The following is a 56,061-nucleotide window of genomic DNA, read 5'->3' on the forward strand; positions in this document are numbered from 1 at the left end:
CGCGCTGTTCGGTGGGGTGAAGAGCGGTGCACGATGCGGTTCACCGCGCGGGGCGCGGGCTATGACGCGCGCCGGGTGGAGCGAGAGGGTGCGGCCGACCGGAGGCGGACCGAGTTTCCAGGATACGTGCCGGGGAGTCAGCTGTGGAACAGGCGGCTCAGTTCCACGAGCCAGGGTACGGCCACGGCCTGGGTCGGCACCACCAGTATTGCGGCCGAGCCGAGGTAGGCGGCCGTGGCGATGCGAATGTCACCGATCCGCTCGCTGAGTCGCTGGATGCGGATCAGCGTGGTCGGGCCGCCCGCGGCGAGCGCGCCTTGCGGCGCGGTGGATTTCGCGCACGCGACGAGGGCGCGGGCCAGCGGCTTCGGGCCGGTGACCTTGACCGCCGAGTCGTCGGCGAGCAGTTCGATGAGCAATTTGACCGAGCCGAGCGCGGCCTTGCTTCGCACCACCCTCGGGAATGCCTCGTGCACCGCCGTGAACGCCTCCAGCACGAGATCGTGCCTGGCCCGCAGGTGCGAGCGTTCGTGGCTCACGATCGCGGTGACTTCGGCGTCGGCGAGATTGGTCAGGGTGCCCTCGCTGAGCACGACGCGCTGGCGCAGACCGGGCAGGCAGTAGGCGATGGGCTCGGTGGCGGCCAGCACCCGGATGTCGGCCGCGCGCCGGTGCGGACCGCTCTGGTCGAGCAGATCCACGAGCATGCGGTGGCGCGCCCGCCGCCTGCGGGTGTGCACGCCGACCCGGATGACCGCGTAGATCAGCCGGGCGCCGACCAGCAGGGTGAGCGCGAAGACGAACACGTAGGCCAGCCACAGCGGCAGGCCCAGCGCGTCGATCTCCCGGGTCGGCGCGGTGGTCGGGCGGCCGTCGGGGCCGGGCACGAGCAGCTCGGCGGCGATGGCCAGCCCGGAACCGAAGGCGCTGAGCACGGCGGCGAGCGCGATGGCCTGCCAGAGCACCAGCGCGGCGCGGGGCGTCCGGTATGTCCAGGTCGCCCGGCTGAGCAGGGCCGGGGCGGGCCCCGCGAGAAGCAATGCGAGTCCGGCGAAGACCGGCGCGGTTGCGTTCATCGACTCAGCTCACTGCGTTGTGGGGCCAGGGCGCCCGAGGAGTCTACTGCGGCGGCGGCGCCGAGTCCTCGTCCTCGGTAGCTTCGAGCTTAGCGAGTGCTTCGCGCAAGGCGGCAGCCTCGTCCTTGCCGACCTGCTCCACGAAGTGCACCAGCGCGGCGGCGCGGCTGCCCGCCGCGTCGGCCTGCTGTAGGGCGTCGACCATCAGACTGGCCACGAGTTCGTCCCGGGTGTGCACGGGCGCGTACCGGTGCGCGCGGTCGTCGCGCCGCTGCACCACGAGGTTCTTCTTCGCGAGGCGTTGCAGCACGGTCATCACCGTGGTGTACGCGAGCTCACGGCGTGCGGCGAGCGCCTCGTGCACCTGCCGGACCGTTTGTGGTTCGTCGGCCGACCACAACTGGTCCATGACCGCTTTCTCGAGTTCACCAAGACCTGCCATCCCACAATTTTAGGTACTCAACGACGCCGATGCGTACTACAGGGTGTCGTAACCGTGAAATAGCTGGTGTGTCATTTCTCATAGGGCGCCGATTCGGCCCCCGTGTCGGCCGGTCCGCCGACCTTTCCGCGCACGTGCCGCGCCCCGATCGGCACGATCATCGGGCGGCCCGACACCGGGTCCTCCAGCACCGTCGCGTCCAGATCGAACACGGCGCGCAGCAGTTCGACCGATATCACCTCGCCCGGTGCTCCCGCGGCGACGACGCGCCCGTCGCGCATGACGACCAACTGGTCGCTGTAGCGGATCGCGAGATTGAGATCGTGCAGCACCATGACGACGGTGCGCCCGAGATCGGCGTGCAACCGGTCCACCAGGTCGAGCACCTCGATGGAGTGCGCCAGATCCAGATACGTGGTCGGCTCGTCGAGCAGCAGGATGTCGGTGCCCTGGGCCAGCGCCATCGAGATCCAGGCGCGCTGGCGCTGCCCGCCGGACAACTCGTCGAGCGCGCGGTCGGCGAGGTCGGCGATGCCGGTTTGTTCGAGCGCGGTCGTCACCTCGGTTTCGTCCGTCCCCGACCACTGCCGGAACCAGGACTGGTGCGGGTGGCGTCCGCGGGCGACCAGATCGGCGACGGTGAGTCCCTCCGGCGCGACCGGCGCCTGGGGCAGCATGCCGACGACCCGAGCCACGTCCTTGGTCCTCATCGTCGAAATGGCCTTGCCGTCCAAGACGACTCGGCCCTCTCGGGGGCGCAGCAGACGGCCCAGCGAACGCAGCAGGGTGGACTTTCCGCAACCGTTGGGTCCGATGACGGTCGTGACCACACCGGGGGTGATGGTCAGGCTCAGCCTGTCGACGATCACCCGGTCGCCGTACCCGAGAGTGACCTGCTCGGCGCCGAGCCGGTGCCCCGGAGCGCTCGCCCGCCCCGTGGCGTCGGGGGTGGTGATGTCCGCGATCGTCATGACAGCGTCGCCTTCCGGTTCATACGCACGAGCAGGTACAGCAGGAACGGTCCGCCGAATGCCGCGGTCACGACGCCGACGGGCAGCTCGACCGGAAACAGCGTGCGCGCTGCGGCATCCGCGCCGACCACCAGGATGGCGCCGACGACGGCGGAGCCGACGAGCGGCTCGCCCGGGGTGCGCAGCAGGCGCCGTGCGATCTGCGGCGCGGCGAGGGCGACGAAGCCGACCGGGCCGACGGCGGCGGTTGCCACCGAGGCGGCCACCACGGCAGCACCGATCAGGACGGCCTGCTGGGTCTGGATGCGCACTCCCAGTGCACGTGTGGTGTCGGAGCCGAGGCGCAACGCGGCGAGGGTGCGGGCGGAGGAGAGCGCGACGACGCCAGCGACGCCAGCGGCGATCGCGGCGGGCGCCAGGTGCGCGGAGTCGGCCGCGTTGAGCGATCCGTTCAGCCACAGCTGCGCGCGCTGGGCGTCCCCCAGGCTGGCGCGAGTGAGCAGCCAGCTGATCCCCGCCGTCAGCAGGGCGTTCACCCCGATGCCGATCAGCACCAGCCGCAGCCCGGTGGCGCCGTACCCGCCGGTGGCGGTGCGGCCCCAGGCCAGCAGGTAGATGGCGACGGCGGTGAGCAGACCGCCGGCGAGCGCGGCCAGCGGCGCACCGACCGAAGCGGCCAGTCCGGTGCTCGCGCCGCCGGTGCCGACCAGCACGGCGACAGCGCCCAGGCTCGCGCCCGAGGTGATGCCGAGCATGTCCGGCGCGGCCAGCGGATTGTGCAGGATGGACTGCGTGATCGCGCCCGCGAGCCCGAGCGCGAGCCCCACCACGAGCGCGGTGAGCGCGCGCGGCAGCCGCGATTCCAGCACGATGAACCGCTGTGCTCTGGTGCCGCCGCCGGTGAGCACGTCCAGCACGCGCCCGAGCGGCAGATGGGATTCGCCCACCGCGATGTCCAGGCAGAAGAGCCCGAGCGCCAGCGCGATCAGGACCGCGATGACCAGCACCATCCGCGGTCGCAGCACCGCCGACACCGGGCCGACGCGCAGGGCGGGACGCGCGCTCGTGGTTCGCGGCGAGACCGTCACGGATTCACCAACTTTCGCCGACGCACGAACGCGAGGAAGAACGGCACGCCGACCACGGCCAGCATCACCCCGACCTCCAGCTCGCCCGGCCGGGCCACCAGACGGCCCGCCACGTCGGCGCTCAGCAGCAGCAACGCGCCGAACAGCCCGGAATACGGGATCAGCCAGCGATTGTCCGGCCCGGTGACCGCGCGTGCCAGATGCGGGACGACCAGGCCGAGGAAGGCGATCGGACCGACCGCCGCCGTCGCCGCGCCGGTCAGCAGCACGACCGAGGCGAGCCCGAGCGCACGGCTGCGGCCGACATGCATGCCGAGTCCGCGCGCGACGTCGTCGCCCAGGCCCAGGACGTTCAGTCCCGGCGCGGCCAGCACCGCCAGCAGCATGCCCGCCGCCAGGAATGGCAGCACCTGCCAGAACACCGCGGCGTCGCGGCCCGCGACCGTGCCGATCACCCAGAACCGGTAGGTGTCCAGCGCGGAGGCGTCGAACAGTACGACGGCGTTCGTCATCGCCTGCAGGAACGCGGTGACCGCGGCGCCCCCGAGCACCAGGCTCAGCGGGCTCGCCTTGCCGCCGCCCACCGACGAGGTCGCGAACACCACAACGCCGGCGATCAGCGCTCCGGCGAACGCGAACCAGATGTATTGCTCCGGTGCGCTGAAGGCGAACAGATACGTGCTCAGTGCGGCGAGAAACGCCGCGCCCGCGTTCAATCCGAGCAATCCGGCGTCGGCGAGCGGATTGCGGGTGTAGCCCTGGATGAGCGCGCCCGCGATTCCCAGGGCCGAGCCACAGACCAGCGCCAGCGCGGTGCGGGGCAGACGCAGTCCGCGCACGATCTGCTCCTCGGTGGAACCGGCTGCGCAGGCGAAGGGCCCGCCGGGGCAGGTGAGTGCGTGGTGCACGGCGTCGTACACGATCCCCGGCGCGAGCGAGCGGGCGCCGACCGCGACGCCGGCGAGCACGGCGAGCAGTAGCAGAACGGTCGAGACGAGAAGTCCGGAAAGACGTCGCCGCCTCACGGTGGCAAGGGAGATCACGGCGACGAGCTGCTCCTGAAATCAGCGATACGGTTGCTAGGTCTGGTAAGCCTAACCTATCTTTCGCTACAGACGGGCATGGCCGAGTGTCCGCCGCGCCGCGCGACGGAGCCGATCCCCGAGGAGGTTCGATGACCGAGCTCATCACCACGCCACATCGCTCGACCACGGCGTTCGGACGCGCCGGTGCCCGGCTTCGCGCGCTGCAACCGGAGCATCCGCGGGTCTATGCCGTGGCCGCGATCGCGGAACAGGGGAAACGGCGCTGGTGGCAGCTGGCGGACGGCGTGCGCGAAGGGCGCGTCGAACTCATGTACCGGCGCCACGCGGCGGAGATGATCAGCGCCGACATCGCGGCGGAAGTGGTGGCCACGGCCCTGATCCACGCGATCGCCGGGCGAGTGGTCGCATTGCTCGTCGCGGAGGGCCGGGCGTGGGATCCCGGGCTGGAGAACCTCTGGATCCATACCGACAACGATGGCGGAATCGACTGGGCGGGCCTGTCGGACACCACGATTCGCGTGATCGACGGTGACCCGCTGGCGGGTGGCCCCGGTGTGGTCACGCTGCCGTGCGCGGAAGCGATGTACGTCTGGCTCGCGCATCGCTGCGCCTCCGCGCTGACCGTCGTCCAGCAGAGCATGACCCGCTGCTCCGGCTTGAGCGCCCGGCGGTTCTGGTCTCTCGTCGGTGAATCGGTAGCGGGCGCTTCCACTTACGTCCCCGATCTCGCGCGGACCGATTCCGTCACCGGTGCCCGGCGTGGGCAGGGACTGCTGGCGGCGATGGCCGAGCGCGGGCTCCCTGTGCGGCGGACCGGGTCTTGCTTAGTTAGGTAAGGCTGACCTATACTCGAACGCGGCGTATGGATCGCGTGCGAGTCCCGAGGGCTGCGGTGACCCCCGATCCCTTGCCGCGGCGGGCTCCACTTCCGGTGGGGCCCGCCGCTCTGTCTGCCTGTGAACTACGTCGCCCGCTCTGGCGTGCCGCCCCGTCCCAGATCTAGTCTGACGCCGACACGAACGTAGAACCCGCTGCACAGCAAAGGTATTCGTCATCCGGTCATCCTCGATGGGTCACCGCCGCACCGTGGATCGGCCCGGTGCCGTGTCGCGATCATCGGTGCGCAGCGTCGCGCGCCGGCTCCGAGCCGTCGATGATGCCCGCTTGCCCTCTCGCCGGGTTCACGGTGGCTCTCCGGAAGTTCGAGGGGTTGTCAGCTTGCCCACCAACACACCATCCCGTCCCATCGCAGCGGTGCTGGCCGCCGTCGCGGTACTCGTGATCCCCGCCTGCGGCTCCGGCGAGCAGCAGTCGAGCGAATCCGCCCCGCACGCCGCGCCACACTGGGATTACGACGCCGAGGGCCCCGACCACTGGGCCGACCTGGACCGGGATTTCGTCACGTGCAAGAGCGGCCATCAGCAGTCGCCCGTCGACCTGCCCGGTCACGCCCGGCTCGAGCCGCACGAGCACACCACCGTCGACTACCACTCGACACCCGCGGTGACGCTGCGCAACACCGGGCACACCGTGCAGGCGAATCTCCCCGCGGGCAACGGAAATCGCATCGTGGTCGACGGCGTGCCGTTCGAGCTCACGCAGTTCCATTTCCACCTGCCGAGCGAGCACACCGTGGACGGTGTGGGCACCACGATGGAAGCGCACTTCGTGCACAAGAGCGCGGCGGGCGGGGTGGCCGTACTCGGTGTGCTGCTGAGCGCGGCGCCGGGACCGTCGGCCTTCGCGCCGATCCTCTCGGTCGCGCCGCGGGCAGTGGACGCCGACACCGTCGTGCCGGGCCCGATCGACCTGCGCTCCATGCTGCCTGCCGCCACCGACCAGTACCGCTATCAGGGTTCGCTCACCACGCCGCCGTGCAGCGAGGGCGTCCCGTGGACGGTGCTCGGCAGTCCGGTCACGGTGACCCCGGACGACGTCGACCGGTACCGGACGTTGTTCGCGCACAGCAACCGGCCGACCCAGCCGCTGAACGGCCGGACGGTCACGCTGGCGGGCGGGTGAGGGCGCACCGGAAGTCGGCCTCGGATGTGGGGCGCGCGGGCCGGCGCCTGTGCGGACCCGACGTGAGCCCGCGAGGGCGGGGAGCGGACGCTGTGCGACAGTGAATGCATGACACAGCAGGAAACCCCGCAGGTCGGCTCGCTGGCGGATGTCACGCCCGAGCAGATGAACGCCTACAGCGAAGGCACCTTCGCCGACCTGATCGGCCTGCGCTACACCGAGCTGAGCCCCGACCGCGTGCGCGGCGAGTGGGTCGTCAAGCCGCATCTCTACCAGCCCGCGGGCATTCAGAACGGCGGCGTGTACTGCACCGTCATCGAGACGCTCGCCAGCATCGCGGGCGGCGTCTGGTTCGGCGACCAGGGCACGGTGGTCGGTGTGAACAACAACACCGATTTCCTGCGCGCGGTGCGCGAGGGCACGCTGTTCGGCGAAGCGACGCCGTTGCATCGCGGCAGGCTCCAGCAGCTGTGGCAGGTCGTCATCACCGATGAGCAGGGGCGCGCCGTGGCCCGCGGTCAGGTGCGATTGCAGAATCTGCCGCACCGTTCCTGAGCGCTCCTCCGGCGAGGGCGGAACGGGCGTGCCAGAATGTCCGTCACCCGCCCCGCGAACCGGTGAGGAGCCCGGATGCGACTGTCACCGCACGAACAGGAGCGCCTGCTGCTCAGCTACGCCGCGGAACTGGCCAGGCGCAGGCAGGCGCGCGGGCTCAAGCTGAACCATCCCGAGGCGGTGGCCCTGATCACCGACCACGTGCTGGAAGGCGCGCGCGACGGCCGCACCGTCGCCGAACTGATGTCCTCGGGGCGGACGGTGCTCACCCGCGACGACGTGATGGAAGGTGTGCCGGAGATGATCCCCGACGTCCAGGTCGAGGCGACCTTCCCGGACGGCACGAAGCTCGTCACCGTGCACCACCCGATCGGCTAGGCGGCCGGTATGCGATACCCGAGCGGCCTCGGGCCGGACCGAGGCCCGGCGTGATCCCCGGCGAGTATTTCTGCGCCGAGGGCGTCATCGAACTGAACGGCGGTGCGCGGCGCCTCGAACTGGACGTGATCAATACCGGTGACCGGCCGGTGCAGGTCGGCAGCCATGTGCACTTCCCGCAGGCGAACGCGGCGCTGGAGTTCGACCGGCCGGCCGCGCACGGCCATCGTCTCGATATCCCGGCCGGGACCGCGGTGCGCTTCGAACCCGGTCTCGGTCAACGCGTATGGCTCGTGCCGCTGGGCGGCGCCCGCGAAGTCCACGGCATCAGCCCGACCCCGCCGGGCCGTCTGGATGACTAGCGCAGGTGCCCGGCGCGGGGCGGGGCCGAGTGCGCGGGCTCAGGAGGTAGGACGCGATGAGTGAGCTGAGCCGGGCGCGGTACGCCGAACTGTTCGGGCCGACGACGGGCGACCGGATCAGATTGGCCGACACCGATCTGCTGATCGAGATCACCGAGGACCGCAGCGGGGGACCGGGGCGCGCGGGTGACGAGGCCGTGTTCGGCGGCGGCAAGGTACTGCGCGAATCCATGGGCCAGTCCCGCGCCACCCGCGCCGAGGGCGCTCCCGACACGGTGATCACGGGCGTGGTGATCATCGATCACTGGGGAATCATCAAGGCCGACGTCGGTATTCGCGACGGACGGATCAGCGCGCTCGGCAAGGCGGGCAACCCCGACACCATGACCGGCGTCCACCCGGACCTGGTCGTCGGCCCGTCCACCGAGATCATCGCGGGCAACGGCCGCATCCTCACCGCGGGCGCGATCGACTGTCACGTGCACTTCATCTGCCCGCAGCTGATGGAGGAGGCGCTCGGCGGCGGGATCACCACCCTCATCGGCGGGGGCACCGGCCCGGCGGAGGGCAGCAAGGCGACCACCGTGACGCCCGGCGCGTGGCATCTCGCGCGCATGCTCGAGGCCACCGACGCCTGGCCGCTGAACATCGTTCTGCTCGGCAAGGGCAACACCGTGAGCGCCGAGGCCATGTGGGAGCAATTGCGCGGCGGGGCATCGGGATTCAAGCTGCACGAGGACTGGGGCTCCACGCCCGCCGCGATCGATGCCTGCCTCACCGTGGCCGACGCGGCGGGGGTGCAGGTGGCGCTGCACTCGGACACCCTGAACGAGGCGGGTTTCGTCGAGGACACCCTGGCGGCGATCGCCGGGCGCGGCATCCACGCCTACCACACCGAGGGCGCGGGCGGCGGGCACGCGCCCGACATCATCACCGTCGCCGCCCACCCCAACGTGCTGCCCAGCTCGACCAACCCGACGCGGCCGCACACCGTCAACACCCTCGACGAGCACTTGGACATGCTCATGGTCTGCCACCACCTGAGCGCGTCGATCCCGGAGGATCTGGCCTTCGCCGAGAGCCGCATCCGCCCCTCCACCATCGCGGCGGAGGATCTGCTGCACGATCTCGGCGCCATCTCGATGATCGGCAGCGACTCGCAGGCCATGGGCCGCATCGGCGAGGTCGTGCTGCGCACCTGGCAGACCGCGCACGTCATGAAACGCCGCCGCGGCGCCCTGCCGGGTGACGGCGCGGCCGACAACGCCCGGGTGCGACGCTACGTCGCGAAATACACCATCTGCCCGGCCGTCGCGCACGGCCTGGACCACGAGATCGGCTCGGTCGAAGTCGGCAAGCTCGCCGACCTGGTGCTCTGGGAGCCCGCGTTCTTCGGCGTCCGTCCACACGCCGTGCTCAAGGGCGGCGCGATCGCCTGGGCCGCGATGGGCGACGCCAACGCCTCCATCCCGACCCCGCAGCCGGTGTTGCCGCGCCCCATGTTCGGCGCCGCCCCGGCGACCGCCGCCGCCACCTCGCTGCATTTCGTCTCCGAGCAGGCGATCGAGGACGGCCTCGCCGACCGGTTGCGGGTTCAGCGCGAACTGGTGCCGGTCCGCAACGTGCGCGGCGTGACCAAGACGGACCTGCCGCACAACGACGCCATGCCGCGCATCGAGGTCGAGCCAGACACCTTCACCGTCCGCATCGACGGCGAGGTCTGGCGCGAAGAACCCGCCACCGAGTTGCCCATGGCGCAGCGGTATTTCCTGTTCTGATCGTCCTCGACGGACGATCACCCCGCACATAGCCGTGCCGAGGGTGTAAGGGTCTCGGTGGTGTGCCACTTGTGCGGCAGCCAGCGGGGGAGGAGCGTATAGTCCGGTAGCCTGCTGGGCCTCGAGGAAGGGAGGGAAGCATGTTTCGACCAGGTGAGCGGGGGGTGGCGCGCCGAGTTCTGCTGGGCGTTGTGGGCGGGGGGACGTTCCTGGCGGCGATGTTCGCGACCTCCGCGGCCGCACCGTTGCCGTCCGGTAGCGGGTCGGCCGGAGCGCCGGACGGCCCGACGGTCACGTTGAACGACTATTGCCAGGATCCCGGGGCGGTCGGCCACCTCGCCGACGGGCGGACCGTCTACTGCACACAGGTGCAGGGCACCGACGCGTTCGTATGGTCCTACAGCCGAGAGCCGATCCCGCGCGACCCCAACACGCGCGGCTACACCTGCGACAGCGATGCCTGCCATTGGCCCGACGGCACCGCCGTCCCGAATTACCAGCGCTGCGGGATGCTCTGCGGCGAGCCTCCCACCAGCGGCGACAGGCAGAGCGGCCTCTACGACTGCGTCGAAGCGGGAACCGAGTTCGAGGAGTGCGAACGCCGGATCAGATGAGTCGGTCGGAAGATCACGGGAGCCGGTGCTCCTCGACCGAGGTGCTCAGGCCGGTGCCGTTGAGGTCCAGATACAGCAGGCGCTCGGTGACCGACAGGGTGACGGTATTGCGCCGTTCGACGGCGGCGACGGCGGCATCGATGAAGTCGCGGTCGAAGCTGTAGAGCGGTATGGCTTCGGCGCGATGGATGCGTTTGCCGGAAAGTTGTGCCAGCACCTTGACCGGATCGCGATGGGTGTAGACGGCGACGCGTTCGGCCAGTTTGCTGCCCCGGTGCAGCCGCTCCGCGTCCGGTGCGCCGACTTCGATCCACGCGGTGACGCGCCCGGTGAGGTCGCGGACCAGCACCGCGGGCTCGTCGGTCGAGGACACCCCGCCGTCGCTGAAGGCGATGCCCTCCTCGTACTCGAGGCAGTAGGCCAGCAGGCGCGTCAGCATGAACTCCGCGGATTCCGACGGGTGACGCGCCACCCGCAACTCCAACTCCTGATAGACGCCGCGATCGACGTCGGCCAAGTGGACGGCGAAGTTGTGCAGTGTCGCGCTGAGTGCCATAGGTGCAGCAGCTTAACCCGAGGTGCGCTGGGTGCCGCGCCTTGCCCGTTGCCGGACCGCCAGGCAGGGCGGAAGACGTCTCGTAACCCGAAGTCGGCGGCTCGGCGAATGTCGTCGGCGGCTTCTACGATTCGACGGTGACAGTTACTCGTGACGACTTGGCCGGTTACGTCGAGCGCGACTTGGACGCCGATCTGGCGCGATGGTTCGCCGATCGGCCGCAGGTCACCGTGCCGGAGGAGACCCGGCCCGTGGCACCCTTCCTCGAACGGTTGGCGCCCTCGAACGCGGCGGCGCTCGCGGCTTTCGATCGACGGGTGCGATCCGGGCGGATGCCGCAGTTCCTGGACATCCATTCTTGGTCCTACGGATTCGACTTCGCCGGAAACGATTGCGGGATCCGGGATTCCGACTACGAGACCGAGCTCACCGACGACGACGTGTACTCGATCGGCGCGGACGGCGGCGGCAACCTGTACGTGGTGCTCACCAACGGGCAGATCGCGATCTGGTTCCACGAGGAGGAAGTCGTCGAAGGAGAGACCCGTTTCGACGACCTCGATGTGTTCCTCTGGTCGGTCGTGCGGTACCACGCGGTGCGCGCGGGGGTACTGGAACGGGCCGCGGTCGAGGCGGATTTCCTGTCCCTGGGCCAGGACGGCGCGCTCGAGCCGAACCTCGGCTTGCTGCGCTTCATGAAGTAGCCGTCGACCTGTTGCTCAGTCTTCGCCCGCTCGTCGCTGAAACGGCCTGCGGGCCCGGAATATGTCGCGAACCCAGGGTGCTCGGCGGTGGTGCGGGCGACTGCGGTCGGCCCAGAGCGGATTGGATTCGTCCCGGCGGTAGGCCGCGAGCTGACCCGCGATGGCGAAGTGCAGGCGGGAGGCTTTGCCGACCACCTCACCGTCGGTGGCCAGCGCCTCCGGAGTGGGCAGCTGCACGAAGAGTTCGGGCAACTGGCGCTCGCCGTAGACCTTGCTGTGGCCGATCGCCGCCAGCAGCAGCGCCAGCACGGCGCGGGTGCGCGACCACCGCAGATCGGCACGCAGCCAGCGCACGTCGAGCAGCCCCGCGTCGAGCCGGCCGCGGAAAGCGGGCACGGCGCCGTGCGGGTGATAGGGACCGTTGCCGACGAACAGGAACCACACCCGCTGCCAGCGCCCGTCCAGGCAGATCTCGATCGGCTCGGCCCGGCGCAGGGTGACCACGAGCGCGGCGGCGAAGGCAGGCCACTTACCCCAGCGCGGCTGCCACTTCTCGCGCAGTTGCACCAGGTCCGGATAGGCGCCGAGGCTGGCCGTGTTGATCAGATGCCTGGTGCGCGAACCGGTTTCGTCCTCCCATTCGACGCTCGCGATGTCGACCGCGACCGCCTCGCCGACGCCGGTGGCGTCGATCACCTCGCGCAGGTCGTAGACGCCGAGGTCGCGGGCGAAGTGGTTGAGCGTGCCGGTGGGGATGACGACCAAGGGCAACTCGTGGCGCAACGCGACCGCGGCCACGGCGGCCACGGTGCCGTCACCACCGGCGACGCCGACCGCCAGCACCGGCTCACCGTGCTCGGCGATGGCCTGTTCGAGTTGTTCGGCACAGTCCAGATCGGGTCGGGTGCGCAGCACGGTCGCGGCGGGCAGCGCTGCCGCGACGTCGTCGGTGGGATCGTAGTTCGGATCGCCCGAGATCGGATTCACCATGACCACAAGGCCTTTGCCCTCCACCAGGGTGGGTACCTCGCGGACCGGGCGGGCTTGCGCCTCGTCGGATTCACGCACCGGCCACCAGCGCCGGGTGGCCAGTGCGACACCGGAACCGACGGCCGCGCCGACGAGCACATCCGAGCTCCAGTGCACGCCGGTGTGCACCCGCGAGTACGCGACGGTGGCGGCCAGCGGGGCGACGACCAGCGCGGTCCGCGGACTTTCCAGGGCCACGGCGGTGGCGAACGCCGCGGCGCAGGCGCTGTGTCCCGAAGGGAACGAGGAGGACGTCGGGGCGGGAGTGAGTCGCCGGTGCACCGGCAGGAGTTCGGCGGCAGGCCTGCGCCGTGCGATGAGCGACTTGAGGCCGACGTTGACGACGAGACTGGCTCCGGCGAGGGAGACGACACCGCGCAGCGCGGCTCGCCGAGGTGCGCCCTGGCGGGTGGCGAGCAGCGTCGCGATGAACAGCCACAGCCCGCTGAAATCGGCGCTGTTGGTGATCCGCAGCAGCCCTCGGTCGACGGTCGAAGCAGGCAGTTCGGCGACCGCGCCGCCGATCGCTCGATCGATTCGTCCGATACCTTGGAACTTCCGGCGCACCCAGCTACTCACCCGGTCGACACTACCGATCACCGCGCAGACCTCGCCGAACACGGTGCCGCGCAGCATTCGTGGGCAAGTGGCCTCCGGGACCGGGCAGAGATGGTGATCATGCCGAACACATGCCCGGAAAATCGCGGATGTAACGGTGTGCGTGCGATGCCGACTTCCAGTTGTCGGGAATTCGAAAGGGAGGCGAATGAAGACGATCATCGGTGCGATGGTGACGGCGATCGCGGTGAGCGTGGCTGTCGCGGGTTGTCAGGGCGAATCGGGTGCGCCGGCGACCGGAACGAGCGAACCCGGCCGGTCCACCGTCGAGGCCACTCGGGCGACACCCGCGCGCGGCGGTGCAACCTCTACCGAGGCCGCGCCCGCGAAACTTCCTGCTACCAGCGGAAATGGGCGATGCGTCGATCCCGGGTCGAGCGTGGTCGCCCGCGCGATGACCTCGCTCGGGCCCGCGCCGGGCGGCACGCCGTACGTCGTCGACAGTTCCACCGACGCGTCCGCGGGAGCTTGCCCCGAACTGCTGTGGGTGCTGGCAGCGACACCCGGCGGAACGGCGAGTTCCCCGTGGCACGTGCTGTTCTTCGACCACGACGGCTATCTCGGCACCGCGACGGCCAAAGCGACGTCCTACACGACGGTGGTCGGTTCGGGCGACCGCGATGTGCGGGTGCAGTACCGGTGGCTGGAGGGCCGCGACGCGAACTGCTGCCCCTCCGGCGGTCCGGTCGTGATCACCTTCACTCTCGCCGGCGACGACCGCACGGTGACACCCAGTCCGGCGATCCCGGATCAGGTCGGGTGATCCGGCGGACAGCGGCGGATGGCGAGTTGTCGTCATCGGCAGCGTGATCGGGTGCACCGAGAAAGGTGTGCCGGGCCGACGCCGCCGAGCGACTCCGCCACCGAGCGAAAACGGTCATGGCGGTGAGGCGTTGACGTATGCCGGGTACCGCGTGGCCCTATCGTCCGTCCGGCCTATCGCATGGCGGTGGGAATGAGGTGGCGGCGGGCGAAGAGGCGGGCGTCTTCGTCGGTCTCGAGGGAGAAGTAGCTGTCCGGGATGAGCAGGAGGGTGAGGGACAGGCGCGCGGCGATCTCGGCGGATGCGTCGGGATCGATGTCGCCGAGGTCGTCGGCTCGGCGGAGCTGTTCGGCGAAGAACGCGCGCGCGGCGGCGAGAAGTGTTGCGCCGTAGGTGATGACGAAGGGCTGGCCGCCTTCGTCGGCGAGCAGGATGCGGTTGGTGAGTGGGTCGGTGCGCAGCGTGCGCAGGGCGATGGCGAAACCTTCGGCGGCGCGGTCGCGCACGTCGGTGTGGTCGGCGACGGCAGTGGTGATCCCGGACAGCACGCGCCTCAGCCACACGGTCAGCGCCGTGGTGACGAGCAGATCCTTGCTGGGAAAGGCCCGGTAGACGGTGGCGCGATGCAGGCCGGCGCGGCGGGCGATGTGCTCCATGCGGACGCGATCGATGCCGTGGTCGCGGAATTCCGCCAGGGCCGCGTCGATGATCCGGATCGCCTGCGGGTCGCCTTCGATGCCAGCGGCGAGCTGGTCGGCATCGAAGGCGGCGGTCGTCTGCCGGGCACTGCGCATGGCCCTAATACTGCCCGAGGGCGCGGGCGTGCCGCATGCCCGCGCGCGCCCTCGGGTGGTAGCGCAACGGTTCGGGGACGAGCCGCCAAGCGTTGCGGATCAAGCCTGCGGCGGCGCGGAAATGCGCCTGGTCGGTTCTGCTGTAGCGCAGGCCGAGCTTTTCCCGGGCGGGCTCGGGTAGCAGCGCGGCGGTGAGCACCCGGTATTCGGACATGATCACCGGCCGGAGTACCCGTTCGACGGGTTGCGGCAGATACGGCAGTCGCATGTCGCTGGTGAATCGCAGCCGCTCGGTCAGCCAGCGTGCCGATTCGGTGGCTTCCAGGACGTCGCGGCAGACGTCGTCGAAGTACTTCTGGAAAGCGGCGTAGTCGGCGGGCATCGGCCGGTCGCTCACGCCGTATCGCCGAAACCAGGTCTTGCTCTCCTGGTACAGCTGCTCGCGTTCGGCCGTGGTCAGGCCGTCGCCGAACACGTCGGCGATGTCGATGGTCGCTTGCACCATCGTGGCGTGTGTCCAGTAGTAGGTCTCGGGATCGAGTGCGTGATAGCGCTTTCCGTGCGCGTCGGTGCCCCGGATGGCGCGGTGATAGTCGCGGACCCGGGTTCCGGTGCCGCGTTCGACCGGGTCGTAGACGGTGCCGATGATCTCCGGAATCGAGCGCAGGACTCGATCCCACGGGTCGCCGAAGAAGTCGGAGTGCCCGGTGACGCCCGCGCCGACCGCGGGGTGCATCAGCTCCAGCATGCCGTACGGGGCGGCGACCAGAAACAGCCGCAGGTCACCCAAGTAACGCCACAGCAGTGTGCCGGGTCCGAGCCGCGGGTCTTCTCCCGTGCGCTCGTCGTGGGCGGTCTCCAGGTGCGCGGTCATCATCGACCCCTCTCGTGTGTGCGACGAAATTACTATAAATGTCGCATATGTCGCATTCAAGCGTCCGTCGGCGAAGACCACGGGCAATATGCAACCAATGGTTGCGTAAGAGGTGAAGGCGGGTTAGCGTGATGTGCAACCAAATGTTGCGCATGGCGAAAGGGTGGCAAGTATGGAGTACGGCAGCATCGAACGGGAGATCTACGTCGACGCCTCGCCCGAGGTGGTCTTCGAGGTGGTCAGCCGCCCGGAGCACATCTCGGAATGGTGGACCGACGACGCCGAGTTCGACGTGACGTCCGGCGCGGTCGGCGAGTTCGTCTGGGGTGACCGGGCGCAGGTCGCCCCGATGACCGTGGTGAACGTGGAGCCGCCCCGGGTGTTCTCGTTCCGCTGGTGCTATCCCGACGGCGCGGTCGACGACTCCGCCGGGTCGCTACTGGTGACCTTCGAACTCGTTCCGTCGGGCGCGGGTACCACGATCCGGCTCACCGAGACCGGATTCCGGGAGGTGGGCTGGGAGGCCGCGAAGGCGGCGGAGCAGTATCGCGAGCACATCGGGGGCTGGGATACCTACATTCCCCGGCTGGGGGAGTACATCGCCCGGCTGGTGTCGGCCGCGTGACCGCCGCCGTAGACGACGACCTGTGGTCCGCGGTCGGAGATCCGACTCGTCGGCGGATGCTCGACCTGCTGCTCGCGGAGGGCGGCGGCACCGCCACCAGTCTCAGTGAGCGACTGCCCGTCACGCGGCAAGCGGTCGCGAAGCATCTCGGCGTGCTCGACCGCGTCGGTTTGGTGCACGCCACGCCCGCCGGGCGGGAGCGGCGGTACCGGGTGGACGAGGCGCAGCTCGCCCGCGCGGTCGCGCAGTTGTCCTCGGTGGGGGCGGCGTGGGACGCCAGGCTGCGTCGTATCAAGCGGATCGCCGAGGCGATTCAGCGCGGGCAGGACCAGCGGTGAATTCATGGAAATCAACGGCAATCGACATCGGAAAGAAGTGACGAAATGGTGGACATTCTGCACAGGGTCGGAATCAAATCCACGGTGGCCGACGTCTACGCGGCCTTGACCACCACCGAAGGACTGGCGGGCTGGTGGACGACCGACACCAGAGGCAAAGGCAGTGACGTCGGTGGTGTGCTCGAATTCCGTTTCGGCGCCGGCGGATTCGACATGCGGGTCGCCGAGCTCGATCCGGGCAAGCGCGTGCGGTGGGAAGTGATCGATGGACCCGAGGACTGGGTCGGCACGCAGTTGCACTGGGAACTCGCTCAGGCCGACGACTACGCCATCGTCCTGTTCAAACATCAGGGCTGGAAGGAACCGGTGGAATCCATGCACCACTGCAGCACCAAGTGGGCGGTCTTTCTGCTGAGTCTGAAGTCGCTGATCGAAACCGGGAAAGGCGCGCCGGAGCCCTACGACGTCAAGATCGACAACTGGAACTGACGTTCCGCGAGAGGACCCGTGGCCGCTGAGGGTGCGGCCACGGGTCCTCTCGCGCAAACCTCGCTCAGGCGCCCACGTAGGCCGCGAGATGTTCGCCGGTCAGGGTGGAGCGGGCGGCGACGAGGTCGGCGGGCGTGCCCTCGAAGACGACCCGGCCGCCGTCGTGTCCGGCACCGGGGCCGAGGTCGACGATCCAGTCGGCATGCGCCATGACCGCCTGGTGATGTTCGATGACGATGACCGACTTGCCGGAGTCGACGAGCCGGTCGAGCAGGCTCAGCAGCTGCTCGACATCGGCGAGGTGCAGGCCGGTGGTCGGCTCGTCGAGGATGTAGACGCCGCCCTTGTCGGCCATGTGGGTGGCCAGCTTCAGCCGCTGCCGCTCGCCGCCGGACAGCGTGGTGAGCGGCTGGCCGAGGCTGAGGTAGCCGAGCCCGACGTCGGCGAGCCTGGCGAGGATGGCGTGCGCGGCCGGCGTGCGCGCCGCACCGTCGCCGAAGAACTCCTGGGCCTCGAGCACCGACATCGCGAGCACCTCGCTGATGTCCCGGCCGCCGAGGTGATATTCCAGCACCGATGCCTGGTACCGCTTTCCCTCGCACTCCTCGCAGGGAATGGCGACACCGGCCATCATCGCCAGGTCGGTGTAGACGACGCCCGCGCCGTTGCAGGTGGGGCAGGCTCCCTCGGAGTTCGCGCTGAACAGCGCCGGCTTCACGCCGTTGGCCTTCGCGAACGCCTTGCGGATCGGGTCGAGCAGTCCGGTGTAGGTCGCCGGGTTGCTGCGCCGCGAGCCACGGATGGGCGCCTGGTCCACCGACACCACGCCCTCGCCCGCGGGAATGGACCCGTGCAGCAGCGAGCTCTTGCCGGACCCGGCCACACCGGTGACGGCGACCAGCACGCCCAGCGGAATGTCGACGTCGACGTCACGCAGGTTGTTCGCCTTCGCGCCGCGGATCTCCAGCGCGCCCGTGGGTTTGCGCACCGTCTCCTTGAGGGACGCCCGGTCGTCGAAATGGCGGCCGGTGACCGTTCCGCTTGCCCGCAGCCCTTCGATGCTGCCCTCGAAGCAGACGGTGCCGCCCGCCGCACCGGCGCCGGGACCGAGGTCGACGACGTGATCGGCGATCGCGATCGCCTCCGGCTTGTGCTCCACGACGAGCACCGTGTTGCCCTTGTCGCGCAGCCGCAGCAGTAGATCGTTCATCCGCTGGATGTCGTGGGGGTGCAGGCCGATGGTCGGCTCGTCGAAGACGTAGGTGACGTCGGTGAGCGAGGAGCCGAGGTGGCGAATCATCTTGGTGCGCTGAGCCTCACCGCCCGACAGCGTGCCCGATGGCCGGTCGAGCGAGAGGTAGCCCAGCCCGATCTCCACGAACGAGTCGAGGGTGTGCCGCAGCGCGGCCAGCAGCGGCGCCACCGACGGCTCGTCCAGGCCGCCGACCCATTCGGCCAGGTCGCTGATCTGCATCGCGCAAGCGTCGGCGATGCTGATCCGCTTGATCTTCGATGATCGAGCCGCCTCGCTCAGCCGGGTGCCGTCGCACTCGGGGCAGGTGGTGAAGGTGACCGCCCGATCCACGAAGGCGCGGATGTGCGGCTGCATCGCCTCCCGGTCCTTGGCCAGGAACGTTTTCTGGATCTTGGGGATCAGCCCCTCGTAGGTGAGGTTGACGCCCTCGACCTTCACCTTGGTCGGCTCTTTGTACAGGAAGTCCCGCATCTCCTTCTTGGTGTACTCGCGGATCGGCTTGTTCGGGTCGACGAAGCCCGACTCCGCGTAGACCCGCACCGTCCAGAAGCTGTCCGACTTCCAGCCGGGAATGGTGAACGCGCCCTCGGTGAGCGACTTGGAATCGTCGTAGAGCTGCGTGAGGTCGATATCGGACACCGAGCCCCTGCCTTCGCACCGTGGGCACATGCCGCCGGTGATGCTGAAGCTGCGGCGCTCCTTCACGGTCTTCCCGGCGCGTTCGGTCGTCACAGCGCCCGCTCCGCTGATCGAGGCGACGTTGAAGGAGTATGCCTGCGGCGAGCCGATGTGCGGCTTCCCGAGCCGGCTGAACAGGATGCGCAGCATGGCGTTGGCATCGGTGGCGGTGCCGACCGTGGAGCGCGGATCCGAACCCATGCGTTGCTGGTCGACGATGATCGCGGTGGTAAGCCCGTCGAGCACGTCGACGTCGGGCCGGGCCAGCGTCGGCATGAAGCCCTGGACGAAGGCGCTGTAGGTCTCGTTGATCAGCCGCTGCGACTCCGCGGCGATGGTGCTGAACACCAGGGAGCTCTTGCCCGACCCGGAGACGCCGGTGAACACCGTCAGCCGCCGCTTCGGGATCTCGATGCTGACATCCTTCAAGTTGTTCTCGCGCGCGCCGTGCACGCGGATCAGATCGTGGCTGTCGGCAGCGTGCGGCGCGGGCGACCGCGTGTCCGTCGTCGTGGCCGTGCTCATCGTGTCTCCCTTTGTCGGGCGGGGCCGCCTGCGCGGCCCGGGTCGGCGGCGCCTGGCTCGATTCAACCAGGTGGACCGATCCGTCTGAGTGTCTGTCGATGCGCCCGGTCCGAGACGTCGGACCAGCGGCGGGTCGCGGCCGTCTCCGGGGCGGACCGGTCGTGAGGGGGCTGTCGCGGGTGGCGGCTGCGAAGCCGGGCGCACCGCCCACCGAGTCGCAGGTACGCGGACGTCTTCGTCACGGAGGACGTGCTGCTCGGTGCGACGGTGGCCATCGCGCGGGGCGCGGCCGCGCGCCGGGCGGCTCAGCGCAGTTGCTGGATGCGGATCAAATTGCCCGCGGGATCGCGGACGGCGCAGTCGCGGACCCCGTACGGCTGCTCGGTCGGCTCCTGGACGATCTCCGCGTCCCCGGCCGCCAGCCGCTCGAAAGCGCCGTCGAGATCTTTGGTAGCCAGAAGGATGCCGCCATAGGTGCCCTTGGCCATCATCTCGGTGATGGTGCGGCGCTCGTCATCGGTGATGCCCGGGTCGGCGCCCGGGGGGTGCAGAACGATGGACGTGCCAGGCTGGTCGACGGGGCCGACCGTGAGCCAGCGCATCCCTTCGTAGCCGACGTCGTTGCGCACCTCGAAGCCCAGAAGGTCACGGTAGAAGGCGAGGGCCGCGTCCGGATCGTCGTGCGGCAGGAAGCTCGCGTGAATGGTGATGTCCATGGCAGTCAGGCTAATTGCGGCTCGGTAACCGGCGCTTCTCGATTCCTGATCGGTCTGGTCACCTGTTTCGCCACACACGACGGAATCCCCGCCGTCGTGCGCGCGGCGTCGCGCCGGTAGACGCTGGGCGGCACGCCGACCAGCTCGGTGAAACGCGTGCTGAAGGTGCCCAGCGACGAACAGCCGACCGCGAAACAGACCTCGGTGACACTGAGGTCGCCCCGGCGCAACAGCGACATCGCGCGTTCGATGCGCCGCGTCATCAGATAGGCGTACGGCGACTCGCCGTAGGCGAGCCGGAACTGGCGGCTGAGGTGCCCGGCCGAGATGTGCGCGTCGCGCGCGAGCGCCTCCACGTCCAGCGGCTGCGCGTACTCCCGGTCGATACGATCGCGGACGCGGCGCAGCCGCGCGAGATCGTGCAGGTGCTGCGTCGCGGCTGGTCTGCTGGTCACTCACCAGATCGTGCCACATCACGGTGACAAGCGACCGCGTGGAGCCGCTGAGCCGGCCGGCTACCCCCGCCGCTACCAGAAGGTCGCCGAGAGCTCGTACTCGGCGAGCGCGGCCCGCACCAGCTCGGTGAGCCGCTCGGCGTCCAGGAGCGTCGGCGGGTGGAAACCCATGACGCGCAGCGTGATCGTTTCCCCGGATTCGACCAGCGCGACGTACAGATTGCCGCCGCGTTCGGTCACCACGGTCGGCGAGTTCAGGCTCTGATTGACCAGGCCGATCATCATCGCCGAGGCCGGACGGCCGTCGATGCGGAGGATCTCGGAGTCGAGCTTGCCGAGACTGGAACACACCGTCGAGATGGCGTCGGTGGCGGCTTGCCGCGCCAGCACCGCGTAGCGGCCGCGCGGCAGCGCCACCGCGACCGGGACCAGCGGCGGGACATCCGGTCCGCCGGCCGTGGCCGCGCTGAGCTGTTCCTTCATCACCGCGCGCAGCGGGGCGAGGTCGGCCGGTTCGCCGTCGCGCGTATCCACCTCGAAGGCGATGGAGGTCAGCGCGTTCGCGCGAAGATCGTCGGCGGTGCGGGTGCTGACCGGCATCATCATGCGAACCCGGCCCTCGTCGTCGGTGCGGCCGATCGTGGTGGCGATGGACGCCATCATCGCCACCGCCAAGGTGGTGCCGGTGCCGCCCCGGCTGCGTGCCGCCGCATGCCAGAGCTGCGCCGGGACCGTCGCGGTGATCGTCGGCAGGCGGAAGTCCCGCGCGTCCTCGTCGGTAGGCCGGGTCTCGGCGCCCCGCCCGGTCACGGCCAACCGCAACGCCAGAACGGCAGCCGACGGCAACGACCGGGCACGCCGCGCGGCATCGCGAAGATCACCGGCCAGCAGACGCATCCGACCGAATTCGTCGCTGCGGTACGCCAGTTCGAGCCGCTTGTCCGCGACCGCGTCCGTGACCGCCGCGCAGAACGCCTGGCCGTCCGCGAGGGTGTGCGAAACCAGCAACGACACCGCGCTTCCCCCGTTGTCGAGATGGGTCGCCGCCAGCCGCCACGCGGGTCCGCCGAAGGTGCGCAACTCGGCATGCCCCTGCTCGGCGATCCAGGCTTCCAGATCGCCCGGCGGGATGGGCGCTTGCGCGACCTCGAGCGGGCTGAACTCGGTGCGGGTGGTCCACCGGTCCCCGGCGGCCGGGATCATCGCGGGCGCGACCGCTCTGCCCAGCCTGCCGTGCCGCAGTGCCTCGTGGAAACGCTCCAGCGCCCCCATGTCGACCGGACGGTCGTAACGCCAGACCGCCTGTATCGCCAGGGTTCCCCCAAGCGCGGAGTGCCCCCGCGCACTCACGCAATCGATATCGGTCAGGCGGTAGGTCACGCGAATCTCCCCTCGAGTTCTGCACACCGGAGCAGGTCCGCACCGGCGTCGTCGCCGCCACAACTCGGCGCTACGACGATGAGGATCGTTCGAGTGTCCGGTTTCGAGCTGTTCGGCCAAACTAGAGCATTAGGCCTGGCAACGTCGTGGTCAACCCTACTGGCGGGTTCGATGGGTGCGCCCGCGGCGGGGCGCCGGAAGCGGGCGAAAAGCTACTCGTCGGTTCGCTGTCCTGCGCGAACGGCGAACCTGCCCGCCAGCTGCGCGGACACCGCCGCCCGGGCATTCGTCGCGCCGAACCGGCCCGATGCCGAGTACTCGAGCTGGACGGGCGACCACTTCAGCAACGCGCTGGTGGACGAGTGGCATCCGCCGGTGTGGCCGGATCGCGCCGGCGGATCAGCGGCAAGTAGACCTCGTCCACGATGTCGACCAGAACGTGTCGGGGCTCCGCGCACGACGGATTCGATGCGGAGCAAGACCCGGCCCGGTGAGTTGGCACGTGTCGCGCGGCGTCGAGACGCATCGGTGCTGGGCGGTCCGGATTGCGTCGAACATCGGAAGCGCTCGCCGCGCGGTGCGTGCAACATTCGGGTCCCCGGCCACGTTGAGGCTCGCCACTACGGGGTGGACGTGGCGGAGTGACGCCGGGTCAGTCGTGATGCGCGCGGAGGTGGCGGAAGGCCAGACGGACGAGGTCGGCGATGTCGGGGTCGGCGATGGCGTAGACGTGACGCCTGCCGTCTTTGTGGGCGCGAACCAGCCCCGCGAGTTTGAGTTTGGCCAGATGCTGGCTCACGGCGGGTACGGAGTGGCCGATGGCGGCGGCGAGGCTGCCGACATCGCGCTCGCCTTGCGCGAGCAGCCAGAGTATCTGCAGGCGCGCGGTGGCCGCGAGCATGCCGAAAACCGCTGCGGCGTCTTGTAATCGGTCTTCCGGGATGGGGCCCGGCGGCTCGCTGTGCTCGGTCACGTCCGCCTCCATAGCTGTCGGTAGGGTGACACGGCCGTGTCCGGCTGTGCAACCGCACGGTCGCCACCGACCGGCCGGTGCGCCGCAGGACCGAAAACCGCTGTCCTGGCCGTCTTCCTGGCCGTTGGATTTCCACCGGGTGGCGCGTTGTCGAATACTTGCGCAACTGATTGACGTACCCCGATCGGCGGGTTTCTAATGATGGATGGCGCAATTCGTGCGCCGGTCGACCAACGAAGCGAGGTGAGCGGCAGATGCCGGTTGACAGTATCGACGTCTACAGCCGGGTCGCCCTCGAGAAACGGGTTGCGCCGCCGCGTCGTTGATCTGTACGCGATCGGCGGGCGGGCAACGGCGCCCCGATCGTCCGACGCGGCATCGCGTTCCACCTTCGTCAGCTCTTCGACGCGTAACGGCGGCGCGTGCGCGTCCGGCCGATGCGCTGGTCCTTCGTCCACGGCGCGACCGGGTTCGTCGTGCCTCGACGCTGCCCGCCCCGTGCGCGCGTCCTCTGTCCCGGAGGGGCGTGCCAGCCCCGCACGATGGTAAGTATTGGAGTCCCCGCTATGGCCACATTGCTCGAGAAAGCCGAAACATCGCGTCGAGCACGGAAACCGGAGCGTCCGCGGCATGCGGCCTCGCTCCTGCGCTCCTTCCCCGGGCGGCGGTAGCCGATGACGACCTTTCTCAGCGCCGTGACCGCCGACCACTTCGACACCGAAGTGCTCCAGCAGCACTGGATTCCACTCGCCGCCGACGACGCCGACACCGCTGCCGTGCTCCGGGAACGGCTGGGAATCGACTTCACCGTCACCCGCAGGCAGGTCTGGGAGTCCGACAATTTCCTCTATTTCCCGGTGGTCGCCTGCTACCAGCGCGGCGAGACGATCGAACACGCGACGATCGTCTTCGCCTTGGGCGGTGAATTCCTCGTGACGCTCCAGCCGTCCGAGCATTTCGTCCCTTTCGACAAGGCGGTCGCGAAAATGCGCCGCAACCCGGAACTCGCCGGCTCCGCGCACGGGGTGATGTACGCGCTGCTGTGGGCGCTGAACGAGGCGTCGGAGCGGGTGCTCCACCACGCCGGTGACGCGCTGGAGGCGATGCACGAGGAGATCGAGCAGGCACTCGAACGCCATGATCGAGGCACCGACATCGCTGACCTGCGCGAAGCCATGTCACGGCTGGACGCCACCGCGCGCATCGTCGCAAGCACCCGAGGGACCCAGCTGCAACTGGCCCGCACCGCGCGCCACCTGATGGCCGACGCCGGGTCCGGCCACGGGAAGCTGAACGATTCCATCGGCCTCCTGCTCGCCGACATCGACGGGGTGAAAGAGCACGCGGGCGTCGAATCCGATAAGGCCCGCTACCTCCAGCGGGCCATGACGACCTGGCTGGGCGTGCGTCAGAACGAGGTCGTCAGGGCGTGCACCGTCGTCACCGCGGCTTTCCTGCCGCCCACGCTGATCGCGGGCTGCTACGCCGTGGATCTCACCGGCATCTCCGAAATCTCTTGGCAGCTGGGTCTTTTGGTTACCGCAGTACTGGCGCTGATGGCCGCGGTGATCCCCTTGGCGTACCTGAGGAAGAAGGGCCTACTGCGCTGAATCCCCGTCGGCGTGGCGACCGCTTCGTTTCCGGCGATCATTACCTCGCGCGTAATCGACGCGAGGCGCGCGGCACGGCAAGGTTGGGGTCAGCCGATCGGAGAACCTCGGATCGGTGACTGTAAACCATTACCGCACAGGAGGATTCATCATGTCGCGCTACGAAGAAGCGGTCGATCGGTACTTCGCCGCGTGGAATGCCACCGACGAGGAAGCCAGGGTCGCGGCGGTCGCGTCCGCTTGGGCCGAGGACGGCGGATACACCGATCCGCTCGCGGAGGTGAGCGGGCACGCCCAGCTCGTGGCGGCCATCGGAGGAGCGCAGGCGCAGTTCCCCGGCTTCGAGTTCCGCCGTGTGGGCGAAGTCGACGGCCACCACGACATCGCCCGCTTCTCCTGGGAGCTGGTCTCGACGGCCGATGGCAGCGCCCCGGTCGCGGGCTCGGACGTGATCACCCTCGGCGCCGACGGCCGGATCACGAATGTGCACGGCTTCCTCGACCGGGTGCCCTCGGCGTAGCCCCGCGGGCCGCGTCGCATTCCGCGACACGCCCGGCAGGCCGCAGTCCGGTTTGCGCCTGCGGCGAACACGGTGCGTCGTCCACGCCACGGGGGCATCCTGGACGTCAGGAGTGCAATTCCGGCAAACAGGGTGGTGGTCGGCGTGGACAACGCCGCGATGGATGCCTACTCCCGCACCGTGATCGCGGTGGCGGCGTCGGTGACCCCGCACGTGGCCAGTGTGCGGACCAGGCGGGGGAGCGGATCGGCGGTGGTCTTCACCGACGACGGATTCCTGCTGACGAATGCGCACGTCGTCGGCGTGGCGAACGGGGGAGAGGTGGTCTTCGCCGACGGAGTGGAATCCCGGTTCGAAGTGGTCGGGGTGGATCCGCTGTCGGATCTGGCCGTGCTGCGCGCTCGCGATGGCGCGCCGGGCGCGGTGCCGCTCGGGGACGCCGACCGATTGGTGGTCGGTCAGCTGGTGGTGGCGGTCGGCAGCCCGCTCGGCCTGGCGGGTTCGGTGACGGCGGGCGTGGTGAGCGCGCTCGGGCGCGCGGTTCCGGTGGCGTCTCGCCGCGCCGGGCGGGTGATCGAGGACGTGATCCAGACCGACGCCGCGCTGAACCCCGGTAATTCCGGTGGCGCCCTGTCGGATTCGGCAGGGCGGGTGGTCGGCATCAACACCGCGGTCGCGGGCATCGGGCTCGGCCTGGCCATCCCGATCAACGCGACGACGCGCCGGATCATCGGCACGCTGCACGCCGATGGACGCGTACGGCGCGCCTACCTCGGCTTGGTCGGCGTGCCGGCGCCGCTGCCGGAGCCGGTCGCCGCGCGCACCGGGCAGGCCGCCGGAGTGCGCATCATCGAGGTGGTCCGCGGTGGTCCCGCCGAACAGGCCGGGCTGCGCCGCGGTGATCTGGTGCTGAGCGTGGCACGGTCGCAAGTGCGTGACGCCCAGGGCATACAGCGACAGCTGTTCGCCGAGGCGATCGGTGTGCAACTGCCCGTCACGGTGCTGCGCAACGGGGCCATGGTGGACGTGATCGCGGTCCCGGTGGAATTGGCGGCGGACTGAGCGCGGGCCTAGTCGGCGGCCGGGACCGGCTCGGCGGCGGGCGTCGGCGCAGGTGACTCTGTCTTCCACCGCGCGTCGACGACCAAACCGCCCAGGCCGACGCCGAGGCAGACGCCGGACAGCGCCAGCATCGCCGGATGGGTCGTCCCGGTGAGCGCGTCACCGAGGATGACGGTCCCGATCGTGCCGGGCAGTACGCCGAGCACCGTGGCGATCAGGTAGGGCCAGAACCGGATCGACGACAACCCGCAGCAATAGTTGATCACCGAGAACGGCACCGCCGCGATGAGCCGCAGCGAGCCCACCGCCAGCCAGCCCCGGCGTGCGAGACGTTCATCGATCGCGCGTACCGCGGGGTGGGTGAGCCGGGCGGCCACCTGATCGCGATCGAGCGCGCGCACGAGCAGGATCGCCAGTACCGCGCTGACGGTCGTCGCCCCCACCGCCAGCGTGATGCCCAGCGGCGGGCCGAACAGCAGTCCGGCGCTCACGGTGAAGACGGTGCGTGGGATCGGCGCCACCGTCACCAGGGCGTGGACCAGGAAGAACACCAGCGGAAAGAGGGGACCGACGGACGTCGCCCAATCCTGCACCTGACGGGGTGACGGCAGCGGAACCAGCAGTGCCGCGCCGAACAACGCCACCGCGCCGACGATCAGCGCGACGATACGCGGGTCCCGGAGCAGCCTGGTCATCCGCGACAGGTTACCGGTTGGTAGTGGCGGGCAGGATCAACCGGCTGGGAATCCGCCCGCTAGCATCAGAGGAGCGGGACGAATGCCCGTTAACCGAAGTAGTCGCTGAGCTGGGCGAATGTGAGGGTATCGGGCGCACACTGCCGGTGCGCCCGTGTTGAGGAAGAGGAACAGCAAGCTATGCCGATTGCTTCAGATTCCGGGGCCGATCCGGTGCCCGAATACGCCGCGTGGCGCAAGGGCGTTGCCGGGGTGCTGGCCAAGGCTCGCCGCGTCGATGTCGGCGAACTTCCCGAGGAGCCCGAGCGGCTGCTCGACGAGACCACCTACGACGGGCTGACCGTCGCCCCGCTCTACACCCGGCGCGACGAGTTGCCCGAACAGCCCCTGCCGGGAACTTTCCCCTTCGTTCGCGGCCGCGACGCCACCCGGGATGTACACCGGGGCTGGTTCGTCAGCGCGCAGTTCGCCCAGCGCGACGCCGCGGCGGCCAACCGGGAGATCCTGGCCGCGCTGGAGAACGGGATCAGCGCGATCTGGCTCGGCGTGGGCGAGCGTGGCGTGCCGGTGGCGGAGCTGCCGACCGCGCTGCACGGCCTGCTGTTCGAATTGGCCCCCCTCACGCTGGACGCGGGCGGCGACGTCGCGGACGCCGCGGACCAGGTGTTCGCGGTGCTCGACGGCTACGCCGCGCCCGCTCGCGATGACATCCGCGTCTCCCTCGGCGCCGCACCCTTGACCAGCCGCTTCGCCGACCGTCCCGATACCGGTCTCGCCGAGGCCGTCGCGCTGGCCGGACGGGCCGCCGGACGGCCGGAAACGGTTCGCGCGATCACCGTGGACGGCACCGTCTTCCACGACGCGGGCGCCTCCGACGCGCAGGAACTGGGCGCGGCCGTCGCCGCGGGCCTGGCCTATCTGCGGGCGCTGACGGAGAGCGTCGACATCGCCGACGCGCTGGAACAGTTGGAGTTCCGGTTCGCGGCCACCGACGATCAGTTCGCCACCATCGCGAAGCTCCGTGCCGCCAGGCAGCTCTGGGCGCGGGTCGCGCAAGTCTGCGGCGCACCGGATTTCGGCGGCGCACCGCAACACGCGGTCACCTCGGCCGCCATGATGAGCCGGCGCGATCCCTGGGTGAACATGCTGCGCACCACCCTCGCCGCGTTCGGCGCAGGCATCGGCGGAGCCGACACGGTGACCGTGCTGCCCTTCGACTCCGCCCTGCCGCCCGGTGAGCTGGGCGTCTCGAAGTCGTTCGCCGACCGGATGGCTCGCAACACCCAGTTGCTGCTGCTCGAGGAATCGCATCTCGGCCACGTGCTCGACCCGGGTGCGGGCTCCTGGTACGTCGAGGACCTCACCGCCGCGCTGGCGGCGAAGGCGTGGGAGTTCCTGCAGGAGATCGAGGCGGCCGGTGGCTACCTCGCCGCGCTGGCGTCCGGTCTGCTCGCCGAGCGCGTCGCCGCGACGAAGGACGCCCGCGATGCCGATGTCGCGCACCGCAAGACCGCCGTCACCGGCGTGAACGAATTCCCGAACCTGGCCGAACAGCCGTTGTCCGAGGCGGCGCGGCAGGCGGGCCGGGTCGCTCGCTACGGCGCCGCGTTCGAGCAGTTGCGCGACCGCTCCGACGCCTACCTCGCCGAACACGGCGCGCGGCCGAAAGCGCTACTGGTGCCGCTCGGTTCGGTGGCGGAGCACAACGTGCGGGTCACCTTCATCGCGAACCTGCTGGCCTCCGGCGGCATCGAGTCGATCAACCCCGGGCCGCTCGCGGTGGACGGCATCGCCGCCGCGGCCACCGAAGCCGGGGCGCCGATCGCGGTTCTGTGCGGGTCGGATGCGCGCTACGGATCCGAAGCCGGTGCGGCTGTGGAGCAATTGCGTGCCGCCGGCGTGGGAACGGTGCTGCTGGCGGGTTCGGCCAAGGCCGTCGCCGACCTCGACGACGCGCGGCGCCCGGACGGATTCCTCGCCGCGCGCATCGACGCCGTAGCCGCGCTGTCCGGCCTGCTGGAGAAGGTGGGAGCCTGATGACTACTCGTGAGATCAAGCATGTGATCGGCAGTTTCGCCGATGTGCCGCTGGCCGAGCGCGCGCCGGAGCCCGCCGCGGTGGACGCGGCGCAGGTGACCGAGTACGTGCGCGCGGCAGCGGCGGCGAACCGGTACGCGCCCGAGCAACTGGTGTGGTCGACGCCCGAAGGCATCGATGTGCCGCCGGTGTTCACCAAGGCCGACCGGGACGCCGTTGCCGCCGAAGGGTATCCACTCGACAGCGTGCCCGGTGTCGCGCCGTTCGTGCGCGGGCCGTACCCGACGATGTACGTCAACCAGCCGTGGACCATCCGCCAGTACGCGGGCTTCTCCACCGCCGCGGATTCGAACGCCTTCTACCGGCGCAATCTGCAGGCGGGCCAGAAAGGCCTGTCGGTCGCGTTCGACCTGGCGACCCACCGCGGCTACGACTCCGATCACCCGCGTGTGCAAGGTGACGTCGGCATGGCCGGCGTCGCGATCGACTCCATCCTGGACATGCGCCAGCTGTTCGACCACATCCCGCTGGACCAGGTCAGCGTCTCGATGACAATGAACGGCGCCGTGCTGCCGATCCTGGCGCTGTACGTCGTCGCCGCCGAGGAGCAGGGCGTCGCGCCCGAGCAGCTGGCCGGAACCATTCAGAACGACATTCTGAAGGAGTTCATGGTCCGCAACACCTACATCTACCCGCCCAAGCCCTCGATGCGGATCATCTCCGACATCTTCGCCTACACCAGCGCGAAGATGCCGAAGTTCAACTCGATCTCCATCTCCGGCTACCACATCCAGGAGGCGGGCGCGACCGCCGACCTGGAGCTGGCCTACACCCTCGCCGACGGTGTCGAGTACATCCGCGCGGGCATCGACGCGGGCATGGAAGTCGACAAGTTCGCGCCGCGCCTGTCGTTCTTCTGGGCCATCGGCATGAACTTCTTCATGGAGGTCGCCAAGCTGCGCGCCGGGCGCCTGCTGTGGAGCGAGCTGGTCGCGAAGTTCAACCCGAAGAGCGCGAAATCGCTATCGCTGCGTACCCATTCGCAGACCTCCGGCTGGTCGCTCACCGCGCAGGACGCCTACAACAACGTCGCACGCACCTGCATCGAGGCGATGGCCGCCACCCAGGGGCACACCCAGTCGCTGCACACCAACGCGCTCGACGAGGCGCTGGCGCTGCCGACGGACTTCTCCGCCCGCATCGCCCGCAACACCCAGCTGCTGATCCAGCAGGAGTCCAACACCACCCGCCCGATCGACCCGTGGGGCGGCTCGTACTACGTCGAGTGGCTCACCCACCAGCTGGCCAACCGCGCCCGCGCGCATATCGCGGAGGTGGAGGCGCACGGCGGCATGGCGCAGGCGATCGGCGAGGGCATCCCGAAGCTGCGTATCGAGGAAGCCGCCGCGCGGACCCAGGCCCGCATCGACACCGGCCAGCAGCCGGTGATCGGCGTCAACAAGTACCAGGTCGAAGAGGACCAGCAGGTCGAGGTCCTCAAGGTCGAGAACTCGCGGGTGCGCGCCGAGCAGATCGAGAAGCTGCGGCGGCTGCGGGCCGAGCGCGATCCCGACGCCGTGCGGCGGGCGCTGGCCGAATTGACCCGTGCAGCGGCCTCCTCCGAGGGTGGCATGACGAACAACCTGCTCGCCCTGGCGATCGACGCGGCAAGGGCCAAGGCCACCGTCGGCGAGATCTCCGATGCGCTGGAGCAGGTGTACGGACGGCACCAGGCCGAAATCCGTACGCTCTCCGGCGTGTACCGCGATGAGGCAGGAAAGGTCACCAACATCACCAAGGCGAGCGAGCTGGTCGAGGAATTCGCCGAGGCCGAGGGCCGCAGGCCGCGCATCCTCGTCGCGAAGATGGGCCAGGACGGCCACGACCGGGGACAGAAGGTGATCGCCACGGCCTTCGCCGACCTCGGCTTCGACGTCGACGTGGGCCCGCTGTTCCAGACCCCGGAAGAGGTGGCGCAGCAGGCGGCCGACAACGACGTGCACGTCGTCGGGGTGTCGTCGCTGGCGGCGGGCCACCTCACGCTGGTGCCCGCCCTGCGGCAGGCACTGGCCGATGTCGGACGTCCCGACATCATGGTCATCGTCGGCGGCGTGATCCCGCCCGGTGACTTCGAGGAGCTCTACCAGGCGGGCGCCGCGGCGATCTTCCCGCCCGGCACGGTGATCGCGGACGCGGCGATCGACCTGCTGAAGAAGCTCGGCGCCGAACTCGGTCACGAACTCGGCAGCGGCGCCACGGATTCCGCCGCGACGGAATGAGCGAAGCCGGTTCCGCGGCGCGCGCCACCCCGAAGGCGGCCGCGCGCCGCACGATCGACGTCGACGCCCTCGCCGCGGCGGTCCGCGCCAACGAGCGGGCCGCCCTGGCGCGGGCGATCACGTTGGTGGAGTCCACCAGGGCCGATCACCGGGCGCTGGCGCAGCAACTGCTGCTGAAGGTTTCACCGGAGGCGGGCGCCGGTGGCGCGCCCTCCAACCGCGTCGGCATCACGGGCGTTCCTGGCGTCGGCAAGTCGACCTTCATCGACGCGCTCGGCATGTACCTGATCGGGCAGGGCCACCGGGTCGCGGTGCTCGCGGTCGACCCGTCCTCGACCCGGACCGGTGGCTCCATCCTCGGCGACAAGACCAGGATGGCGCGATTGTCGGTGGAACGCGACGCATATATCCGGCCTTCGCCCACCGCGGGCACGCTCGGCGGCGTCGCCAAGGCTACGCGGGAGACCATCGCGCTGCTCGAGGCGGCGGGCTACGACGTGATCCTGGTCGAGACCGTCGGGGTGGGTCAGTCGGAGGTCACGGTCGCGAACATGGTCGACGTCTTCTGCTTCCTGACCCTGGCCCGGACCGGCGATCAGCTGCAAGGCATCAAGAAGGGTGTCCTCGAACTCGCCGATCTGGTCGCGGTGAACAAGGCCGACGGCAAACATCAGGTCGAGGCCAAGGCCGCCGCCCGGGAACTCGCGGGTGCGCTGCGCCTGATCCATCCGCACGACGCGCTGTGGCGGCCGCCGGTGCTGACCATGAGCGGATTGGAAGGCGTCGGTCTGGACCGGTTCTGGGACACGGTGCTCGAACACCGCCGCGTGCTCACCGACGCCGGTGAATTCGCCGAGAAGCGGCGTCGCCAGCAGGTCGACTGGACCTGGACCATGGTGCACGACCAGTTGCTGCGCAGGCTCGCGGACAACCCGGAGGTGAAAGCCATTCGGACGCAGGTGGAAAAACAGGTCCGCGACGGCACCCTGACCGCCGCCCTCGCCGCCGAGGAACTACTGCGCGCGTTCGACGGACGCTGATCTGCCGTAGGCGCGAACGTCGCGTCGTGCGGCATCGCGATGGCGGCCGGGTCGATGCGGAACTGCGGATCACCTCGGCCTGCGCGACCGTTCGCGCGGCGGACACTCGACGGTCCCGGGATCCGGCCGACCTCGCCGGGGGGCCTACCGGTGCTTCCCGGGCAAGCGGACCTGCGCCACCAGCGCGCGGTGGTCGGCTCCCGGGAGGTCTACGGTCTCCACAGCGACCGCGCGACCGTCTGCGACGAGAATGTGGTCGATGCCGACGAGGGGTGGCCAGCGCTTGTCGGTCGGATAGGTGACCAGATGCCCGGCGCCCGCCTGTTCGGTGGCGTCGCCGAAGCGGCCGGAGAGCAGCGCACGGAACTGCCGGTGATCGTAGGTCGCGTTGAAGTCGCCGCCGGCGATCGCCGGTCGATTCGCGGGCGATCGATCGAGAATGTCGCGCAGCCGGGACAATTCGTCGGCCCAGACGCGCGTTCCGTACACCGGCGGTACCGGGTGGAAGGCGTACACCGTGACCGGCCCGGCATCCGGGATCTGCGCGGTCGCCGAGAGCTGGTTCAACACGAAGCCGTCGTACTCCACGGTTTCCGACAGACGGTGGCTGCTCCAGATTCCCGTCCCCGTCGCGGTTCTTCCCGGCGAGAGGAAACGGTACGGCAGCACCTGATCGAGACCTGCCCGGCCGAGATCCTCTACCGCCGTGGGAGTGAGCTCATCGACGGTGAGCACAGCGACGTTGCGTGCGCGCACCTCGTCGACCAGCGCCCGGGGGTCGACTCCGTCGAACAGGAGATTGGCCTGCATCACGGTCACGGTGTGCCCGTCATCGTCGTCCGGGTGGCCGACATACAGCGGCGCTTGCGTCCACGTCGCGAGGGCTACGACCACGATCGCTACTCCCGCGCCGATCCGGTTTCGCATGGCGACGAAGGCGACCGCACCCAGGACGGCGGAACACATCAGATACGGCGCGCCCGACGCCGCCAGAACCAGTATTCGAGACGACGACCCGCTGAAGTGCAGCGCGATCCCGGCGACGGCGGCCACAGCCGCAACCCACGCCAGCAGGCGGATACCGAGCAGAACCGACTTCGCAGTCATGTCCGATACCCGAGCACGCCCGTTCACTCGATACCGAACAGCGTCGCCGCGTTGTGGTAGCAGACCTGACGCAACCAGTCGTCACCGAGTTCGAGCCGTTCGAGCGCCTCGATCGAATGACCGTAGGAGTGCGGGATATTGGGAAAGTCACTGCCGAACAGGATGCGGTCGGCGAAGGCGCGCAGCCTGCCGTGCTCGTGCGCCGGGAACGGAGCGTCGGCCTCGGAGAAATCGGTCCACACCATCGTGGTGTCCAGCCGCACCTCCGCGTAATCGCCTGCGAGGTCGAGGAATTCGGAATATTCGGGCGTGCCCATGTGTGCGATGATCAGCCGCAGCCGCGGAAAGCGCCGCAGCACACCGGCGATCGGCTCTGGGCCGGTGTGGGTTCCGGGCGCGGGGCCGGAACCGCAATGGATGACGATGGGGACGCGCGCGTCCTCCAGTAGGCCCCACACCGGGTCCAGCAGCGGGTCGCCCGGGTGGTAGCCGCCGACTTGGACGTGCGCTTTGAAGACGCGGGCGCCGCGCTCGACCGCCTCGCCGACATAACCGGCCGCCTGCGGCTCGGGAAAGAAGGTGGCGGTGTGCAGGCAATCCGGCGTGCCTGCGGCGAAGTCGGCGGTCCATTCGTTGAGCCACGCCGCCATGTCCGGTTTGTGTGGGTACACCAGCGCGGTGAACGCGCGTACGCCGAAGTCGCGCAGCGTCTTCAACCGGACCTCGGCATCGTCGCGGTAGGTGATCGGCCAGGTGCGGCCGGTCAGCGGTCCGACGGTGTCGAAGTACGCCCACACCTTCCGCATCACCTGATCGGGCATGAAATGGGTGTGCACGTCGATGATGCCGGGCAGGCCCAGCCGGGCGCGGAAGGCGGACAGGTAGGTCGCGTCTTCGGCGGCGGTCATCGGACCCCCTGGGCCGCGGGCGGGTGCACCGTCAGCGCGAGGTCGCCGACCCGGGCGATCAGTCGTTCGAAGAACAGCTTCGGGTCGGTGCCGATCACGATGTCGGCGTTGGGTTCCCGGCCCCACATGCCCGCCCAGTCGGCGACCGTGGTCGCGCGGGTGAGGGTGCCCGCGAGCTCCACGTCCACCGTCGCCGGACGGGTGCGGGCCAGCGCCGGGTCCAGCGCCACCGCGGCCGCGAACGGATCGTGCATATGGGCCAGATACCCCAGGTCGTACCCGTGATGGAAGTCGAAGTAGAACCGCACGGCATCGGTGACGTGCCGGACGATCGGATTGCTCGCGGCCGAACGGGCCTCGGGCGGGTCGGCGGGCGAGACAACCTCCACCGGAAAGCTTTTCGCCCGCTCGGCCAGACGGACCAGGTGCTCGGGCCGCATCTCGATCGTCTCGGTGATGTCGAGCGCGCAGACGATCGGCCTGCGCTCGGCGGGCGCCGCGGCGAACGCGTCGAACACCTCTTTGGCGGCTTCCGGGTCGACGTGCACATTCCACTCGTTGGTGGGCGTGGTGTTGCCCGGATGGTTGAACGCGCCGCCCATGATGACCAGACGATCCAGCAGCAACGGCAGATTCGGTTCGATCCGCAAGGCGAGGGCGAGATTGGTCAGCGGCCCGGTGCAGAGTCCGACGATCTCGCCGGGACGGGCGCGCACCAGCTCGGCCCACATCTGCGCGGCCGATCGCGGCGACAGACGGCGAGCCGAGGGGGGAAGTTCGGCGTACCCGATGCCCTGGGGTCCGTGCGTGTCCTCGGTGGTGCGCAGTGGGATCGCCAGGGGATCGGCGGCTCCGAGCGCCACTTCGATCATGGGTGCGCGGCAGACGTCCAGCCAGGCGAGGTTGTTCGCCGCCACCTGCGCCGCAGGAACGTTGCCCGCGGTGGCGGCGATGCCGGCGATCTCGGCCTCGGGGGAGCCGAGCAGGTACAGCAGCGCCAGGGAGTCGTCGATGCCGGTATCGACGTCCAGGATGATCTTCTGCCGCACGGCACGAGACTAGCGAGCCTGAATACCGGGCCGGCGCCGAGGTGCCGGTTGCTCGGCGGTCGCAGCGAGTAGTACATACGTCTAGTACGTTTGTCTAAGACGTTGTAGCCTGTGGGTATGGGAAATCGCGAGGATCTGCTGGCGGGAGCACGGAAAGTCATCGTCGAGCGAGGCGTCGCCAAGGCGACCGCCCGCGACATCGCCTCGGCGGCCGGTGTGAGCCTGGCGGCGATCGGTTACCACTTCGGCTCCAAGGACCAATTGATCACCGAAGCGCTGAGCGACGCTTTGGGCACCGCGATCGGCGACAACATGGAGGCGAAGATCCGCGAGGGCAGCGGCTCGGCGCCCCTGGCGGCGTTCGCCGCCATGTGGAACGGCATGCCCGCGGTGTTCACCGAGTACCGCGACAGCATGCTGGCGAGCATGGAGAATCTGGTGCGCGTCGCGCGCTCGACGGAGTCGCAGGAGTTCTTCGCGCAGAGCCTGCCCGGCGCCTACCGGGACATGGCCGCCGCGCTGCGGCAGGCGCACCCGCAGCTGAACGAAGAGCAGGCCGAGGCGATCGCCGAGCTGTACTTCGTGCTCGTCCAGGGGCTCGGGGTGCTACAGACCATCGCTCCGGAGGCGAACCTGCCGGACGGTGACCGGCTGGCGCAGGCGGTCGCCGCGCTGGCGGGGGTGGACATCTAGTGCCGGGAGGCCGCGGACGATCTCCACGGCCTCCCGACGGGACGGTCAGTGCGTCGGCAGCGGCCACGCCGGATGGTCCGCGCCGTAGGCGGGCGCGGGCGAGGCGTAATCCGGATACTCGGCCAGCACGGGCGGCGCGGTGACGACCTGCCCGTGCCGGACCACATGCGCCGCGCTCGGCATCGCGGGCTTGGGGTGACGCGGTGTGCGGTCCGGCGCGTCGAGCAGCCAGGACGCGGTGCGCGCCAAGGCCACTCGTACGTCCCGTCCGACGCCGTCGTCGCTGCGCGCGACCAAGGCGTCGATCACGCCCGCGGCGAGCAGGTAACCCGACGCGTGGTCGAGTGCCTGCGCGGGCAGCGCCCCCGGCACGGCGGGCGCACCCTCGGCGATGGAGATGCCGGACGCGGCCTGCACGATGCTGTCGAAACCGCGACGCTCTCCCCACGGACCGGCTTCACCCCAGGCGGACACCCGCCCGTGGATCAACCCGGGACGGGCGGCCGCTCGCACCCCCGCCCGCTCCAGCGCGCCCGGCCGGTAGCCGGTGATCAGCACGTCGGCGGCGGCGATCAGATCATCGATGCCGTGGGTGCGCAGGTCCACCAGCGTCGAGCGTTTGCCCTGGCAGGTGTCGGCGAATTGCCAGGAGATCTCGGGCAGCTGCGGCGGGTCGACGCGCAGCACCTCGGCGCCGAGCAACGCCAGCGCGCGCGTCGCGACCGGTCCCGCGATCACCCTGGTCAGATCGAGCACCCGCACGCCCCGCAGGGGTTGCAGGGGCGCGGCGCCCGCCGGTAGGCCGGTCTCCCCGCGGTCGGGGCGGTCGGTGATCGCGACCAGCGGACCCGCTGCCGCGGCCTGTCCCTGCGGGCTCGCGGCCCATTCCTCCTCGGTGCGGACGCGCACCGCGATGGCCCCGTGCGCGGCGGCCTGCTCCTCCAGGTCCGAGGCGCGGATCATGGCCATCTGGGCGACGGCGAGGTCGACCGGCGCGGAGTCGGGCAGGCCGAGCGTGGCGAACAGTCGCGCCCGGTGGTGCGAATAGTTGGCGTGCGTGCGAACCCAGCCGTCGAAGGTGGGGAAGAAGCCGGAAAGATCGGCGAACGGTGTCGGCATCCGGCCGCCGATGCGCAACAGACGCTCGCTGGAGAAGGCCGCGGTGATGCGGGCGGGATCGAGGCGATGCGCCACCGGGTCGAGACGGCGTGCGGTCCGCATGCGGTTCGCGGCCGTGGTCAGCGCCGCGATCGAACCGGCGGCCAGTGCCCAGACCGGTAATGTCGCGGCGAGATTGCTACCCGGATCGGGCGCGGGGGAGATGCGCGAGGCGGTGACACCTATACCGGCCTCGTAGTCCTGGACGAGCCGTGCGTGCGTGTTCACTCGCTTCAGCCTAGTTGGCGCCCCGGGGAACTCGCGTGGCGTGGTCCCTCCGGCCCGGCATGCGCGAAGGACGCCACTTCCGCCCGCCGCGCCGCTCCCCACGGCCACCTGCGTCGATTCGGCTCGACGACGCGTCGGCTCCGCGCACCGGTGCGCCGTGCGCCGATGCGGCGATGCCGTCGTCGACCGGCCGTCGCGTTCGGCCGGGTCGGACCGTCGCGGGCGCTCGGGCGGCGACCGCGTGATCGCGGACGCGTGTCCTCGGGGTAGCGGATGAGGTGCTGACGGGTCCGAGACCTTCGGGGAAGACGAGTCCTGATCGGTCCGCTTTCTTCGCGCGACCCCGGAGCCACCCGCCCCAGCGGGGAAGGGGATGCTGCATCGGTGCAGGAGATCTTTCGGACCGCAGGCGTGGAGGGGTGGGTTCATGCCCAGTGTGTCGACTGTGGCGCGGAAGCGGGTACGCGGGCGGACGAGCCGGTGGTGCTCGCGTCGGTGGTGAAGGTGCCGCTGGTCTTGGAGTTCGCCAGGCAGGCGGCGGCGGGGCAGCTGGATCCCGCGGATCGGGTGCGGGCGCGGGCGGCGGATCGGCTCGGCGGCGTCGGCACCGCGGGCTGCGCCGACGACGTCGAGCTCAGTTTGCGCGACGCCGCGTACTTCGCGCTCACCGTCAGCGACAACACCGCGGCCGACCTGCTGTTCGACCGCGTGGGCCTGGACAACGTACGCTCGCTGCTGCGCGAACTCGGCCTGACCGCCACCCGGGTCGTCGGTCCGCCCCGCGCCGTCGTGCAGTCCATGGCCGAGGATATCGGCGCGGCCGACGCGGCGGAGTTCGCCCGCCGGTTCCCCGCGCTGAACGCCGAGCAGGTGCTGCGCACCCGGGCACTGGACCCCCGGCGGACCACCGCGAGCACTCCGCGCGAGATGGTGCGGCTGCTCACCCTGATCGCCCGGGATCAGGCGGGTGCGCCGGAAGCGTGCCGGTGGGTCCGTGACCTGATGCGCGAGCAGGTTAATTGGTACCGGTTGGCCGCCGCCTTCCCGCCGGAGGTGGGTGTCTGGGCCAAGACGGGGACGCTGCCCGGTGTGCGCAACGAGATCGGCGTCGTCGAGTATCCGGACCGAAAGCGTTACGCCGTAGCCGTTTTCACGCGGGCGGCCACCTTGGCGCAGCGATTGCCCGAGGTGGACCGCGCGATCGGCGCCGCCGCCGTCGAGGCCATCGGCCGCATCGTTCACGGACTGCCGTAGACGACGTCCCACGGCCGTTGCGGCGGGTCGGCGACCGTACCGGGCCGCGACGCGCCGTCGCCTTGCAACACCGTCACCACCAGTTCGGCGAGCTCGCCGACCAGCGGATGGCCCACGCCCACCGGCCAGGCCAGCGACAGCCGATGACTCAGCGCGCCCTCCGGCAGCGGCCGCCAGACCACGCGCGGCTCCTTCCGGGCCACCATGCCCTGATCGAAGGCCACACCGCGGCCGGAGAGCACCATGCCCAGGACGAACTCCGGATTGCGTGCGTGCTGCACCGACGCCGGGCGGAAGCCTTGTTCCCAGCACCGGCGCAGCGTGGCGTCGTAGAGCCCCGGGGCGGCGGCCCGCGGGAAGATCACCAAGCCGTGCCCGGCGAGATCGGCCAGTTCCAGCGCCGACCGTGCGGCCAGCGGCGAATCACGGGGCAGCACCACGCCCAGCGGCGTCTCCACCGCCGGGCCGAGTTCGAGGCCGACCACATCGACCGGGTGTTGCAGCAACCCGGCGTCGAGTTGCCGGTCGGCGAGCAGCCGGACCTGTTCGGCGGTGGCCAGTTCCTGTAGGTCGACCCGGACGTCCCTGGCCTCGAACGCGGTGAGCAGCGCGGCGAGCACCCGCCCGGCCAATTCGGGCGGCACGCCGATCCGCACCGCGTCCATCTCACCGCGATGCGCCTTGCCGACCAGCGTTTTCGTCCGCTCCCAGCGGGCCAGCAGGTCGCGGGACTCCGCGAGCAGGATCTGCCCGGCCTCGGTGAGCTCGACCCGGCGGCTGCCGCGGTCGAACAGCCGCGCGCCGAGGTCGGTCTCGAGGCGGCGGATGCGCTGGCTCAGCGGCGGCTGGGCGATGCCGAGGCGTTCGGCGGCCCGTCCGAAATGCAATTCCTCGGCGACGGCGACGAAGTAGCGGAGCTGGCGCAGCTGGTCCACGCTGCGACGATATCCGTTCCGATATCGCCGAGCGCGTTCGGCGGTCTTGGACAGGGCTACCGCGCATGTGATGTGGTGCCCGCATGAGAGGTTTCGGACGGCGTGATTTCTTCGGCGCGACTATGGGAGCGGCCGCGCTCGCGGGCGTAGCCGCTTGCGGCACAACGGATTCCAAGAACAACACCGCGACGGCCACGGTCTCGGCGGGGGAGTCGTCCGGCGGGATGACACTGCGCTGGTGGGGCAACAACAGCTGGGAGATCCGCCTGCCGGGCGGCAAGACCGTGCTCATCGACCCCTGGCTGACCAGGTTCCATACCGGAACCTACAGCGCCGAGGGCGCGGACCCGCAGACCCCGCTCACGGTGGACACCGCCCTGATCGACCGCTACGTCGACAGCGGGGAACTGCGCGCCGATCACATCCTGGTCACCCACGGCCACTACGACCATCTCGCCGACGTGCCGTACCTGGCGAAGAAGACGGGAGCGACGGTGCTCGGCACCGAGACGCACCTGAACCTGATGGCCGCGCTCGGCGCCCCGGAGGCGCAGCTCGCCTTGGCCACCGGCGGCGAGTTCCTCCGTTTCGACGGGTACGCCATCCGGGTGCTGCGTTCACTGCACTCCGCTTCGGGACCGCGCGCCACGGTGGCGTTCGCGGGCACCCGCCCCGGTCTCGGCGCGGGATCGCTACCGGAGCCGAAGGTGATTCGTGACCTGGTCGAAGGCGGCACGCTCGCCTACGAGGTGAGTGGCGGCGGGGTGAGTGTGCTGAACTTCGGTGGCTCGAACTACATCGAGTCGGAGGTGGCGGGATTGCGCCCGGATGTGCTGCTGCTGCCCGCGGGGGGCGGCAAGATCCAAGACTATGTCGGCCGCCTGCTGCGGGCGACCGGTAACCCACGATATGTGCTGCCCACCCACTGGGACGACTTCGATCATCCGCTCACCGAACCCGCCCGCGACTGGGGCGGTCTGGAAGCCCTGCGGACCGCGGTGGCCGCGGCCAGTCCGCAGAGCGCCTTCGTCACCGTGGATCATCTCCAGACCTTCACGCCTTGACCGGGTCTCGGTCGCTCGCACGGGCTTCGGAACCGCTGCATCAGAAAGCTCCCGCACTCGACCGCGGCGACTACCGTGGTCTGGTCCGGCCGCGCGGTGGGACGACGACGGCGAAGGGAGACCGAACGTGGCAGGCGGCAGCACCGACTCGGAGTGGTTGCGGACGCTGCGATCCGAGGCGGTCGCGCGGCAACACCTGCTGTGCTTCCCACCCGGCGGAGGGTCGGCCACGGCATACCGGGATCTCGCACAACGGTTCGGGGTGGGCGTCGCGGTGCTCGCGGTGCAGTATCCGGGACGGCAGGACCGATTGGGTGAGGACCCGATCACCGATCTGGTCGCGCTGGCGGACCGGATCGCCCAGGCGGTGCTCGCGCAGGGCCGGGTCGCGCGGCTGTCGTTGTTCGGGCACAGCATGGGCGCGACCGTGGCGTTCGAGACCGCGCGCAGGCTCGAGCGTGCCGGGCAGCCGGTGGCCACCCTGTTCGTATCCGGCCGTCCCGCACCCACCTTCGAGGAGACGCAGCGATTGCACCTGGCCTCCGACGACGAACTCATCGATGACCTGGTGCGGCTGGCCGCGGATCCCGCCCCGCTCGAGCTGCTGCGCGCCGAGCCGGGCCTCGCCGAACTCGTACTGCCCGCCGTGCGCGCCGACTACCGCGCCGTAGAGACCTACCGGTATCAGCCGGGGGAGCCGCTGCGCGCAGATATCGCGGCGCTGGTCGGCACCGAGGACCCGACGATGCGACCCGAGCAGGCCGACGAATGGCGCGCGCACACCAGCGGAGGATTCGACCGGGCGACCTTCCCCGGCGGCCATTTCTACCTGGACGAGCACGTCACGCAGGTGGCGGGCTTCGTCGCGCGCCACCTCGGCGCCTGAGCACCCGCGTCAGCGCGGTGCGTGGACACGGGCGGCCGGGGCGGGCCGCCGCAGCGCCCACACATAACCGATCCAGGACACCACCACCAGCGCGGCCGCCACTGCGCGCACCAAACCGAGCGCGTGTTCGGGGTAGATCACGCCGGTGAGGTAGTGGTCGATGAATCCGCTCGACGGCAGCCGCTCTCGGCCGGCGTGCTCGCGCGCCCAATTCTCCAGATGCGTGAGCGGGCAGTCGAAACCGACCACGATCGTGCCGAACCCCCAGCAGACCGCGAGCAGGTGTAGCCAGATCGTGCGCGGGAAGCGCCATGCGAGGAATCCGCCGACCACCACGTAGGCCACGAAGGCGAAATGCGTGACGGCGGTGGCGTCGGCGGCCAGCCGGTAGAGCACGCCTCCAGGGTAGTCCTCCGCCGCGTGACGGAGCCCGGATCGACCGCTACCAGGGGGAGGGCTGATAGTCCTTGAGGAAGCAGCCGAACAGATCGGTGCCGTTCTCACCCTGCACGATGGGGTCGTAGACGCGCGCCGCGCCGTCGACCAGGTCCAGCGGCGCGTGGAAGCCCTCGTCGGCGAGCCTGATCTTGGTGTAGTGCGGTCGCTCGTCGGTGATCCAGCCGGTGTCGACCGCCGTCATCAGAATGCCGTCCTGCTCCAACATCTCGCGGGCGCTGGTGCGGGTCAACATGTTCAACGCCGCCTTGGCCATGTTGGTGTGCGGGTGCCCCGGGCCCTTGTAGGCGCGGGAGAACTGCCCTTCCATGGCGGAGACGTTCACGACGTACTTCCGGCGGGCCCCGGCGGCGGCCATCGCCGGGCGCAGGCGGGAGACCAGGATGAACGGCGCGACCGAATTGCACAGCTGCACTTCGAGCAGTTCGGTCGGATCCACCTCCGCGACGGTCTGCACCCAGCTGTTGGTGTGCGCGAGGTCGGGCACCAGGCCACCCGCGTCGATCGCGACGCCGCGCGCGATGCGTTCCGGCGTCGCCGACCCCGCGACCAGTGCCAGTTCGGCTACGTCGGCGGCGGTCAGCGCCGGGGTGAGCGACGCGGTCAGCGCGGTGGGGTGGGCCTGCATGGTCTTGCCGAAGCTCACCACCTCCGGCAGCGCGCCCGCTGGCAGCGGCCCGGATTCGGCGTCGACCAGGGCGCTGTAGGCGCCGGGGGAGCGGCGCACCGTCTGCGCGGCGTTGTTGATCAGGATGTCCAGCGGGCCCTGGGCGGCGACGTCGTCGGCCAGGGCGACCACCTGAGCCGGATCGCGCAGATCGATGCCGACGATGCGCAACCGGTGCAGCCAGTCCGCGCTGTCGTCCATCGCCGCGAAACGCCGGATGGCGTCGTTGGGGAACCGGGTGGTGATGGTGGTGTGCGCGCCGTCACGCAGCAGGCGCAGCGCGATGTACATACCGATCTTGGCGCGGCCGCCGGTGAGCAGCGCCCGCCGCCCCGTCAGATCGGTGCGGGCGTTTCGTTTGGTGTGGCTTCTCGCCGCGCACTCCGGGCACAGCTGGTGGTAGAAGGCGTCGACCTGGGTGTAGCGCTGCTTGCAGATGTAGCAGGGGCGCGCGCGGATCAGCGTGCCCGCGCTGGCTCCGTCGGCGGCCGAGCTGATCGGGATGCCCGCGGTCTCGTCATCGATCCGGTTCGGTGATCCGGTCGCGGTGGCGGCGACCACCGCGCGGTCGGCGGCCGAGACCGCCGCGCGCGCTTCGGTGCGGCGGCGCTGCTTGAGCTTCTTGAACATGTGGCCGACCGCCCGCTGTACGGCCACCGAGTCCGGATGATCCTTTTCGAGCGTTCCGGCCTGCTCCAAGACCCGAAGACAGGTCGCGAGCTCCTCGGGATCGATCATGCTTTCGGCCATCGGGGCGGGGGAATCCTTCATCGAGCTGGGCAGACGACCGGCCCATTGTCGCAAACCCCGCCTGCCGGGTGGTCGCCCGGTCGCCCACGCCCGCTCGAAGCGCCGGTCAGCTGCTGCGCGGGGAGATGGCCGCGCGGTCGGCGCGCAGGTCGTCGACGAAGTTGGCGACCGCTTCGGCGACCAGCAGTGGCTCGGTGATCGGCAGCCAGTGATTCGCCGGAACGGCACAGCGCCACAGCTTGTCGACCCAGCGCGTGGAGGCGTCGTAGACGGCGGCGGGCACGAACGGGTCGGTGGTGTCGACGAGCAGCTGGACCGGGACCGCCGTCCGCCGCACGCGCGGCTCGCCCAAGTGGTGCAGCAGATTGGCCTGGGCGATCCGGGCACCGGCGACGAGATCGGTGCGCCAGGTGGGCGCGATGCGCGCGGGCACCGGCGCGAGACCGCCGAGCCGGCCCACGAGCAGCCCGCGCACCCGCGGCGGGTAGAGCCTGCGGGCGATCGGGCCGGGCGTCAGCGCCCAGCGGGCGCCGCGCAGCCACCAGCCCAGGTCGCCGAGTTCGCGCCCGGCGCGCGGCGCCAGCGCGCGCAGCCACAGACCCAGATGATCGAGGTTCGGTCCCGCGATCGCGGTGAACGAGGCGATGCGGGTATTGGCCCGCTCGTCGCAGACCGCCTCCCACAGCTGCACGGCGCCCCAACCGTGGCCGCACGTGTGCACCGGCCTGCGCGGGCTGGCGGCGTCGATCACCGCGAAGAAGTCCTCCGCCAGCAGATCGAGGCGATACTCCGACACCGCCGCGGGCGTGGCCGAACGCCCGTGACCGCGTACGTCGTAGGTGATCACCCGGAAGCCGTCGGCCAGCAGGGCCGCGACCGTCGACCACACGCGGTGTGTGTCGGTGAGGCCGTGCACCAGCACCAAGGGCTCGGCGGCGGCATCACCCCACTCGTAGACGGCGAGACCTGCGCCGTCCCGGTCGACCGTCCAGGTGCGGTCCGGGCGGGGCGTTTCGGTGATGTCGAGCAGTTCGGCCATGTCGTTATCCCTTCGCTGCCGGCTACCGATCCGATGGCACGTCGCCGTCGTGCCCGACGTCAGTGATTCCGATACGGACAGTACGAAGAATTGACCCATCGAGGGAAAGGTAAAACGCCCGAATATGGCGCAGCTCACCACCGGGCGAACCGACCCGCGCCCGCGCCGGGCGGACGCCGCCCACACTCACGGCCTTGCCTCGGCATCCCTGGGCGGGTGCCGGTCCGGGCCGCCCGCGGAGCGTGCTCGAGACGGTGCGTCAGCTTGTTGACAACTCGCCAATAGTCCGGGAATCTGGGGCGTAACCGGTGACGAGACCGGACCGGAGCGAGCGAAGGATCGAGCGATGGCACGCGCGGCGTGGAGTGACGACGAGGTCGAGGCGGTACGAGACCTGGCGAAGACCTTCTTCGAAAAGGAGGTCGTGCCGCACGAGGAGAAATTCGTCGCCCAAGGGCACCCCGATCGCGCCCTGTACAACCGGGCGGGTGAACTCGGCCTGCTGTGCCCCGCCATTCCGGCGGAATACGGCGGTGGCGGTGGCACCTTCGCGCACGAGGCCGCCATCATCGAGGAGCAGGCGCGCGCGGGCGACGGATCGATGGGCATCCCCGTGCACAGCTCGATCATCGCGCCGTACCTGTACGAGTTCGGTTCCGAAGAACTCAAGCGGCGCGTGCTGCCCAAGGCCGCGAGCGGCGAGATCGTGCTGTCCATCGGCATGACCGAACCGGGCACCGGATCCGACCTGCAGAACATCAAGACCCGCGCGGTCCGGGAAGGCGACGAGTACGTCATCACCGGTTCCAAGATCTTCATCACCAACGGCTGGCTCTGCGACGGCATCATCATCGCCGCCAAGACCGACCCCACCAAGGGCGCGGCCGGAGTCTCGCTGATCTTCGCCGAAGTCGGCGACGACACCCCCGGCTTCAAGCGCGGGCGCATCCTGAACAAGATCGGCGGCAAGGCCCAGGACACCGCCGAGCTGTTCTTCGACGGCCTGCGCGTGCCCGCGTCCAACCTGCTCGGAGCGGCCGAGGGCCAGGGCTTCTATCAGATGATGCAGATGCTCGCGCAGGAGCGCTTGGTCACGGCCATCATCGCGGTCGCCATGATGGAGAAGGCGGTGCAGCTCACCGTCGACTACACCAAGGGCCGCGAAGCGTTCGGCAAGCCGCTGTTCGCCATGCAGAACACGAAGTTCGAGCTCGCCGAGTGCGCCACCATCACCAAGGTCTCCCGCACCTTCCTCGACGACTGCCTCGACAAGCACCTGCGCGGCGAACTCGATATTCCCAGCGCTGCCATGTCGAAGTACTGGCTGACCGATCAGCTCGGTATCGTGGTGGACCGCTGCCTGCAACTGTTCGGCGGCTACGGCTATATGACGGAGTATCCGATTTCCCAGCTCTACACCGGCGCCCGCGTCCTGCGCATCCTGGCGGGCAGCAACGAGGTGATGAAGGATCTCATTGCCCGGTCTCTCTGACACCACGAGCGCGACCACGGACGGTGGCGCCGATCCGGCGCTACCGCGCCGCCGCAGGCTCGAGCCCGACGAGCGGCGCGCGCAGATTCTCGCCTGTGCGATCGACATGTTCGGCGAACGCCCGTACGCGGCCGTCTCCACCGCCGAACTGGCGCAGCGGGCCGGTGTGGCCCGCGGTCTGATCAACCACTATTTCGGCAACAAGCGCGATCTCTACCTGGCGGTGGTGCGGCGGATGGTGACGCTGCCCAAGCTCGACAACATGGCCGTGCCCACCGGCTCGTGGCGCGAGCGGGTCGACGCCAGCGTGCGCTGGTTGCTGGACACCATCGCCGAGCACGGCAGCACCTGGGTGAAGGTGACCAGCCACGAGGGAGTCGGAGACGATCCCGAGGTGCAGCAGATCCTGGACGCGGCCGACGACGCGGCGGCCGAGCGGTTGCTGCTGATGGTCGGCCTCGACCATTCGGCACACGATGCCCAGCTGCGCGCGATGGTGCGTGCCTACGGCGGGCTGGTGAAGGTCGCGGGCCGGGAATGGATCACGCGCGGCACGCTCACCCGCGAGCAGGTGCACGACCTGCTGTGCGACATGTTGCTGACATTGGTCACCGAATCGCTGCCCAAAGTCGACCGCAGGCAGTGAACGGCGCCGCGGGTCACCGCGCACCGCTGTAGCGAGCCGGTCGCGGGACGCTCGGTCTGCGGCCGTGGCGGCGAGGGTCGACGACGACGCCCCGACGCGATCCGCGGCGGCGCCGGCGGTCGCACAGCCCGTTGAACCGTCTCCGGCGACGGTCCGCATATCGGCGGCCACGGCGAGCGCGCACGGCACAATGCCCGGCAGGCCGGAAATGCGTCGAGCAAATCCTGGGCCCGGCATGCCTACGGAGCGTGTCCGGCGGCTCGACGTCGCCTTATCGGACGTGAATATTCTGCGGAAGAGTGGCGATCACGCAGGCGGCCGGTGGACCAGCATGCGCCTCGGTTACCGCATCCGCGAGTTCGTTATCACGGCCCGATCACAAATGTCGGACACTTCGGATCAACTTTTCGTGGTGCGCGTCCTATTCTGTGTCGGTATATCGGGGCGGGTCCGGATAGTCCGAGGTTCCTGCGCGGTGTGGTGGTGTGGAGAGGACCTTGATGACACGGGCAGAACGGCGCGAAACGGATCGCTGGCCGCAGGCGCAGCCGGAGGATCGCTGGGCGGAGCCGGAGCCCGACGGCCGCTGGCCCGACGACGAGGACGAGCGCTGGCCCGAGCCGCCGAGCCGCCGCCGGACCGGACGGCTGCGCGTGGAGATCCCGCCGATCGTCAATCCGTACGCGATCATCGCCTTGGTGGCGGCACTGCTCGGGTTGTTCCCGGTGGCCATCGTGTTCGGCTTCATCGCCTTCAGCCATCCCCGCGGCCGGGTCATGGCGATGTTCGCGCTGCTGCTCGGCGTAGCCGAGGTCACCGCGGTGGCGGGATTCATCCTGATGACGAGCAATTGGCTGCCGGACGTGACCAACCGCACGTCCTCGCTCGGGCCCGCGCCCGTCGCCTCGACTCCCACCACCGTCGAGCGTCCAGTGGTGCCCACCACGACCGCCGCACCCAGCCTCGCGGTGACGACCACGCCGCCGGAGAGCCAGGAATCGGTCACGAAGGGCGCGCCGTGCACCGACGCCCAGCTCGGCAAGATCGGCAGCGCCACCACCGGCGGCACGCTGATCTGTCTCAGCGCCGCCGGTGGCAACCAGTGGTCGGGCCCGCACGTGGTGGCGACCGCCGTGCAGCAGGCGGGCTCGAAGTGCGACGCTTCCGGCGCCAAGACCGGGCGCACCGCCGACGGCCGGGCCCTGGTGTGCGAAGTCAGCGGCCGCAGCGGCACATGGGTGCTGTGGACCGAGTAGCCGTCGACGCTATTCGGGCTTCTTCGCGCGGCTCGGCTGCACCCGGGGCGGCTCGTTGGGCATCTTCGGGTACTGCGGTGGCCACGGCGCGTCCATGAGGCCGGCCGCCATGTCCCGTTCGGACATCTCCAGCAGCGGGGCGATGGACTGCGGCACGCGGTCGGCCCACGGGTCGCCGGATTCGGCGTAGCGCGCCGGCACGGTCGCGATGGTCAGGTCGTCGGGCACCACCGAATCCAGATCGGACCAGCCGATCGGCGTGGACACCTGCGCGCCGACCTTCGGCCGCACGCACCACGCGCCGAAAACCGTTTTGTGCGGAGCGTTCTGATTGAAATCGACGAACACCCGGTTGCCGCGTTCTTCTTTCCACCATTGCGCGGTGATGTCCTCCGGGTACCGGCGCTCCAACTCGCGCGCCAGCGCCACCGCGGCGGCGCGCACCTGATAGCCGTCCCACTTCGGCTCCAGCGCGGAGTACAGATGCAAGCCGCGTGAGCCGGAGGTCTTGACTCGGGATTCGATGCCGAGTTCGGCCAGCAGATCCCTGGTGCGGATCGCGGCCCGGCGCAGGTCGGCGAAGGTGATGCCCGGCGAGGGATCGAGGTCGATGCGCAGTTCGTCGGCGATCTCCAGATTGTCGGCGCGGTTGGGCCAGACGTGGAATCCGAGGCATCCCTGATTCACCGCCCACAGGATATGGGCGAGATCGTGGGCGACGAGGGCGTCGCTGGTGGTGCCGTTCGGCGTGGTCACCTCCACCGTGCGCAGCCATTCCGGTGCGGATTTCGGCACCCGCTTCTGGAACCAGGATTTGCCCGATGCCCCGTCCGGGTAGCGCTCCAGCAGCAGCGGCCTGCCGCCGACCACATTCAGGAACGGTTCGGCGACCGCCTGGTAGTAGCGCACCAGATCGAGTTTCGTCTCACCGCGCTTGGTGAAATAGATCTTGCCCGGATTGCTGATCGTGACGGTGCGGCCGTCGGTCTCGATGTCGACGGACTCGGTCATCGGGCCGCGCCTTCGCCGAACAACATGCTCAATTCCGCCGGCGCGACTTCGTCGAGCTGCGCGTAGGTACACGACTCCGGGGTCCGGTCGCTCCGGAAGCGCACCAGCCTGCCACCGTGGCGCAGCCGGCCCGACTGCACGTGCTCGTAGCGGACCTCGGCGACCAGCTCCGGTCGCAGCGCCTCCCAGGACAGATCCTTACCGCCGGTCCAGCGGCTGACGCCGCCGGGCATCTTGCCGTCCGCGGCCGCCTGCGCCGCCGCATCGGCCCACTGCCGCCAAGGATGATCGTCCAGCGCGTTCTCCCGCAACGGCGCCAGCTCCTCGATCAGTTCCCTACGCCGCGCCGCGGTGAAGCTGCTGGCCACGCCGACGTGATGCAGGTGGCCCTCGTCGTCGAAGAGCCCGAGCAGCAGCGAACCGACCCCGGCTCCGTCCTTGTGCCAGCGGAAACCCGCCACCACACAGTCGGCGGTGCGTTCGTGCTTGACCTTCAGCATCACCCGCTTGTCCTGGAGGTAGGCGAGGTCGTCGGACTTGACCATCACGCCGTCGAATCCGGCGCCCTCGAAACGGGTGAACCAGTCCTCGGCCACGTCGGGGTCGTGGGTGATCGGCGTGAGGTGGACGCGCGCGAGCGCGGTGTCCAGGATCGTCTCCAGCAGCCGCCTGCGTTCGGTGAACGGCTCGCCGGTCAGGTCCTTGTCGCCGAGCGCGAGCAGATCGAAGGCCACGAAGCTGGCAGGCGTCTCCACGGCCAGCTTGGCGACCCTGGACGCGGCCGGGTGCAGGCGGTTCTGCAAGGTGTCGAAATCCAAACCCTGCTCGGTGACCACCACGATCTCGCCGTCCACCACGCAGCGGTCCGGCAGCGCCTGCTTCAGCAACTCGGCGACCTCGGGAAAGTACCTGGTCAGGGGCCGGTCATTGCGCGAGCCGAGCTCCACTTCGGCGCCGTCGCGGAACACGATGCAGCGGAAACCGTCCCATTTGGGTTCGTAGCTCAGGCCCGGCTCGCGCGGCACCGCGGGTGCGGTTTTGGCCAGCATCGGCCGCACTGGGGGCAGAACCGGTAGATCCACGCGATCCTCCTCGGGTTCGATCCTCACCCATACCGACGGTGCGCGCCGAGCGAACTCATCGGTCTGTGGCCGTGGTCTCGGCTCGATCGTAGGCGGGCGCCCCGACAGGATCGTGGAGTTCGCCGCTCAGTTCTCCAGCCAGCCCTGCTGGTCGGCGAACGCGGTGAGCCGGTCGCGGATGGTGAGGATCTCGCCCGCGGTGAGCGCGGGGCTCGCGTCGAGGAGCAGTTCGGTGATCAGGCGTTTGTGCTCGGCGACGGTGAGCGGTCCGGAACCCGGCCGGTCCTTTCCCTTGTGCCGCGCCGGGGGCGCGGACGATCCGCCGACCACGTTGAGATTGACCGCCTTGGGTCCGCGGTCGCCTTCGGTCACCTCGAATTCGAACACCCGCCCCTGCCGCAACTCGTCCTCGTCCAAGCCGATGTCGTTGACGTGGACGAACACGTCCGGTCCACCGTCCTCCGGCCGAATGAATCCGAATCCCCGAGAGCTGTCGAACGACACCAATTTCCCGATGGACACCAACACCCGCTCCTCGTCGCCGTCGCTACCGGGCAACTTTAACCCGCGTTTTCGCCGTCGTCGGTGGAAAGCGCCTTTTGCAACGAATGGAAAACGGTCAGTCCTTGACCGACCATTCCGTTCACCAGTTCGCCCACTCCGTCCGGTCCGTTCAGCACGGTGAGATTCGCGTTCGCCAGCCCGTTCGACGCCTGCTTCACGATTTCCGGCAGTTGTTCGATCAACAACTGATCCAGCGCGATCCGGTTGTTCGACGCGGCCGCGGCGGCCTGGATGCGGGTGCGGTCGGCCTCCGCCTCGGCCAGGATGCGCACCCGATCCGCTTCGGCCTGAGCGGGTTTCACGACCTCGGTCTGCAACTGCTGCTCGCGCAACTCGGCCTCTTTGCGCGCCTGCTCGGCCTGGGCGGTGAGCACCTCCTGCAACGCCATCGCCTCGGCCAGCGGGCCGGCCTGCGCGGCCTCCGCGTTGGCCTTGTCGATATCGCGCTGGTATTGCGCGCGCAGGATCGCCGTCTCGCGCTGATATTCCGCCTGCCTGCGCTGGGATTCCTGCTCGGCCTGCGCCGCCGCCTGCGCGGCCTGCGATTGCGCGATCTGCGCGTCGCGCTGCACGGCGGCATTGTGCGGCGCGGCGAGCGCGGCGATATAGCCGAGGTTGCCGTCATCGATGGACTGGATCTGGAAGGAATCGACCCACAGGCCGATATTGCTCATCTCGACTTTCGACGCGACGAGCACTTCGTCGGCCAGTTTCTGGCGCTCCCGGATGATCTCCTCGACCGTCATCGAGCCCACGATCGACCGCAGGTGCCCGGAGAAGATGCGCCCGGTCAGCACCGACATCTCCCGCTCCTGCTCGGAGAGGAACCGCTGTGCGGCGTTCACGATGGACTGGGTGTCGTTGGCGACCTTGAACGCGATCACCGCGCGGACGTCGAGCTGGATCGCCTGCTTGGTGACGCAGCGCTCCTTGATCTCGGATTCGAACATCGCCAGCGACAGGTAGCGGACTTTCCGGAACAGCGGAACCACCCAGGCGCCGCGCCCGATGACCACCTTGAACGGCGCGTTGTCGCGGCTCTTGGCGCCGCTGACCAGCATCGCCTCGTCCGGGTCCGGTACGTGGTAACCCAGCACGTCTGTCTCCCTTACTTTTTCAGGTTTCTCCGGCCGCGTCCGGGGTGAGCGGAATCCAAGGGACGACGTCGACGACGCGCCCCGGATGGACCGCGATGACCAGCACGGCCGCACCGGCCGGGATCGGCTCGGTGGACTGTGCGATGTACAGCTCGGTTCCCCCTCGAATAGCGACCAGGACCTCGCCCAGCGTCCCGGCGCCCCGGATCGGCGATGTGAGCGTACCCGTCAACCCCACCACCGGGTCGATCATCCCAGGATCTCCTTCCGACGATCCGCCCGTCAGCCTACGTCTCGCACAGCACCTTTCGATATCGGCCGGGCGGGACCGCCGCGGGGGCGCAGGTATGTTTCTTGCATGGGAGGACGGCTGGCGCTGGTGGTGGGGTCGGAATGCGCGGCGCTGGGAGAATTGGGTTTCACCGAGGAACTCGCCCATGGGCTGTACGGGAGCCTGACCGAAGCGGGAGGTTGGCGGCCCGCGATCGATGTCGACGGCCCGGTGCTCAATCCCACTGCCGCGCAATTGTTCACCGCCGTCGACACGGCCTTCGCGGCGGCATCGCAGCGGCAGGCCACCCTGCTGCTCGGCTTCATCGGCCACGGCGTGGCGACGACCGCCGAGGACTTCTACCTGCTGAGCCACGACTCACCCGGTGAACCCACCTCGCACAATGCCTTTCATTTGACCCAGGAGATCCGCGAGCGGCTCGACCGCGCCGCGCTCGACGGGCTCGTGCTGCTCGTCGACGCCTGCGAGGCAGGTCAGGGCGTGCAGGGCGCCGCGCGCCGGTGGACCGATCTGCTGGCGCAGTCGGGCGGCCGGATGGAGCTGCTGGTCGCCTCGGGCGACGGTCCCGCGTACTCCGGCTGCTTCACCCGCACCATGCTCGCCACCTTCGACTTGGGCCTGCCGTTGCGCGGGGAGAACCTGCTGCCCTCGGACCTGGTCGATCCGATCGCCGGGCAGTGCACCCATCAGCAGCCGCAGCATCTGTCCTTCAGTTCCGGCGCGGTGTCCACGACCCAGGGCGTCGACCCCGGATTGTGGCTGGTGCCGAACACCGCCCGCCACCGCGACGCGGTGAGCGGACGTTCCGCCGCCGGGTTCGTCGACCAGCTGACCCGGCGTCTGCTGTTGACGCCCGATGTGCGCGAGCGTCTCGACGCGATCATCGACGCGGGCAGCCACCGGCTGCGGGCGGTGCTCGGGCCCGCAGGCGTCGGCAAGTCCACGCTGCTGGCCATGTTGATCCGCCCCAGCCTGGTCGACGGACTCGCCGTGACCCCCGACTACATCACCGCCGCGGTGTTCCTGACGGTGAACAGCTCGGTGGAGTCGGTCGCCTCGGAACTGGCCGCGCAACTCGACGCACGACTACCCGGCTTCCGGGAGGCGGCGCGCGCGGCGCGGGCGCACCGGCCCAGGGACGAGTTCGACATCTTCGACATCCTGGTGCGCCGCCCGCTGGCGCGCCTGTCCACCGCGGGCCGGCGGGTCACCCTGGTCTTCGACGGATTGAATCAGCCGCAGGAGGGGACCAGGCGGTTGCTGGTGGCCGCGATCGCCGATCTGACCCGCCGGGAAGATCTCCGGCACGTCCGGGTGATCGCCGGCATCCGGCCCGGCACCGGTGTCGAGGACGATCCGGGGCTGGCGCACATGTACCGGATCGATGTCGCCGAACCGGCGGCCGACGACATCGCCGCCGTGGTGGACTCGGCGCGCGGAACGGCGCCGGTCGGCCCGGTCGACTGGATCGGCTGGATCCAGCGGCTGCTGGCCGAGACCCCGACCGACGCGACCGGTTCGCGGGTGGTCTCCGGCGGCTGGCTGGTGGCGCGCATCCTGCTGGAGGTGGCGTCGAGATTGACCGACGGCGCGGTCGCGTCCGGGATCGGTCTGGACCGGGTCATCGCGCTGCGGGTCGAGACCGCGCTGCGCGGGGCCGATCCCGCGACCGCGAGTGACACGGCGAACCTGCTCGGGTTGCTGGCCGCGGCGGGAGTCGGGCCCGTGCTGCCGCTGGAGCTGCTGGATTCGGCGCTGTTGTCGCTCGGTGTCGATCTCAGCGCCGCCCGGATCCGCGACATCGCCGTCAATCTCGGCGATTTGATCACCCGCAGTCATCCCGGCACCGTTCGCGAGTCGCTCGGTGTCACCCACAGCGCGTTCCTGCCCGCGCTGGAGGCGGAATGCCGTCGTTCCGGTGTGCGCATCGCCGACGCGCACCGCGCCCTCGTCGCGGCGATCCAGGCCGACGACGGTGACCGGGCGGCCGACTACGCGCGGGGCGCGGCCGTACGCCACTGCCTGGCCTACGGTGATTCCGCCTTGGCCATCGACTTCTTGACGAAGCTGGAAACCGGCAGATCGGCCGACGATCGCGACCTGTGGGCCGCGTGGGCGCCGGACTTCGTCGAGTCGCTGGGACCGGATCATCCCGACACCTTCACCACGCGGGAACGGCGGGCCTTCCACCGCGCCGAGAGCGGCGACCTGGTCGGCGCCATCGCCGATTTCGAACAGTTGCTCGCCGACCGGTTGCGGGTCTTCGGCCCCGACGACCCGGCCACGTTGGACACCCGCGACAGGCTGGCCAGCTACCGCGCCCGCTGCGGTGACCACACCGGTGCGGGCGAGGAATTCGAACGACTGCTCACCGACCAGCTGCGCCTGCTCGGCCTCGACCATCCCGAAACCCTGCGTACCAGAAACAATCTGGCGTCCAATCGCGGCGACGTCGGCGATCTGGACGGGGCCATCGTCCGCTTCGAACAGCTGCGCGCCGACCGCGCCCGCGTGCTCGGCCCGGACCATCCGGACACCTTGCGCACCCGCAACAGCCTGGCGTACTGGCGTGCCGACAGCGGCGACCTCGACGGCGCCCGCGCCGAGTTCGAGCAACTCGTGGCCGACTATCTGCGCGTCTTCGGCGCCGACCATCCGAACACACTCGGCGCGCGCAACAACCTGGCGGCGTTCCGCGCGCGCAGCGGTGATCTCGCCGGTGCGGGCGCGGAGTTCACCCGCCTGCTCGACGACCGTCTGCGGGTGCTCGGCCCGGACCATCCCGACACGCTGCTCACCCGCGGCAGGCTGGCCGGTTACCGCGCCGACAGCGGTGACCTCGAGGGTGCCATCACCGACCTGGAGAAACTGCTCGGCGACCGGTTACGGGTGCTCGGCCCGGATCATCCGGACACCTTCGGCACCCGCAACGAGCTCGCGGGGTGCCGCGCCCGCCACGGCGACCTCGACCGCGCGGTCGCGGAACTGGAGGTTCTGCTGGTCGCGGAGTTGCGGGCCCTCGGCCCCAATCACGCAGCCACCATCCGGACCAAGGACACCCTGGCGTATTGGCGGGGTCGGTCCGGGGATTGACGCCAGGCGCTCGGCTCGCGACGCCGGTCAGGACCGGTAGAGCGAGCGGTACACGGTGAGCATGGCGAGGCAGTGCTCGATGATCTGCTCCCGGGTGGCGCGCAGCGAGCCGTTCAGCCACGCCGAGAACATGCCCGCGTTTCCGCTGGCCATGCTCACCGCCGCCAGCCTGCGTTTGACCGGGTCGTCGATGTGGCCGAACAGATGGTCCTGCATGACCCGGGTGAAGACCGGCATGACGGCGAAGGTGGTCTGCCCGAGGCCGGTGCTGGAATACGGCTCGACCAGGAACAATCGCGACTTGCGCGGATCGTCGAGCACCTTGTCCACCAGTATCTCCGACAGCGCGCGGTCGCGGGACGGGTCGTCGGTGGCGGCGAAGGCCGTCATGGGCTCCAGGAATTCCTCGGCGACCTGACGGTAGAGCACGTCCAGCAACTCGTCGCGGCTGGCGAAGCTCTCGTAGAAGTAGCGGTCGGTGAGGTTGGCCTTGCGGCACACCGCCCGCATGGTGACGCCGCTCGCTCCGGACTCGCCGATCAAATCGAGCGCGGCCTCCAGCAGCGCCGCCCGCCGCGTCTCCCTGCGTTCGGTGAGCGTCGTCCCACCCCAGATCCGCGGGCCCCCGTCGTCGTCTGCTTCCTGACCTGTCTGCACGGCCCCACGATAATGCCTGGCGGCGCGCCCCCGCGCCGCGCGCACTGGGCCCGGCCTCCGCGGTCTTGCCGAAATGGGCGCTCGGTGGCTCCGCTGCCGCGCGATCTCGGCACGACTACCTCGCCGGGCAGTCCGGAGCCGCACCGAGGTGACCGACGGCCTGCGAGCCCGCGGAGATCAGCCTCGTTCCAGCGGCAGCCCCGCATCGCGCCAGGCGACGACACCACCGGCGAGGGCGGCGGCGTCGTATCCGGCTCGACGGGCTCGCGCGGCGAAACGCACCGCCAATTCACCCACGGGGCAGACGAAGACCACGGGCCGCGAGCGCGG

At 69.8% G+C, this 56,061-nt stretch carries 56 protein-coding genes (1 of these 56 running past the window's edge); 26 read left to right on the forward strand and 30 right to left on the reverse strand.

Going from position 1 to position 56,061, the window contains the following annotated elements; genetic code table 11:
* Nucleotides 1–137: 137 nt before the first annotated feature.
* The 5 genes from ABZ803_RS28620 to ABZ803_RS28640 all read right to left on the reverse strand — a co-directional run bounded on the left by ABZ803_RS28620 (nt 138) and on the right by ABZ803_RS28640 (nt 4,620).
* Entirely contained in the window at nt 138–1,076 is a 939-nt protein-coding gene (locus tag ABZ803_RS28620) for a M56 family metallopeptidase (RefSeq protein ID WP_040866504.1), read from the reverse strand.
* Between the two features lie 43 nt (nt 1,077–1,119).
* Nucleotides 1,120–1,518, reverse strand: coding sequence for a BlaI/MecI/CopY family transcriptional regulator (locus tag ABZ803_RS28625; RefSeq protein WP_040866505.1), 399 nt, complete (start codon nt 1,516–1,518; stop codon nt 1,120–1,122).
* Between the two features lie 71 nt (nt 1,519–1,589).
* On the reverse strand, nt 1,590–2,489 hold the full coding sequence (locus ABZ803_RS28630; RefSeq protein WP_357043953.1) for an ABC transporter ATP-binding protein: 900 nt from the start codon (nt 2,487–2,489) through the stop codon (nt 1,590–1,592).
* Nucleotides 2,486–3,577 carry an iron chelate uptake ABC transporter family permease subunit gene (locus tag ABZ803_RS28635; protein ID WP_357043955.1) on the reverse strand — a complete coding sequence of 364 codons (1,092 nt, stop codon included), beginning with the start codon at nt 3,575–3,577 and terminating at the stop codon, nt 2,486–2,488. The genes ABZ803_RS28630 and ABZ803_RS28635 overlap by 4 nt, the downstream gene beginning before the upstream one ends.
* A complete protein-coding gene (locus tag ABZ803_RS28640; RefSeq protein WP_357043956.1) occupies nt 3,574–4,620 on the reverse strand; it encodes an iron ABC transporter permease in 1,047 nt (348 codons plus the stop codon). Before ABZ803_RS28640 ends, ABZ803_RS28635 begins: the two co-directional genes overlap by 4 nt.
* 131 nt (nt 4,621–4,751) lie before the next feature.
* On the opposite strand from ABZ803_RS28640, the gene ABZ803_RS28645 reads away from it, so the two are divergent.
* The 7 genes from ABZ803_RS28645 (at nt 4,752) to ABZ803_RS28675 (ending at nt 10,332) form a co-directional block, all read left to right on the forward strand.
* Nucleotides 4,752–5,459: a hypothetical protein gene (locus tag ABZ803_RS28645; protein ID WP_357043958.1), complete on the forward strand. Its 708-nt coding sequence runs from the start codon at nt 4,752–4,754 to the stop codon at nt 5,457–5,459.
* Between the two features lie 382 nt (nt 5,460–5,841).
* A complete protein-coding gene (locus ABZ803_RS28650; RefSeq protein WP_357043960.1) occupies nt 5,842–6,645 on the forward strand; it encodes a carbonic anhydrase family protein in 804 nt (267 codons plus the stop codon).
* 165 nt (nt 6,646–6,810) lie between these two features.
* Entirely contained in the window at nt 6,811–7,200 is a 390-nt protein-coding gene (locus tag ABZ803_RS28655) for a PaaI family thioesterase (RefSeq protein WP_357044118.1), read from the forward strand.
* Between the two features lie 75 nt (nt 7,201–7,275).
* Entirely contained in the window at nt 7,276–7,578 is a 303-nt protein-coding gene (locus ABZ803_RS28660) for an urease subunit gamma (RefSeq protein ID WP_062967452.1), read from the forward strand.
* 50 nt (nt 7,579–7,628) lie between these two features.
* Complete coding sequence (locus tag ABZ803_RS28665; RefSeq protein WP_357043962.1) at nt 7,629–7,940, forward strand: urease subunit beta; 312 nt, start codon at nt 7,629–7,631, stop codon at nt 7,938–7,940.
* A 56-nt stretch (nt 7,941–7,996) separates the two neighbouring features.
* Nucleotides 7,997–9,718, forward strand: coding sequence for an urease subunit alpha (locus ABZ803_RS28670; RefSeq protein WP_357043964.1), 1,722 nt, complete (start codon nt 7,997–7,999; stop codon nt 9,716–9,718).
* A gap of 140 nt (nt 9,719–9,858) precedes the next feature.
* Nucleotides 9,859–10,332, forward strand: a complete 474-nt coding sequence (locus tag ABZ803_RS28675; RefSeq protein ID WP_357043966.1) for a hypothetical protein — start codon at nt 9,859–9,861, stop codon at nt 10,330–10,332.
* A gap of 13 nt (nt 10,333–10,345) precedes the next feature.
* Here the strand turns inward: ABZ803_RS28675 and ABZ803_RS28680 are convergent, their stop codons facing one another.
* Nucleotides 10,346–10,888 (reverse strand): YaeQ family protein, encoded by a 543-nt coding sequence (locus ABZ803_RS28680; protein WP_357043968.1) that lies wholly within the window; start codon nt 10,886–10,888, stop codon nt 10,346–10,348.
* A gap of 137 nt (nt 10,889–11,025) precedes the next feature.
* Here ABZ803_RS28680 and ABZ803_RS28685 point away from each other — a divergent pair, with 137 nt between their 5' ends.
* Nucleotides 11,026–11,592 carry a hypothetical protein gene (locus ABZ803_RS28685; protein WP_357043970.1) on the forward strand — a complete coding sequence of 189 codons (567 nt, stop codon included), beginning with the start codon at nt 11,026–11,028 and terminating at the stop codon, nt 11,590–11,592.
* 15 nt (nt 11,593–11,607) lie between these two features.
* Here ABZ803_RS28685 and ABZ803_RS28690 read toward each other — a convergent pair whose 3' ends face one another.
* The gene (locus ABZ803_RS28690) at nt 11,608–13,200 is read right to left on the reverse strand and encodes a phosphatase PAP2 family protein (protein ID WP_357043972.1); all 1,593 of its coding nucleotides are present in this window, start codon (nt 13,198–13,200) and stop codon (nt 11,608–11,610) included.
* A 187-nt stretch (nt 13,201–13,387) separates the two neighbouring features.
* On the opposite strand from ABZ803_RS28690, the gene ABZ803_RS28695 reads away from it, so the two are divergent.
* The gene (locus ABZ803_RS28695; protein WP_357043974.1) at nt 13,388–14,002 is read left to right on the forward strand and encodes an LppP/LprE family lipoprotein; all 615 of its coding nucleotides are present in this window, start codon (nt 13,388–13,390) and stop codon (nt 14,000–14,002) included.
* Between the two features lie 173 nt (nt 14,003–14,175).
* On the opposite strand, the gene ABZ803_RS28700 is transcribed toward ABZ803_RS28695, so the two are convergent.
* Nucleotides 14,176–14,796 (reverse strand): helix-turn-helix domain-containing protein, encoded by a 621-nt coding sequence (locus tag ABZ803_RS28700; protein ID WP_357043976.1) that lies wholly within the window; start codon nt 14,794–14,796, stop codon nt 14,176–14,178.
* Nucleotides 14,797–14,800: 4 nt separating this feature from the next.
* Entirely contained in the window at nt 14,801–15,670 is an 870-nt protein-coding gene (locus tag ABZ803_RS28705; RefSeq protein ID WP_357043978.1) for an oxygenase MpaB family protein, read from the reverse strand.
* A gap of 172 nt (nt 15,671–15,842) precedes the next feature.
* Between ABZ803_RS28705 and ABZ803_RS28710 the strand changes: the two genes are divergently transcribed.
* Genes ABZ803_RS28710 through ABZ803_RS28720 form a run of 3 tightly spaced genes read left to right on the forward strand, consistent with a single transcriptional unit; the run spans nt 15,843 to nt 17,122 of the window.
* Nucleotides 15,843–16,295 carry an SRPBCC family protein gene (locus tag ABZ803_RS28710; RefSeq protein ID WP_357043980.1) on the forward strand — a complete coding sequence of 151 codons (453 nt, stop codon included), beginning with the start codon at nt 15,843–15,845 and terminating at the stop codon, nt 16,293–16,295.
* Nucleotides 16,292–16,633, forward strand: coding sequence for a metalloregulator ArsR/SmtB family transcription factor (locus ABZ803_RS28715; RefSeq protein ID WP_357043982.1), 342 nt, complete (start codon nt 16,292–16,294; stop codon nt 16,631–16,633). Before ABZ803_RS28710 ends, ABZ803_RS28715 begins: the two co-directional genes overlap by 4 nt.
* A gap of 45 nt (nt 16,634–16,678) precedes the next feature.
* Nucleotides 16,679–17,122, forward strand: coding sequence for an SRPBCC domain-containing protein (locus ABZ803_RS28720; protein WP_357043984.1), 444 nt, complete (start codon nt 16,679–16,681; stop codon nt 17,120–17,122).
* 64 nt (nt 17,123–17,186) lie between these two features.
* Here ABZ803_RS28720 and ABZ803_RS28725 read toward each other — a convergent pair whose 3' ends face one another.
* The 5 genes from ABZ803_RS28725 to ABZ803_RS28745 form a co-directional block, all read right to left on the reverse strand.
* Nucleotides 17,187–19,580: an excinuclease ABC subunit UvrA gene (locus tag ABZ803_RS28725; RefSeq protein WP_357043986.1), complete on the reverse strand. Its 2,394-nt coding sequence runs from the start codon at nt 19,578–19,580 to the stop codon at nt 17,187–17,189.
* A gap of 305 nt (nt 19,581–19,885) precedes the next feature.
* Entirely contained in the window at nt 19,886–20,296 is a 411-nt protein-coding gene (locus tag ABZ803_RS28730; RefSeq protein ID WP_357043988.1) for a VOC family protein, read from the reverse strand.
* Nucleotides 20,297–20,301: 5 nt separating this feature from the next.
* Nucleotides 20,302–20,751 carry a helix-turn-helix transcriptional regulator gene (locus ABZ803_RS28735; RefSeq protein WP_040866561.1) on the reverse strand — a complete coding sequence of 150 codons (450 nt, stop codon included), beginning with the start codon at nt 20,749–20,751 and terminating at the stop codon, nt 20,302–20,304.
* A 72-nt stretch (nt 20,752–20,823) separates the two neighbouring features.
* A complete protein-coding gene (locus ABZ803_RS28740; protein WP_357043990.1) occupies nt 20,824–22,131 on the reverse strand; it encodes a hypothetical protein in 1,308 nt (435 codons plus the stop codon).
* A gap of 652 nt (nt 22,132–22,783) precedes the next feature.
* Nucleotides 22,784–23,104, reverse strand: a complete 321-nt coding sequence (locus ABZ803_RS28745; protein ID WP_357043992.1) for a metalloregulator ArsR/SmtB family transcription factor — start codon at nt 23,102–23,104, stop codon at nt 22,784–22,786.
* Between the two features lie 674 nt (nt 23,105–23,778).
* Here ABZ803_RS28745 and ABZ803_RS28750 point away from each other — a divergent pair.
* From ABZ803_RS28750 to ABZ803_RS28760, 3 genes are all read left to right on the forward strand, one after another.
* A complete protein-coding gene (locus ABZ803_RS28750; protein WP_357043994.1) occupies nt 23,779–24,714 on the forward strand; it encodes a CorA family divalent cation transporter in 936 nt (311 codons plus the stop codon).
* A 151-nt stretch (nt 24,715–24,865) separates the two neighbouring features.
* Complete coding sequence (locus ABZ803_RS28755) at nt 24,866–25,234, forward strand: nuclear transport factor 2 family protein (RefSeq protein WP_357043996.1); 369 nt, start codon at nt 24,866–24,868, stop codon at nt 25,232–25,234.
* 159 nt (nt 25,235–25,393) lie between these two features.
* A complete protein-coding gene (locus tag ABZ803_RS28760) occupies nt 25,394–26,296 on the forward strand; it encodes a trypsin-like peptidase domain-containing protein (RefSeq protein WP_357044120.1) in 903 nt (300 codons plus the stop codon).
* An 8-nt stretch (nt 26,297–26,304) separates the two neighbouring features.
* Here ABZ803_RS28760 and ABZ803_RS28765 read toward each other — a convergent pair whose 3' ends face one another.
* Nucleotides 26,305–26,991, reverse strand: a complete 687-nt coding sequence (locus tag ABZ803_RS28765; protein ID WP_357043998.1) for a TVP38/TMEM64 family protein — start codon at nt 26,989–26,991, stop codon at nt 26,305–26,307.
* 180 nt (nt 26,992–27,171) lie between these two features.
* Between ABZ803_RS28765 and ABZ803_RS28770 the strand changes: the two genes are divergently transcribed.
* The 3 genes from ABZ803_RS28770 to meaB are packed head-to-tail and all read left to right on the forward strand — an operon-like array spanning nt 27,172 to nt 32,347.
* The gene (locus ABZ803_RS28770) at nt 27,172–29,028 is read left to right on the forward strand and encodes a methylmalonyl-CoA mutase family protein (protein WP_357044000.1); all 1,857 of its coding nucleotides are present in this window, start codon (nt 27,172–27,174) and stop codon (nt 29,026–29,028) included.
* Complete coding sequence (scpA, locus tag ABZ803_RS28775) at nt 29,028–31,307, forward strand: methylmalonyl-CoA mutase (RefSeq protein WP_357044001.1); 2,280 nt, start codon at nt 29,028–29,030, stop codon at nt 31,305–31,307. Before ABZ803_RS28770 ends, scpA begins: the two co-directional genes overlap by 1 nt.
* Entirely contained in the window at nt 31,304–32,347 is a 1,044-nt protein-coding gene (gene meaB / locus ABZ803_RS28780) for a methylmalonyl Co-A mutase-associated GTPase MeaB (RefSeq protein ID WP_062967412.1), read from the forward strand. The genes scpA and meaB overlap by 4 nt, the downstream gene beginning before the upstream one ends.
* A 144-nt stretch (nt 32,348–32,491) precedes the next feature.
* Here the strand turns inward: meaB and ABZ803_RS28785 are convergent, their stop codons facing one another.
* From ABZ803_RS28785 to ABZ803_RS28795, 3 genes are read right to left on the reverse strand one after another with little or no spacing between them, the layout of a single operon-like run.
* Nucleotides 32,492–33,454, reverse strand: coding sequence for an endonuclease/exonuclease/phosphatase family protein (locus tag ABZ803_RS28785; RefSeq protein ID WP_357044003.1), 963 nt, complete (start codon nt 33,452–33,454; stop codon nt 32,492–32,494).
* Between the two features lie 23 nt (nt 33,455–33,477).
* A complete protein-coding gene (locus ABZ803_RS28790) occupies nt 33,478–34,362 on the reverse strand; it encodes an amidohydrolase family protein (RefSeq protein ID WP_357044005.1) in 885 nt (294 codons plus the stop codon).
* A complete protein-coding gene (locus ABZ803_RS28795) occupies nt 34,359–35,411 on the reverse strand; it encodes a nucleoside hydrolase (RefSeq protein WP_357044007.1) in 1,053 nt (350 codons plus the stop codon). Before ABZ803_RS28795 ends, ABZ803_RS28790 begins: the two co-directional genes overlap by 4 nt.
* 117 nt (nt 35,412–35,528) lie before the next feature.
* Here ABZ803_RS28795 and ABZ803_RS28800 point away from each other — a divergent pair, with 117 nt between their 5' ends.
* On the forward strand, nt 35,529–36,104 hold the full coding sequence (locus tag ABZ803_RS28800) for a helix-turn-helix domain-containing protein (protein ID WP_357044009.1): 576 nt from the start codon (nt 35,529–35,531) through the stop codon (nt 36,102–36,104).
* A gap of 45 nt (nt 36,105–36,149) precedes the next feature.
* Here the strand turns inward: ABZ803_RS28800 and ABZ803_RS28805 are convergent, their stop codons facing one another.
* Nucleotides 36,150–37,490 (reverse strand): CoA transferase, encoded by a 1,341-nt coding sequence (locus tag ABZ803_RS28805; RefSeq protein WP_357044011.1) that lies wholly within the window; start codon nt 37,488–37,490, stop codon nt 36,150–36,152.
* Between the two features lie 384 nt (nt 37,491–37,874).
* Between ABZ803_RS28805 and ABZ803_RS28810 the strand changes: the two genes are divergently transcribed.
* Entirely contained in the window at nt 37,875–38,744 is an 870-nt protein-coding gene (locus ABZ803_RS28810; protein ID WP_357044013.1) for a serine hydrolase, read from the forward strand.
* Here ABZ803_RS28810 and ABZ803_RS28815 read toward each other — a convergent pair.
* Nucleotides 38,729–39,679 (reverse strand): LysR substrate-binding domain-containing protein, encoded by a 951-nt coding sequence (locus ABZ803_RS28815; RefSeq protein WP_357044015.1) that lies wholly within the window; start codon nt 39,677–39,679, stop codon nt 38,729–38,731. The genes ABZ803_RS28810 and ABZ803_RS28815 overlap by 16 nt on opposite strands.
* A gap of 83 nt (nt 39,680–39,762) precedes the next feature.
* Between ABZ803_RS28815 and ABZ803_RS28820 the strand changes: the two genes are divergently transcribed.
* Together ABZ803_RS28820 and ABZ803_RS28825 are read left to right on the forward strand one after the other, a co-directional pair.
* Complete coding sequence (locus tag ABZ803_RS28820) at nt 39,763–40,743, forward strand: MBL fold metallo-hydrolase (protein WP_357044017.1); 981 nt, start codon at nt 39,763–39,765, stop codon at nt 40,741–40,743.
* Nucleotides 40,744–40,870: 127 nt separating this feature from the next.
* Nucleotides 40,871–41,629, forward strand: a complete 759-nt coding sequence (locus tag ABZ803_RS28825; RefSeq protein WP_357044019.1) for an alpha/beta fold hydrolase — start codon at nt 40,871–40,873, stop codon at nt 41,627–41,629.
* Nucleotides 41,630–41,638: 9 nt separating this feature from the next.
* Here ABZ803_RS28825 and ABZ803_RS28830 read toward each other — a convergent pair whose 3' ends face one another.
* From ABZ803_RS28830 to ABZ803_RS28840, 3 genes are all read right to left on the reverse strand, one after another.
* Nucleotides 41,639–42,025 (reverse strand): DUF2784 domain-containing protein, encoded by a 387-nt coding sequence (locus ABZ803_RS28830; protein WP_357044021.1) that lies wholly within the window; start codon nt 42,023–42,025, stop codon nt 41,639–41,641.
* Nucleotides 42,026–42,071: 46 nt separating this feature from the next.
* The gene (locus ABZ803_RS28835) at nt 42,072–43,502 is read right to left on the reverse strand and encodes an SDR family NAD(P)-dependent oxidoreductase (RefSeq protein WP_357044024.1); all 1,431 of its coding nucleotides are present in this window, start codon (nt 43,500–43,502) and stop codon (nt 42,072–42,074) included.
* 106 nt (nt 43,503–43,608) lie between these two features.
* Nucleotides 43,609–44,541, reverse strand: a complete 933-nt coding sequence (locus tag ABZ803_RS28840; RefSeq protein WP_357044026.1) for an alpha/beta fold hydrolase — start codon at nt 44,539–44,541, stop codon at nt 43,609–43,611.
* Between the two features lie 346 nt (nt 44,542–44,887).
* On the opposite strand from ABZ803_RS28840, the gene ABZ803_RS28845 reads away from it, so the two are divergent.
* The 3 genes from ABZ803_RS28845 to ABZ803_RS28855 all read left to right on the forward strand — a co-directional run bounded on the left by ABZ803_RS28845 (nt 44,888) and on the right by ABZ803_RS28855 (nt 47,935).
* Nucleotides 44,888–46,033, forward strand: coding sequence for an acyl-CoA dehydrogenase family protein (locus ABZ803_RS28845; protein ID WP_357044028.1), 1,146 nt, complete (start codon nt 44,888–44,890; stop codon nt 46,031–46,033).
* Entirely contained in the window at nt 46,017–46,679 is a 663-nt protein-coding gene (locus ABZ803_RS28850; RefSeq protein ID WP_357044030.1) for a helix-turn-helix domain-containing protein, read from the forward strand. Before ABZ803_RS28845 ends, ABZ803_RS28850 begins: the two co-directional genes overlap by 17 nt.
* A gap of 500 nt (nt 46,680–47,179) precedes the next feature.
* Nucleotides 47,180–47,935 (forward strand): DUF4190 domain-containing protein, encoded by a 756-nt coding sequence (locus tag ABZ803_RS28855; protein WP_357044032.1) that lies wholly within the window; start codon nt 47,180–47,182, stop codon nt 47,933–47,935.
* Nucleotides 47,936–47,944: 9 nt separating this feature from the next.
* Here ABZ803_RS28855 and ligD read toward each other — a convergent pair whose 3' ends face one another.
* From ligD to ABZ803_RS28880, 5 genes are all read right to left on the reverse strand, one after another.
* Nucleotides 47,945–48,946: a non-homologous end-joining DNA ligase gene (gene ligD / locus ABZ803_RS28860; RefSeq protein ID WP_357044034.1), complete on the reverse strand. Its 1,002-nt coding sequence runs from the start codon at nt 48,944–48,946 to the stop codon at nt 47,945–47,947.
* Nucleotides 48,943–50,028 (reverse strand): ATP-dependent DNA ligase, encoded by a 1,086-nt coding sequence (locus ABZ803_RS28865; RefSeq protein WP_357044036.1) that lies wholly within the window; start codon nt 50,026–50,028, stop codon nt 48,943–48,945. Before ABZ803_RS28865 ends, ligD begins: the two co-directional genes overlap by 4 nt.
* A 126-nt stretch (nt 50,029–50,154) precedes the next feature.
* Nucleotides 50,155–50,556 carry a cold shock domain-containing protein gene (locus ABZ803_RS28870; protein ID WP_062967733.1) on the reverse strand — a complete coding sequence of 134 codons (402 nt, stop codon included), beginning with the start codon at nt 50,554–50,556 and terminating at the stop codon, nt 50,155–50,157.
* Nucleotides 50,557–50,588: 32 nt separating this feature from the next.
* Nucleotides 50,589–51,689, reverse strand: coding sequence for a flotillin family protein (locus ABZ803_RS28875; RefSeq protein ID WP_063050973.1), 1,101 nt, complete (start codon nt 51,687–51,689; stop codon nt 50,589–50,591).
* 19 nt (nt 51,690–51,708) lie between these two features.
* Nucleotides 51,709–51,942: a hypothetical protein gene (locus ABZ803_RS28880; protein WP_063050972.1), complete on the reverse strand. Its 234-nt coding sequence runs from the start codon at nt 51,940–51,942 to the stop codon at nt 51,709–51,711.
* A gap of 105 nt (nt 51,943–52,047) precedes the next feature.
* On the opposite strand from ABZ803_RS28880, the gene ABZ803_RS28885 reads away from it, so the two are divergent.
* Nucleotides 52,048–55,074, forward strand: a complete 3,027-nt coding sequence (locus ABZ803_RS28885) for a tetratricopeptide repeat protein (RefSeq protein ID WP_357044039.1) — start codon at nt 52,048–52,050, stop codon at nt 55,072–55,074.
* Between the two features lie 27 nt (nt 55,075–55,101).
* Here ABZ803_RS28885 and ABZ803_RS28890 read toward each other — a convergent pair whose 3' ends face one another.
* A complete protein-coding gene (locus ABZ803_RS28890) occupies nt 55,102–55,731 on the reverse strand; it encodes a TetR/AcrR family transcriptional regulator (RefSeq protein WP_051175165.1) in 630 nt (209 codons plus the stop codon).
* A gap of 177 nt (nt 55,732–55,908) precedes the next feature.
* Nucleotides 55,909–56,061: the end of a pyridoxal-phosphate dependent enzyme gene (locus ABZ803_RS28895; RefSeq protein ID WP_357044041.1), read on the reverse strand. Its footprint extends 1,173 nt past the window's final position; 153 of the gene's 1,326 nt are visible here — the last part of the coding sequence; the start codon falls outside the window, past its right edge; it ends in the stop codon at nt 55,909–55,911.

It is taken from the genome of Nocardia sp. NPDC047648 (genome assembly GCF_040642815.1).
GTDB classification, from domain to species: Bacteria; Actinomycetota; Actinomycetes; order Mycobacteriales; family Mycobacteriaceae; genus Nocardia; species Nocardia gamkensis.

What these genes read in the sequence shown, in the direction of transcription:
- ABZ803_RS28800 (WP_357044009.1), top strand. Translation starts at nt 35,529, where the DNA reads ATGGGAAATCGCGAGGATCTGCTGGCGGGAGCACGGAAAGTCATCGTC.
- ABZ803_RS28695 (WP_357043974.1), top strand. Translation starts at nt 13,388, where the DNA reads ATGAAGACGATCATCGGTGCGATGGTGACGGCGATCGCGGTGAGCGTG.
- ABZ803_RS28855 (WP_357044032.1), top strand. Translation starts at nt 47,180, where the DNA reads ATGACACGGGCAGAACGGCGCGAAACGGATCGCTGGCCGCAGGCGCAG.
- ABZ803_RS28770 (WP_357044000.1), top strand. Translation starts at nt 27,172, where the DNA reads ATGCCGATTGCTTCAGATTCCGGGGCCGATCCGGTGCCCGAATACGCC.
- ABZ803_RS28680 (WP_357043968.1), bottom strand. Translation starts at nt 10,888, where the DNA reads ATGGCACTCAGCGCGACACTGCACAACTTCGCCGTCCACTTGGCCGAC.
- ABZ803_RS28700 (WP_357043976.1), bottom strand. Translation starts at nt 14,796, where the DNA reads ATGCGCAGTGCCCGGCAGACGACCGCCGCCTTCGATGCCGACCAGCTC.
- ABZ803_RS28670 (WP_357043964.1), top strand. Translation starts at nt 7,997, where the DNA reads ATGAGTGAGCTGAGCCGGGCGCGGTACGCCGAACTGTTCGGGCCGACG.
- ABZ803_RS28720 (WP_357043984.1), top strand. Translation starts at nt 16,679, where the DNA reads ATGGTGGACATTCTGCACAGGGTCGGAATCAAATCCACGGTGGCCGAC.
- ABZ803_RS28835 (WP_357044024.1), bottom strand. Translation starts at nt 43,502, where the DNA reads ATGGCCGAAAGCATGATCGATCCCGAGGAGCTCGCGACCTGTCTTCGG.
- ABZ803_RS28630 (WP_357043953.1), bottom strand. Translation starts at nt 2,489, where the DNA reads ATGACGATCGCGGACATCACCACCCCCGACGCCACGGGGCGGGCGAGC.
- ABZ803_RS28705 (WP_357043978.1), bottom strand. Translation starts at nt 15,670, where the DNA reads ATGACCGCGCACCTGGAGACCGCCCACGACGAGCGCACGGGAGAAGAC.
- ABZ803_RS28845 (WP_357044028.1), top strand. Translation starts at nt 44,888, where the DNA reads ATGGCACGCGCGGCGTGGAGTGACGACGAGGTCGAGGCGGTACGAGAC.
- ABZ803_RS28840 (WP_357044026.1), bottom strand. Translation starts at nt 44,541, where the DNA reads ATGGCCGAACTGCTCGACATCACCGAAACGCCCCGCCCGGACCGCACC.
- ABZ803_RS28885 (WP_357044039.1), top strand. Translation starts at nt 52,048, where the DNA reads ATGGGAGGACGGCTGGCGCTGGTGGTGGGGTCGGAATGCGCGGCGCTG.
- ABZ803_RS28645 (WP_357043958.1), top strand. Translation starts at nt 4,752, where the DNA reads ATGACCGAGCTCATCACCACGCCACATCGCTCGACCACGGCGTTCGGA.
- ABZ803_RS28655 (WP_357044118.1), top strand. Translation starts at nt 6,811, where the DNA reads ATGAACGCCTACAGCGAAGGCACCTTCGCCGACCTGATCGGCCTGCGC.
- ligD (WP_357044034.1), bottom strand. Translation starts at nt 48,946, where the DNA reads ATGACCGAGTCCGTCGACATCGAGACCGACGGCCGCACCGTCACGATC.
- ABZ803_RS28820 (WP_357044017.1), top strand. Translation starts at nt 39,763, where the DNA reads ATGAGAGGTTTCGGACGGCGTGATTTCTTCGGCGCGACTATGGGAGCG.
- ABZ803_RS28765 (WP_357043998.1), bottom strand. Translation starts at nt 26,991, where the DNA reads ATGACCAGGCTGCTCCGGGACCCGCGTATCGTCGCGCTGATCGTCGGC.
- ABZ803_RS28620 (WP_040866504.1), bottom strand. Translation starts at nt 1,076, where the DNA reads ATGAACGCAACCGCGCCGGTCTTCGCCGGACTCGCATTGCTTCTCGCG.
- ABZ803_RS28625 (WP_040866505.1), bottom strand. Translation starts at nt 1,518, where the DNA reads ATGGCAGGTCTTGGTGAACTCGAGAAAGCGGTCATGGACCAGTTGTGG.
- ABZ803_RS28675 (WP_357043966.1), top strand. Translation starts at nt 9,859, where the DNA reads ATGTTTCGACCAGGTGAGCGGGGGGTGGCGCGCCGAGTTCTGCTGGGC.
- ABZ803_RS28750 (WP_357043994.1), top strand. Translation starts at nt 23,779, where the DNA reads ATGACGACCTTTCTCAGCGCCGTGACCGCCGACCACTTCGACACCGAA.
- ABZ803_RS28785 (WP_357044003.1), bottom strand. Translation starts at nt 33,454, where the DNA reads ATGACTGCGAAGTCGGTTCTGCTCGGTATCCGCCTGCTGGCGTGGGTT.
- ABZ803_RS28880 (WP_063050972.1), bottom strand. Translation starts at nt 51,942, where the DNA reads ATGATCGACCCGGTGGTGGGGTTGACGGGTACGCTCACATCGCCGATC.
- ABZ803_RS28710 (WP_357043980.1), top strand. Translation starts at nt 15,843, where the DNA reads ATGGAGTACGGCAGCATCGAACGGGAGATCTACGTCGACGCCTCGCCC.
- scpA (WP_357044001.1), top strand. Translation starts at nt 29,028, where the DNA reads ATGACTACTCGTGAGATCAAGCATGTGATCGGCAGTTTCGCCGATGTG.
- ABZ803_RS28790 (WP_357044005.1), bottom strand. Translation starts at nt 34,362, where the DNA reads ATGACCGCCGCCGAAGACGCGACCTACCTGTCCGCCTTCCGCGCCCGG.
- ABZ803_RS28755 (WP_357043996.1), top strand. Translation starts at nt 24,866, where the DNA reads ATGTCGCGCTACGAAGAAGCGGTCGATCGGTACTTCGCCGCGTGGAAT.
- ABZ803_RS28730 (WP_357043988.1), bottom strand. Translation starts at nt 20,296, where the DNA reads ATGGACATCACCATTCACGCGAGCTTCCTGCCGCACGACGATCCGGAC.
- ABZ803_RS28660 (WP_062967452.1), top strand. Translation starts at nt 7,276, where the DNA reads ATGCGACTGTCACCGCACGAACAGGAGCGCCTGCTGCTCAGCTACGCC.
- meaB (WP_062967412.1), top strand. Translation starts at nt 31,304, where the DNA reads ATGAGCGAAGCCGGTTCCGCGGCGCGCGCCACCCCGAAGGCGGCCGCG.
- ABZ803_RS28760 (WP_357044120.1), top strand. Translation starts at nt 25,394, where the DNA reads ATGGATGCCTACTCCCGCACCGTGATCGCGGTGGCGGCGTCGGTGACC.
- ABZ803_RS28725 (WP_357043986.1), bottom strand. Translation starts at nt 19,580, where the DNA reads ATGAGCACGGCCACGACGACGGACACGCGGTCGCCCGCGCCGCACGCT.